Below are 54,924 nucleotides of genomic sequence, written 5' to 3' on the forward strand. Positions count from 1 at the left end.
GACATGAACAAATGGGAAGACGACGAGCACGTCACCTATGAGGCGAGCCCGTCCATTCTGGTCATTCCGGCTGGCGTGATTCACACGACGCAGGACATTGGCAACGGCATCACCTGGCTCGTCGACATTTTCGGGCCACCGCGCGTCGATTTCTCCTCCAAGCCCGGCTTCGTTCTCAATGAGGCCGATTATCCGATGCCGAAATTGGTGCAAGCATGAGTACAAAAGTGAGCAAGGACATCGAAGCCCGGATTGACGATATCCTGGTGGGGGCGATTGATCCGCATGTGCATTCGGGGCCGTCGATCGCGACCCGCGCCATCGATCATCTTGAGCTGGCTCGTATGCTGTCGGCGGCGCGCTTCGCTGCCGTGATCACCAAGGATCATGATTATAGCGGCGTGATCGCCGCCACCATGATCGCCAGCCATCATCCGGAGCTGATCACCAAGGTCTATTCGAGCATCGTCCTCAACAATGTCGTCGGCGGCTTCAATCCTTACGCGGTCGAACATACGGCGGCGATGGGCGGCAAGACCGTCTATATGCCGACTCTGGCGGCCGAAAACCATTTGCGCTGGGAAAAGAGCGGCACCTGGGTTCATCCCGCTTCAACGCAGAAAATGCGTCCGGCTACAGCCGTTCCCGTTCTCGATTCATCCGGCAATATCCTCGACGAGGTCAAAGAGGTTCTCGACGTCATCGCCAAGAACGATATGGCTCTGGCGAGCGGCCACATTCACGTCAGCGAGACCTGGAAAGTCTTCGAGGAGGCGAAGAAGCGCGGCGTCAAGCGTCTGATCCTCACCCATCCGGAAGAGATCGTCGATGCCTCCTTGAACGACGTGAAGGGCATCGCCGCCATGGGCGCTTTCGTCGAACATTCGCTCTGCATGTTCCTCGAAGGTTCGAAGTTCAAGGTGGCCGGTCCCGACGACATGCGCAAACTGATCGATGCCGCCGGTGTCGAGCAAACGATCATGTGCTCGGATTTGGGCCAGCCGGGCGTCTTCAGCCCGCTCGAAGGGTTCCGGCTCGGCGCCAAAATGTGCCTCGATCTCGGCTTCACCGATGACGAAGTGCATCAGATGGTGTCGACCAATGCGGCGCGGGCTCATAGCCTCGAAGCCGATGTCGCGCGCGTCAAGGCGCTCTGAAGCCGGCCCGCGAAGTACGAACGAGATCAAACCATGAGCAAATCAAATCTGGAAACACGGATCGGTTCCGTCCGATTGAAAAACCCCGTGATCGCCGGTTCCGCCGAACATCTGATTGATGCCGATGGCGTGCGCCGTGCTCTGAAGGCGGGTGCCGGCGCTGTGGTGGTGAAATCCACCAACGAGTCGCAGGCAGCGCGCGATCAATTGCAGCAGGCCGAATATGCGGTTCTCGACGATCAATGGCAGCCCATTCCCTGGAACGCTTCGGCGCCGCGCACGGCCTTCATCGCCTGTCGCTCGGGCCTGACGCCGCAACCGTTCGAAGCCTGGCTTGAGCAGACTGCGGGGCTTGATCGGGAAGCGCGCGCCAACGATGCCATCGTCGTCGCCAGCGTCATTCTCTCTGATCTTGATCGCGCCGTTGCCATGGCCAGACAGATCGAGCAGGCGGGTCTTCGCGTTCTCGAACTCAACATTGGCACGCCTTACGCGAGCCAGTCCGCCAAGGGCGCGGTGTCCACCGAACTCCTGCCGGAACGGGTCGCCAGCATCGTCAACGCGGTTCGCGCGGCGGTGACCATTCCCGTCTGGGTCAAGATCACCGGCCAGAGCGAACGCGTGCCGGATCTCGCCGACGCCGCTTTCGGCGCGCGCGCCGATGCCGTGGTGATGGCCGGGCGGTTGCTTGGTCTGATCCCCGATCTGGAAACCTGCGAACCCATTCTCGGGACGACGCTCGGCGTCGGCGGCACATGGCATCTGCCCATGACCTGCCAATGGTTGGCGCTGACGCGCAGCAAGCTGGGGCCGGATAAGGCGTTGATCGGCACCAATGGCGCGCAGTCCGGCCTCGACGTCGCTCGCATGATGCTGGCTGGCGCCTCTGCCGTGGAAATGTCTTCGCAAGTCATGTTGCGTGGGTTCGATCTGCTCGGGCAGGCGGTCACCGAACTTGGCGCCTATCTCGATCGCAAACAGATGAGCGCGGCCGACCTGATCGGCAAGGCGGCCGACAGCCGCAAGACGTTTGCCCAGATGACCATGCGCCAGGACAACTGGCGCAACTACATTCCGCACTGACAACATTGCATCGATTGAATTTGGTATCGGAGAGGGAAGAAGAAAATGTCTTTCGCCAATGAGGTTCAAGCCGTTGACCAGCAGGAATTGTTCCGCAAGGTCATGTGGCGCGTAGTGCCTCTCACGGTCCTCATTTACCTGATCGCGATCATCGATCGGGCGAATGTCGGCTTCGCTAAACTGCAGATGGTCTCGGCGCTGCATATGACCGAACAGCTCTACGGTCTGGCCTCTTCGCTCTTCTTCATCGGTTATCTGTCGCTCGAAATTCCCAGCGCCTTTGCCGTCAATCGGTTCGGCGCCCGTTTGTGGCTGGCGCGTATTCTTTTGACCTGGGGCGTGCTGACCATCGTCACCGCCTGGGTGACGTCCGGCAGTGTATTCGCGGCCCTGCGCTTTCTCGTCGGCTGCGCGGAAGCCGGCGCTTATCCGGGCATCATCTATTATTTCACGCTTTGGTTCCCCAAAGCGCATCGGGCGAAAGTGCTGGGCTTCCTGACGCTCGGTAGCGCTTTCGGCAATATGTTCGGCTCGCTGGTCAGCGGCTTCCTGCTCGATCTTGACGGAACGTTCGGCCTCGCCGGCTGGCAATGGGTGTTCATCGTCACCGGTCTGCCGGCCCTCATCTTGACGCCGTTTGTTCTGTGGGGCCTGCCCAATGGTCCCTCCGAGGCGAAATTCCTCTCGGCGAACGAACGCAACTGGCTGACGTCGGCTCTGGCGAAGGAAACGCCGGCCGGCCAGCACGGCAATCCGCTCGCGGTGATCTGGGACAAGCGCGTCCTGCTGTTGTCGGTCGCCTATATGCTGATCCTCGTCTCGCTTTATGGCGTGATCTACTGGTTGCCGACCGTCGTGCGTGGCTTCGGTGTGACGGGTACCCAGAACGGTATCTTGAGCTCGATCCCGTGGATCGTTGGCGTCGTCGCTTTGGTGACGATCCCGCCGCGCCTGCGCAAGGAGAAGACCGTTCTCCTGGCGATGATCGCGATCTGCTGCGTCGGCCTGGTTTGCTTCTATCTAAGTACAACCTTGCCGCAGAACTGGATGCGCCTCATTGCCATGTCGATCGGCACGCCCTGCATCTCGCTGCTGTTTCCGTGCTTCTGGTTCCTGCCGTCGCTGTTCTTTTCCGGCCAGCGCGCGGCGATGGCGATCGCCGCCATCAGCACCATTGGCAGCCTCGGCGGTTTCTTCGCGCAGAACCTGATGCCATGGGTCGCTGGTCTTGCCGGCAGCCCGGTGGCGGCCATGCTGGTGCCCGCCGCTTGCCTCTCCTTGGTCGGCCTGTTCGCGCTGGCGATCAAAGTGAGTGGCTTCGGCAGCCAGCCGCAGGAATTGCCGCAGGGCGCCGCGCGATAAACTATCCGACGATGACGATATGCAGCCGGCGCGGTCCATGCGCGCCGAGCAGCATCTTCTGTTCGATGTCGGCGGAGCGTGATGGGCCGGTGATGAAATTCACCGTGCGCGGCATGACACCCTTGCCATAACGCGCCCGCACCATCTCCCACACCGCTTCATAAGTCGGCACGATGGTGCCGGCTTGAATCATCACGATGTGATTGTCGGGCAGAAAATTCAGATTGGTCGGATTGTGCGCGCCGGAAAACAGCGCGAGCGTGCCGGTTTCCGCGACGCCTGCTTCCGCATGGCTCACGGACGAGAGATCGTTGCCATCGGAAGGCCCGCTGGTGATGTCGATCGCCGTTGCAGCCCAGGGCAGGGCGGCCAGGCGCTCGTCATCACCCATACGTACGGTGGCAGGCAGATTGTTCGTGCGCAGGAAACGGGCGATCTCGCCGGGAACGTCGGCCGTTGCCGCGACACGTGCAACGGTGGCGGCAACGCTTTCGGCTTGCGCACGGAAAGTGGCGATGCGTTTCTCGATATCGCCTTCACCGCGTGTCGGCAGCAGGCCTTTGGCGGCGGCGGCTATGCGCGTCGCTACGATCTGACGGCGGCTCGCGTCATCGGCGGAGACGCCGAGCGAACGGCGGATATTGGCGAGAATGTCGTCGCGGGCTTCGCTCATCGCACCGCTCCGCCACGGCTCTTCCACATCGCCTGGAAAGTCTGCCCTTGCGGCGCGGGCATGTCGCGATATTTGGTCCAGCCGCCCGCGAACGGCAGCCAGGCGAAGCGGCCTTTCGAACGTCCGGCTAGTGCCAGCATTTTCACGCCGACACGCGCGGCAAGACCGTAGAGCTTCGGCCGTTTGGCGAAGAAGGCCCACAGCGCCAGGCCGCTGCGTACGGTCGCCGGCGAGAGATGGCGCTCGAATTCGCGCTCGCGCCAGTGGCGCATCAGTTTCGGCAGCGGAATGCGGACCGGGCAGGCGCTTTCGCAGCGCCCGCAGAAGGTCGAGGCATTGGGCAGATGGCCGGCTTCGGCGACGCCGATCAGCGAGGGCGTCAGCACGGCGCCCATAGGGCCTGGATAGACCCATCCATAAGCATGGCCGCCGACCGCGTGATAGACCGGGCAATGGTTCATGCAGGCGCCGCAGCGGATGCAGCGCAGCATCTCCTGAAAATCCGTGCCCAGCATGTTGGAGCGGCCGTTGTCGACCAGCACCACATGATATTCTTCCGGCCCGTCTACGTCGCCGGGACGGCGCGGGCCGGTTGAGAAGGTCGTATAGACCGACATGTCCTGGCCTGTGGCTGAACGCGCCAAGACGCGCATGATGCCGGAGACGTCTTCCAGGGTCGGCGCGATCTTTTCGATCGACGCGACCACCACATGCACTTTCGGCAGAATCTGCGTCAGGTCGCCATTGCCTTCATTGGTGACGATGACCGAGGTGCCGGTCTCGGCGACGAGAAAATTGGCGCCGGTGATGCCGATGTCTGAAGCCAGAAACTTCGCCCGCAAGGTGGCGCGCGCTTCCGCCAGCAGGGATTCGGGCGCCGTTAAGTCACGATCTTTCGGCAGCCAGGTATGCAGCCGGCGGAAGTCATGCTCGATGTCTTCCTGATTGAGATGCACCGCCGGTGCGATGATATGCGAGGGGGCTTCGCCGCGGATCTGGATGATATATTCGCCGAGGTCCGTTTCTACAGCCTCGATGCCGTTGCGTTCCAACGCCGCGTTGAGGCCGATCTCCTCGGAGACCATCGACTTGCCCTTGGTCACCGTCCTGGCGCCGTGCGCCTTGGCGAGATCCGTGATGATGCGGCAGGCCTCTTCCGAAGTGCGCGCGAAATGCACATGGCCGCCGGCTTCCGTCACCTTCTGCGTGTAGATATCGAGATAGATGTCGAGATGGGCGAGCACATGGTCGCGCAGATCGCGCGCTTGGTCGCGCAGCGCCTCGAATTCCGGCAGCCGCGCAGCCGCTTGGGCGCGGCGGTCGATGAAATTATGCCGGACGTTGCCGAGCGCCTTCTGCAACTGCCCATCGCCCAAGGCGCGATGGGCATTGTCCTTGAACCGTGAGGAAGTTGCGACAACGCTCATGGTGAAAAGCCGGTCTCCCTAGCCGAAGGCAAGCAGCTTGCCGCCGAAGGCGATCATGATCATGCCCGATACCATATCGATCCAGCGGGTCGATCCCGTCAATGCCGCGCGCACGGCCTTGCTCGACACCACGAGAGTGATGAACAGATACCACAGAAAGCCAAGGCCGGGCATGCCGAGGATGACGCCGATGCGATAGGGCGCCGTGAGATCGAAGGCGCCGGTGGCGGCGAAAACGCTCGTGTACCAGGCGATGGCCTTGGGGTTGAGAAAATTCGTGGTGAAGCCCATGCCGAGCAGGGACCAGACGCTCGGTGTTTCTGTCGCGGCGGTGATGACCGTGCCCTTGCGATGGCGGGCGATCATCCGCCAGCCGATGCAGCAGAGATAGGCACCCCCGCCGATGCGCAGGAATGTTTCCAGCATGGGCGCCGCGGCGATCAATTGGCCCATGCCGGCGAGGCCGGCGCTCGCCCACAGCACACCCGCCGGAAAGATGCCGAGCGCTGCGATCAAAGCGGCACGGCGGCTGTGCAGCGCCATCTGCAAGATGAAGGTGCTGTTGGGGCCGGGCGTCGCCACCGTGATGAAATGGCCGGCCAGCAGGATGGCGACCACATGCCATTGTTCGTTCACGACCGTTGGCCCTCCAAGGCGGAGAGCAACGCGCTGGCGGGAAGATCGACGGGGCAGTTCACGAACGGCGGCTTTCAAGGGCTGGAGCTGGTTAGGCTTAGCAGCCGTTCGTGCTTTTTCCTATGGTTAAAGTGGCGGCATCCGATTGCGCCGCAGCGCGGGATCAGCTGCGGCGTTTGGCGATGACGACCAGTTCGCCGTTGTCGTCGATTTGGGCGACCAATACGTCACCAGACGAGAAGCCTTTGGCTTCAACGGCTGTTTTTACGGCCGGTGCGTCTTCGATCGCCTTGTGAAGCCGCTGAATGTCGTCCGCCGAACGACTGGCGACAAGTTCGTTCACCTGCGCCTTTGCCGTTTCAGGGAGATTGTCGAGTTCGACCACGTTGATGGATTTGATCATGGGCTTGGGCGCTGGTGCTTGCTGTGACGACGAGGGCGGCGGAGATCGTTCTGGGGAGGAAGTCTGGGCATTGGCTGCGCCGGCTAAAATGAGGGCGGCGCTGCTCGCGAGCATGATCATGCGCATAATGTGTCCTTCCATCGCTCGGTGGGTGCGCGAGCAATTCGACAGGGCGAATGGGTTCAGATGCTGAGCGCGATCGGGTCATTCCATGGCATATGGCGACCAGAATGCGCCCGATGGAACTCCACGACTTCGTTTGGCGCTAAGCCTCGCGATTTTCCGGCGCACCAATGCCTGGTGTGTCGGTCATGCCCGCCAGCACTTCCGCGACGTGGCGCACTTCCAGGCTCTTGCCTTCGCGCGAGAGTTTGCCGGCCATGTTCATCAGGCAACCGAGATCGCCTGCCAGCAGGACGTCGGCGCCGCTCGCTTCGATATTCTCCGCCTTCTTGCCGACGATCTCGCCGGAAATTTCCCCATATTTCACGGCGAACGTGCCACCGAAACCGCAGCACACGTCATTCTCGCGCATTTCAACGAGGTCGAGCCCGTCGATCGTGGTGAGCAGCTTGCGCGGCTGCGCCTGCACGCCGAGTTCGCGCAGGCCGGAGCAAGAATCGTGATAGGTGACGCGCTTGGCATAGTGCGCATCGACCCGTTCGATTTTCATCACGTCGGTGAGAAAGCTGACGAGTTCGAAGGTTTTCGCCGCGAAAGCGCGCGCCTTGGCCGATAGGCCGGGATCGTCCTGAAACAATTCCGGATAGTGCCGCGCGATCATGCCGCCACACGAGCCGGAGGGCGCGACGACGTAACGGCAGCCGGCGAAAGCATCCATCACCTGCAAGGCAATGTCGCGCGTCGTCGCCCGGTCGCCGGAATTGAACGCCGGTTGGCCGCAACAGGTCTGCGGCGGCACGATGACCTCGCAGCCGGCATCTTCCAAAAGTTTCGCCGCGGCGAAGCCGACGCTCGGGCGCATGGCATCGACGAGACAAGTCACGAACAGGCCGACTTTAGGCGCGGTCGCACGGATTTGCGAAGTTTCAGTCACGTCAGCGTCCGCAACGGTGGGTCGCCGGGCTCTTTTGGGGCACCTCAGCGACGAAGGTCTCAAACATAGCCCTTTGTGGCACGGCTGGCGGGGCGCTACAATGGCCGCATGATGTCTTGCACCTTGGGTGGCGCGTTATGAGCTCCATCGCCTTCCCCACGCCCGATCCGGCCATTCTCGCGCGCCGCGATGAGATCATCGCCGGTCTCGCTACATTGCTCCCGCCGGAATGCCTCGTCACGAGCGAGGATGAGCGGCGCGCCTTCGAAACCGATGCGCTGACCGCCTATCGCCGTCTGCCGTTGGCCGTGGCGCTGCCGCGCAATACCGCCGAAGTGGCGGCTGTGATGGCCTTCTGCCACCGCGAAGGTGTCAAGATCGTGCCGCGTGGTGCGGGCACGTCGCTCGCCGGCGGCGCCATCCCACAGGAGGATGCGGTCGTCATCGGCGTCTCCAAGCTCAATCGCATTCTCTCCGTCGACTATGCCAATCGCACGGCACGCGTCGAAGCCGGCGTCACCAATCTGTCGATCTCGGACGCGGTGATGCCCGATGGCTTTTTTTATGCGCCGGATCCTTCGTCGCAGCTTGCCTGCACGATCGCCGGCAATATCGGCATGAATTCCGGCGGCGCCCACTGCCTGAAATATGGCGTCACCATCAATAATATTCTCGGCGTCAAAATGGTGCTGATCGACGGCACCGTCGTCGAAATCGGTGGGCAGGCGCTCGATCCGGCGGGGCTTGATCTGCTGGGTCTGATCGTCGGCTCGGAAGGCCAGCTCGGCATCGTCACCGAGGCGACGGTGCGTCTGTTGCGCCTGGCGGAGGGCGCGCGGCCAGTGCTTTTCGGTTTTGATTCGAGCGAGGCGGCCGGCGAATGCGTGGCGGCGATCATTGGCGCCGGCATCGTGCCGGTGGCGATGGAGTTCATGGACAAGCCGGCCATCGAAATCTGCGAGGCCTTCGCCAAGGCCGGCTATCCGCTCGACGTGGAAGCCATGCTCATCGTCGAGGTCGAAGGCTCCGAGGATGAGATGGAGGCACAGCTCGCGCGCATCTGCGACATCGCCCGGCGCTATGGCGTCAAGGTCGTCAAAGAATCGCGCTCGGCCACCGAGACGGCACTGATCTGGAAGGGCCGCAAATCCGCTTTCGGGGCGACCGGCCGCGTGGCTGACTACATCTGCATGGACGGTACCGTGCCGACCAGCCAATTGCCCTATGTCCTGAAGCGCACCGGCGAGATCGTCGCCAGTTACGGCCTGCGTGTCGCCAATGTCTTCCATGCGGGCGACGGCAACATGCATCCGCTGATCCTCTACAACGTCAACGATCCGGCCGAACAGGCCAAGGCGGAGGCGGCGGGCAACGACATTCTCAGGCTTTGCGTCGATGCAGGAGGATGCCTCACCGGCGAACACGGTGTCGGCATCGAGAAGCGTGATTTGATGCGCCATCAGTTCAGCGAGGTCGATCTCGCTCAGCAGATGCGCGTGCGAGCCGTCTTCGATGGGCGCTGGCTGCTCAATCCAGCGAAAGTCTTTCCCCTGGACGGACGGATCGCGGCGTGACCATCGTTCCGACAAACGAAGCGGAGGCCGCCGATGCCATCCGCGCCGCGCAGTCGTCACGTCGTACGTTGTCGATCGAGGGCGGCGGTACGCGATTGGCGTTCGGCCGCCCGATTCAGACTGACGATACCCTATCGTCCCGCGGGCTTTCCGGCATCACGCGCTATGACCCGGCGGAACTGGTCTTCTCCGCCTGGGCCGGGACGCCGGTCGCCGAGATCGAAGCGGCGCTCGACGAGAAAGGCCAGATGCTGCCGTTCGAGCCGATGGATCATCGCGCGATCTATGGCACTGGCGGCGCGCCGACCATCGGCGGCATCGCGGCCACAGGTGCCTCCGGGCCGCGCCGCATTCAGGCCGGCGCGGCGCGCGATCTGTTGCTCGGTGTGCGCTTCGTCAACGGCCGTGGCGAGGTCGTCAAATCCGGCGGTCGCGTGATGAAGAATGTCACTGGGCTTGATCTGGTGAAGGTCAATTGCGGTGCCCATGGCACTTTGGGCTTTTTGACCGAGGTGACTTTCAAGGTTCTGCCAAAGCCGGAACGGACGTTGACCTTGATCCTCGAGGATCTCGACGACGAACGTGCGGTCAAGGCGATGTCGGCGGCGCTGGGTTCGCCCTTCTCCGTCAGCGCTGCCGCGCATTTACCGGCGGGGGGCGGGGGCGAGCGCGCCCGCACGGTGCTGCGGCTCGAACATTTCGCCGAGTCCATCGCCTATCGCGGCCGCGAGCTCGCCAAGGTTTTGGGGGCCTTCGGCCGCGCCCACGAAATAGAGGATGATGAATCACGTGCCTTGTGGCGGGCCATTCGCGATGTCGAGGGACTGGCGCAACCAAACAGCGACATGCTCTGGCGCGTCTCCGTGCCGCCGACCCACGCGCCGGCATTGCTGGCGCGGCTGAAGCAGGCCGGATTGTCGTTCCGTTACATGCTCGACTGGGGCGGCGGCCTGATCTGGATCGCCAGTGCTGAGAGTGCGGCAGCGAGCACAGCGGTTCGCGAAGCCCTTGGCCGCGACGGTCACGCCACCTTGATGCGCGCGTCTGATGGTTTGCGCGCTTCGCTCGATGTCTTCCAACCGCAAGACGCGGCCTTGATGAAACTTACCGCCGGGGTCAAAGCCAGTTTCGATCCCGACGGCATTCTCAATCCGGGCCGCATGTATGCGGGACTTTGACTAGAGCAAATTGCGTTTCGACAGAAACGCAATTTTGCTTAGGATTTTTGTTTTGACGCGTCTTGTGGCGTTTGGCGATTCCGCCAAACTGCAAAACGCTATAGGGATCTGAACGGTGCAGACGAATTTCACTTCCGCGCAACTGGCCGATCCGCATATGGCGGCATCGGAGAAGATATTGCGCAGTTGCGTCCACTGCGGGTTCTGTACGGCGACCTGTCCGACCTATCTGCTGCTGGGCGATGAACTCGACAGTCCGCGCGGCCGCATCTATCTCATCAAGGATATGTTGGAAGGCGGCAAGCCGGCGACGCCGGAAGTCGTGAAACATATCGACCGTTGCCTCTCGTGCCTGTCCTGCATGACCACGTGCCCCTCAGGCGTGCACTACATGCATCTGGTCGATCATGCGCGCGCCCATATCGAGCAAACCTATAAGCGTGATGTGGCCGACCGTCTGTTACGCGCGCTCCTCGCCAATATCTTGCCGTATCGCAACCGCTTCCGCCTGGCGCTCGGCGCGGCTTTGTTCGCCAAGCCGTTCCGGCCGCTCCTGGCTCATCTGCCACTGGTCGGCAAGCGTCTTGCTGCCATGGTGGCGCTGGCACCATCACGCTCTCCAGCGGTGACGGCGGAGCCAGCGCCCGTCACGCGTGCGGATCGTCGCCGCGTTGCCATTCTGGAGGGCTGTGCGCAGCCCGTGTTGCAGCCCGCCATCAATGCGGCCGCGCGCCGCTTGCTGGCGCGCGCCGATATCGAAGTGGTGCGGGTGGCGGAGGAGGGCTGTTGCGGGGCGCTCGTCCATCATATGGGACGTGAGGCGCAGGCGCTCGATTTCGCCCGCCGCAATATCGATGCCTGGATCGCAGCCATCGACAAGCAGGGCATTGAAGCCATTATCATCACGGCGTCTGGCTGCGGCACGACCGTGAAGGATTATGGCTTCATGCTACGCGAAGATCCGCTCTATGCGGAGAAGGCGCGTCGCGTCAGCGCGCTGGCGTGCGACATCACCGAATTTCTCGATCGCCTCGATCTGCCTGCCATTCGGAGCGCGCCGAAGCGCGCCGTCGCCTATCACTCGGCCTGCTCAATGCAACACGGGCAGCAAATCCGCGATGAGCCGAAACGCCTGCTGCGCAACGCCGGCTTCACCGTGCGCGATGTGCCGGAGGGCCATATTTGTTGCGGCTCAGCCGGTGTCTACAACATCCTGCAACCGGAGATCGCCGGCCGTTTGCGAGACCGCAAAGTCGGCAATATCGAGCGGCTGCGACCCGATATCATCGCCACCGGCAATATCGGCTGCATCACCCAGATCGGCGGCGGCACCGCCATTCCAGTGGTGCACACGGTCGAATTGCTCGATTGGGCGCATGGCGGCCCCATGCCGCCGGCGCTTGAAAAAACGCCACGGCTCAATAGTCGCGTCGTTCAGTTTTCTTTGGCGTGAAGCGTCCGCCCGCGCGCTGGCGGATGGCGTGAGCGGAGGCGGCCGCCGCGCGAATGACGCCCTGTTGGTCGATGCCGACGAGCTTGCCGCCACGCTTCATGATCCGGCCGTCGGCGATCACCGTGTCGACATTGGAGGCATTGGCCGATCGCACCACGGCGCAATCGACATTGCCGAATGGCGCCATGTTGAGATCGTCGGCACGCACCAGGATGATGTCGGCGCGTTTGCCCGGCGCAAGAGTGCCGATCAACTTGTCATAGCCCATCGCCTTGGCGCCGTTGATCGTCGCCATGTTGATGACCTGCCGGAAATCGACGGCGGTCAGTTTCTCCGTTGACTTGCCATCCTTGGGCGCGCCCATGTCCCAAGCCAGGCACATTGATGAAAACATATCAACGGGCGAGATCGAATTGCCGTCGAAGGACAGGCAGACGTTCACGCCGCCCGCCACCATATGCAGAAACTGCTCGGCGGGATCGCGTGCGCGCACGCGCAATTCGCCATGCACCGTATAACTGAGCGACACGCCGGCGGCGGCGAGATTGTCGCGGTCGGCTTGGGTCGCGAGCACGAAATGCACCAGGGTCAAATCCGGTGTCAGATAGCCTTTGGCTTTTAGGGCTTCGGTCGAGACGGTGGATTGAGGCGATTGTCCGCCATGAAAGATGATCGGCAGCCCCAGGTCTTTCGCCGCCTTCATTTCTTCATCGAAGACGTCCGGCGTGGTTGAGCGGGGACCGCGCAGTGAAACGCCGAGACGAACCAGCTCCTTGTCGCGCGCCGCACCAGCTTCCCACACTTTATGCGCCTGCCGCAGGCTGGCGATATCCATCGCCTGAGCCGCCGGCAGGAGGTCGGCACAGCCATAGCCGTAAATGCCACGAATACCGGAATCGGTATGCGCCTTCAGCTCGGCGGCCGCGTGTTCGGCCGAGATGACGTTATGCGCGTAGTTATAGGTGGTGGTGATGCCCGCGTTGATCGCTTCGGCGAAGGCCAGCCGATCGCTGTTGTAGAAGTCGATCGGCGTATAGAACTTCGCCGTGGCGTTCTTGGTGGCCATATAGCCGGCTTCCGGCGTCAGCCAGTTGCGCTGCAGGCTGTTCCAACAGTGCCAGTGCGTCTCGACGAAGCCGGGCATGGCGATCATCCGGGCCGCGTCGATTTCCATTGTGCCCGGCGGCGTGCTGAGCGAGGGGCCGACGGCGACGATGTCGCCATCACGCACATGGATATCGCCACGGGGGAGATCGCCGATGGCGGGATCGACGCTGAGCACATAGGCGTTGCGGATGATGAATTCGCCGCGCACGGGCAGGGCGGTCGGCGTCTGGGCCACGGCGTCCGGCGTGAAATCTCCGCTCAAGCCCGTGGCCGCCAGGGCGCCCGCCGCCCCAAACAGGCTCCGTCGCGTCAGGCGCGGTCGAAAAACTTCGCCGCACACATCGCGCAAAGCCGCAAAATCGTGATCAGTCGGATGAGTGTCCGCCATGCCGTCTCCCCCATTGTTTTTTCGAATCATGCCTTTACGGCACCAAATTGCCAATGGTTTTGCGCGAGAACATAAGCGTGAGCAGGCTGACGCATTTCGAGGCTGCTGAAAAATTCAGCTACCGGCCTGATCGCATGGAGATTGCGGCAAAGAAGCGGCGGTCCTGCGCGAGAAATCGGGCGAAGGAAAACGAGTCACACTGCATCGGCCGTCGAATGAATAATAATGCGAATGCGATATCTAAGTTTGTTGCAATCTTGCAACATCGCTCATCATTCCTGTGTTTCACCCCTTGAATGCCTAAATGCTAGGCAGGGTGCTTAACAGTTCGCCTTGCGATGAACGGCACTTAGAACTCTTCTGTGCTCGTGGAATTTTCTTGCTGACGGAGCATGTTGATGAGGTTCAAGTCCCTGGCGGTCGCTGCAGCGACGGTTGCCGCCCTTTCCGGAACGGCTTTCGCTGCCGATCTCGGCGTAGCCAAGGCCCCGGCCGCGCCTCCGCCGCCGCCCGCCCTTGGTTTCGACTATGCCTTCGGCATTGGCGTGATGTCGGACTATGTGTTCCGCGGCGTTTCGCAGTCGGATGGCAAGCCGAGCGCGACCGGCTATGCCGAGCTTCAGTACAAGATCAATCCGAACATCCAGTTCTATGCCCGCGGCCAGATGTGGAAGATCAATCAGCCGACGAATCCGTTCGCGGAAGTCGACCTGATCCCGGGCGTGCGCTTCACCTATGGTGATTTCGCCGTTGATTTCGGCGCCCAGTATTATCTCTATCCGGGCAACAAGGATCGCTACTGGACTGACAGCGCGACCTTCACGTTCCAGAACCCGAGCTTCGCGACCTTGCCGGCCGGCGCCCGCTGCCCGTTCGTCGGCGGCTTCTGCGCCACCACGCCGAAGGATCCGAGCTACTGGGAACTGTTCGTCAAGCCGTCGTACAACATCACGCCGGAACTCAATGTCGGCGCGACTGTGTACTACGCTCCGAACTGGCTGAACTATAAGACCAAGGCGCTCTACACCTCGCTGACCGCGAAATACACCTTCGGTGAGACCGGCTTCGCGGTCTCCGGCGAATGGGGTTATATGAACCTGCATTCGCTGAAGGCGGGCACCGATTTCAACCCGTTCTTCGCCACGCCGGTGAAGCTGCCGAAGTACACGACCTGGAACGTCGGCGCCTCCTACACCTGGAACCAGTTCACGCTGGACCTGCGCTACCACGGTTCGACGCTCAACAAGAACGGCTGCTACATGGCCTCGGCCGATCCGTCGGGCAATTCGCCGGGCGCGATTCCGAGCCTGCGCTCCAACTGGTGCGGTCACCGCTTCGCGGCGAGCCTGAACATCGACCTGGTCGGTTCGAAGGACGTGGGCTTCCTGCCCAAGTAATTCTGCCAAGTAGTTCTCCAGGCAACTCGGAGTAGTCACCGGGTTCCAACATTACAAATTGGAAAGCGCGCCATTTCGGCGCGCTTTTTTCGCATCTGGGACGTGGAAACCCGTCTTGGATTGGTCATTGTTGGCTCCCATATTCCTGCCCGGCCACCGGGATCATCACTTGGATCATCCAGTTGGGCCACAGGGAGAACGACATGACCCCCGACGAACGCCAGCTTCTCGCCGGTCTTTTTGACCGTATCCGCAATGCTTCCAGCGGACAGCGGGATGCTGAGGCTGAGGCTTTCATCGCCGATGCGGTGCGCCAGCAGCCTTATGCGCCCTATCTGCTCACCCAATCCGTTATCGTCCAGGAAGAGACACTGAAAGCCGCAGCGGCCAAGATCGAGGAACTCGAAGCGCGTGTGCGTGAACTTGAAAGTGCGCCAAAGCCCGGCAGTTTCCTTGGCGGCATTGGCAAGTCCATCGGTGTCGGTCAGCCCCAGCCTCAACCGGGGGCGGATAGTCGTTGGACGCGCGGTGGCGAGCCGATCGCGCCGCCACAACAGCAGGGTGGTGGTTCCTGGCAGCAACAGCCGCCGATGAATGCCCCAATGAATGCGCCGATGCAGCAACAGGCTGGCGGTGGTGGCTTTCTCAAGGGCGCCTTGGGCGCGGCGGCCGGCGTGGCCGGCGGCATGCTGCTCGCCAATTCATTGAGCGGCCTGTTTGGGGCGAACAATCCGTTCGGCTCGAGCCCGGCGAAGGCCGCGGACCTGCCGAAGGACGACAATTCGTCGTTCGGTGACAGCGTGCGCTGGAACGATGAGGATCGCAAAGCCGCCGCCAGTGACAGCCGTGGCGACACCGAGCGCGCTGCCTACAGCGACAGTCGCGGCGATACCGATCGTTCCGATAACGACAGCTCGTCCGGTGCCAATGATTGGGACGACGACGATGACGGCGGTGACTGGGGCGGTGGCGACGACACCACTGATATTTAACAAGACCATAAACGAAAGAAGCCGCCGCACTTTGTGCGACGGCTTCTCTCCTGTCCCCCCAGCGTTTGACGCGCGCCGGGAAACTGCCGAAACGTTTAAATCACGATGACCTTGGTGCCGACGCGCACGCGTTCGTAAAGGTCGGCGACATCCTCGTTCATCATGCGGATGCAACCGGACGAGACGTTGGTGCCGATCGTGTAGGGTTCGTTGGTGCCGTGGATGCGGTAAAGCGATGAACCCAGATAAAGTGCGCGGGCACCGAGTGGATTGTCCTCACCGCCCTTCATGAAGCGCGGCAGATCAGGGCGGCGCTTGAGCATTTCCGGCGGTGGCGTCCAGTTGGGCCACTCGGCCTTGCGCGTTACCGTTTTCGTGCCCGCCCATTCAAAACCCGGACGACCGACGCCGATGCCGTAGCGCAAGGCGCGCCCATTGCCCAGCACGAGAAACAGAAAGCGCTTTGGCGTATCGACGATGATCGTACCGGCCGCATGCGGCCCGCTATAGGCGACTTCCTGCTTCAGAAACATCGGATCCACGGCGCGACGCACCGGCGCTGCGGCGCCTGGATCGGGCGCATAGGCCTGCTGCTGATAGACCGGCGCCTGCCGATAGGCCGGCTGCATGGGTGACGCGATCGGCGGCGGCTCGTTGTAATAGGCCGAACGACGCGGCGTCGGATCGCGCCCGGTCACCAGCATTTCGATGAAACCGCCGCCGTAGCCGCGCGAGGTGGCGACTTGATAGGGGCGGGGGTCGGCACTAGGGCCATAGGGCTGATTGGCGACGACGCCATGAGGCGGACGCGGTGCCGAGATCGAGGAGGTGCGGCGCATCTGCGGCGGCGCCACGGGCTCTTGATAGGGTTGGATCGCCGGCAGGTCGCCGGCGGGGCCGACGCCGCGAATGACCATATCGTTCACGCTGCCGGCCAAGGCAGGGAACATGGCAAAAGGCGTGGCTTGGCTAGCCAACGCCAAGGCCAGCGCGGAAACTGCGCCAAATCGTGCGGACATTGTTTCGCTCCATCGTCGCGGCACCGGAGGGGGCCGCTCCGGCCCTGTTGCTCAGGCAGGATCGGACTGACGAAGCGATGGTAACGTAAATATTCGTCGCGAAGGGAACCATCAGGGTTGATGGTTATGCAAGTATTATGGCGTAATTCGAAGAGGTTAATTGAGCTTTTGTTAGGGTTAGTCCATCGCAAATATTCACGGTTAAAAAGCAGTTATTGACAGGTGCTAGAGACCACGGCGCCGCCATTTGGCGATTGTTTCCGTCGTGGCGCGGCGTAGCCCGGCGATGTCGAAGATGGCGACCGCCAGCCCATAGATGATAACGCCCGCGAGGCATTGCGCGATGAGCAGGAGCACGCCTGGCTCCATACGATGCAGCGGCCACAGCACCGCCGCCATGATGAGGGTCGCCGCGATGGTCAACAGCAGATCGCGGGCGCGCGGCCATTGCGCGCCGGCCGCGACGGCGAAACCGATCAGGACGACAAAGGCCACGATGAAGGCGCCGGTCTGCGCCATGGCAAGGCTCGCGGCATCGCCACCGCGCGGTATGAATACCAGCAACAGAGCTGCGGCCGCGCAGGCGGCCAGAGCGGCGGCGATCAGCGGCAAGGTTTTCTTCTCGATCTGGAAGACCGCGTTGATGGCGAAGTTCATCAGGCCGAAGACATAGAGGCCCGGCAGCATCAAGGTGAGATAGCGGCTGAAGGGGCCACGGAATTCGGTGGGAACGATCAGTTGTTCCAGGCTCGGCAGCACGAGCCAGAGGCCGACCGCCGCCGGGGTCAGCAAAGCGAAGACGACGGCCATGTTCTGTGCGACCTGCGCCTTGGCATGATCGCGCCCGTGTTGTTCCTCGGCACGCACGGCGATCTGGAAGAGCAGCACGTCGAGCGCCGAACCGATGGCGGCGATGAGGCGCGTGCCGATGTCATAGGCCAGCGAGAATTGCCCGGTTTCGGCGAAGCCGAAATGCGACGCAGCCAGCGAGCGATTGACCAGCGGGATCGTCAGATAAAACACATTGGCGGTGACAATAGGCAAGGCATAGCGCGCGAATTGCGCGACCAGCGGACGGTTGGCGATGCGCAACGGCGACATCCGATCGGCCAGCGCGCGATGTGCCAACACCACCGAACCCGCCATGCTGATGCAGGCACCCGTCAATGCGACGACGGCCGAGCCGGTGATAAAGGCGCCGCCGACGGTCAGGGTGAAAGCCAGTATGTTCTTGGTGATGATGAGTTGGCTGTAGAGCCGATCTTGGAACCGCGCCCGCACCACCGCCGTGTGATAGTCGAAGAAACCATTGGCGATGGCGGCGGCGACCGCGAGGCCGACCAGCGGCGGCGACAGCGACACGTCGATGTCGGCGAGAAAATAGGCGATCAGCAGCGCGGTGACGAGGATGGAGACGATGCCGAAGGCCGCATCGAGCGTAGCACGCAGCTCCGGTTGCTGGCTGCGGCTCTTCTCGGAATAGAAGCGAATGGTCGACAGACGAATCCATTCGAGCGTGATCGTCTGCAACACCAGGCCGATGGCGAGCGCCAGGGCGAAGCGGCCGAATTGATCGGGGCCAAGAAATTTGGCGACCAGAAGCCCGATGAAGAAATTGATCGCGGTATTGACGAGGAAGGCCGCGATCACGCGCATCGGCGGCCTCGCTCAAGGCGCGCGGCACGCGGGAAAAGGCGAATCGGGCAGGCGCTCATGGCCCCCCTTATGCCAAGAGCCGGGCCGGGGAGATATGGGGGCGGCGACAAAACGACCGTCTGGCCGATCCGCCGCCCCAACCGGCTAAGCCGCGATCCGCAGGACCGGTTTCACCGTCTTGCCGTCCTCGCTGTCGTGGAAAGCCTTGGCGATGTCGTCGAATTTGTAGAATTGCACCAGCCGGTCGAAGGGGAAGCGCCCCTGCATGAAGAAATCGACCAGCATCGGGATGAACACATCCGGATTGCTGTTGCCCTCGATGATGCCGCGGATCTTGCGGCCAAGCAGCAGATGGCGGACCGAGACCGACAGTTCCGAGCCATCCCACGGGCTGGTGACGAAACCGGCCATGCCGCGCGGCGCCAGGCTATCGATCGCCTGCCGCATCACGGGCAGAACGCCGGTCGTATCCAGCGCGAAGTCGACCCCGCCGGGAACCTGCTTGAGCACTTCCGCCGAAGTCGGCTCGCTGCCGGCGACGATCGCCACGTCGGCACCGAGATCCTTGGCTAGCGCGAGACGGTGGGCGTGGCGGTCGATGGCGACGATCCGGCTGGCGCCGGCGATCCGCGCCGCCATCACGGCGGAGAGGCCGAGCGCGCCGACGCCGAACACCGCGAGTTTCTGTCCCGGCTGCAATTTGAAATCGTTGAGGATGGCGCCGGCGCCGGTCTGGATGCCGCAGCCCAGCGGTCCCAGCAGTTCGAGCGGCGCATCCTTGCGCACCTTCACAACATTGCGCTCATGGCCGACCGCATAGGTGGCGAAGGACGATTGGCTGAAGAAATCGCCATGCACCGGATTGCCCTTGGCATCGGCATAGCGCAGCCCGTCGACGGGGGAGCATTCGAAATTCAGCTTGCCCTGGTTGTAGCAATAGGCGGGTTCGGCGTCCGTGCAGCTCGGGCAATGGCCGCAGAAGCCGAAGGTCAGCACCACATGGTCGCCTTTTGCCACTTTGGTGACGCCGGGGCCGACGGCTTCGACGATCCCTGAGCCTTCGTGCCCGAGCACGACGGGTTTGGGCACCGGGCTCACCGTACCGGCCGATTTGAGATCGGTATGGCAGACGCCGCTGGCGACGATCTTGACGAGCACCTCACCTGCGCGCGGCCCAGCGAGCGTCAGCTCTTCAAAAGAGGGATTGAGTGTGCCATCGCGAAAAACCGCGGCCCTGACCTGCATAAGCGTTTCCTCTGCCAAACAATTCGCAGGGACCATGTCATTGGCCTGGGGCGCCGGTCAATGCGGCGCGATGGCAGGATTGCGGTTTCGTGGTCGATCGTGCCACAAATCAAGAAAAAGCACGGGAGGATGCCATGGGGAGAATGGCAAGTTGGGCGGCGAGTCTGGCAGCTTGTCTGGCGCTCGTCCCATGCGCGGCTAGGGCGCAAGCGAACGAAACCTGGCCCACCAAACAGGTCCGCATCGTCGTTCCCTATTCCGCCGGTGGGACGACCGATTATCTCGGCCGCGTCGTCGCCGAATATATCGGCAAGCGCACCGGCCAGACCGCGACCGTCGACAATCGTACCGGTGCCGGCGGCAATGTCGGCGCCGATCAGGTGGCGAAGGCCGCGCCGGATGGCTACACGCTGGCGATGGTCACCAATGGGGTGATGACCGTCAATCAATTCCTCTATCGCTCCATGCCCTTCGATCCAGCAAAGGATCTCGTGCCGGTGGCAATCGTCGCCGAGGCGCCGCAAGTGGTGGTGGTGAGCAAGGATTTGCCGGCCAAGACCTTGCAGGAGTTTATCGCCTTGGCGAAAGCCAAGCCCGGCACGATCAATTACGCCTCGGCCGGCGTCGCCTCCACCAATCATCTGTCGGCCCTGCAGCTCGAGCGCATCGCTGGCATCAAAATGGTGCATGTGCCTTATCGCGGCGCCGCGCCCGCCGTCGCCGATCTCGCCACCAATCAAGTGCAGATGATCTCGGTCGGCGTTGCGCCAGTGATCGGTCTCGTCGAGGCGGGGCAATTACGCCTGCTGGCCGCGACCACGCAAAAACGCATGCCGTTGCTGCCCGATCTGCCGACGGCGACCGAAGCCGGGGCGCCCGGCTATGAATCGACGACGTGGTTCGGGCTGATCGCGCCAGCCGGCACGCCCATAGCGGTGATCGAGCGGATCAACGGGTTGATGCGCGAGATGATTGCCGAGCCTGACGTCAAGAAGCGCTTCGACGAGAATTATCTGCTCGCCTGGAATCCGACGCCGGCGCAAGCGCGTAAGATCGTTGCCGATGAAGCGGCCCTGTGGGGCCGCATCATCAAGGACGCCGGCATCAAGCTCGAGTAAGGCTCATCGCCACGCCGTCGGTTCAGCCTTTCCAGTGGGGGCTGCGCTTGACAATCTGTTCGTAAGCGAGCGGCTGCTGAATCAAGCCGTTGGCCATGGCGAATGTGTTCAACCCATCCACCGCCTCGGCCGTGATGGTGGCGTCGTAGAACGGCGCATCGCGGGCGACCAGTGTCGGCATGAGATCGGCCTCGTCGCCGGGAAAAAGTTCGTCCCCGACTTTCTTTGCGAGCGAGGGATCGGCCTGCAAGGCCTTTTGCGTGGCGACGATGGCCCGCACGGCCGCAGCCGCGACTTCAGGTTCTTTCTCAATCAACGCATCGGTGGTCGTCAGTGCCGCGAAGTTATAGTGGCGCGCGCCGGGCGGTCCATCGCCGCGCCGCAGGTCGAGATGGACCTTGGCAAGCCCCGCCTTTTCGGCAAGCGCGAGCCGCATGCCGTTTCCCCAGAAGCCATCGGCATAGTTTTCCTGGATAGCCTTTACGCCATCACGGCTGTGCCATTCCGATTCCGTCGGCAGGCTTTGGAGAATGCGGACGTCGTCATGGTCCATGTCGAGGCCCGCTTCGACCAGCATGTGACGCAGTGCGGTGCGCGGAAAGGCAAAGGACGATGAGATGCGCAAACCCTTCAACGCCTTGATATCGCCGCGCGCAATCTCGATGTCCTTGCGCACGCCCATGAACCAATAGGAGTGTTGCGCCAGCGCACACAGTAGCTTCGCACCCTTCCACGCGGGGAAGGCGCGTGTTGCGGCGAAGGCCGGACCACCGAAGAAATGAATGGCGCCGTCACGAAGCTGTTCGGGCCCATGTTTCGCACCATATTCGGGGACGAATTCGACATCGACCCCTTCCTGTTTGAAGAACCCGAGTTTCACCGCTGCCGTCGCAACGAAATACGAGGGTGAATCAACGTCCGCGACCATCAGCCGATACATGGGTGTTTCCTTCCTGACTTTTCTCTTGATGTGAGTTGTCCCGCTTATCGGCTGCGCCGCGTACCTTGCTTTTCAGGTGTCGCGCGCGGAACCGATTGCAGATGTATGTCCAGCTTGTAGAGGAGGCTTTTCAGCGTCTTGACTTCGGCTTTCGTCAGACCGCTTTCGATGCGCAAAGCCAAAGCGCAGGCATGCGGATAGAAGCGGTCGAGAAACTTCTCGCCAGATGGCGTGAGCATCAAGACTTTGCCGCGACGATCCTGTGGGTTGACATCTTCTTTGACCAATCCGGAGGTCACACACCTGTGCACGGAACGGCTGACGGCGACCTGATCGATGGCCATCTTGTCGCTTAAGGTCTTCGCGGAAATATTGCCGAACCGGCCGATCATCGCCAGCACCCGCCAATCCGGCACCTTCATGCCGAAGGCGACATCGTACTCATGCGTGCAAAGGCGGGACACTTCACGCGCTACGCGCGGCAGCCGGTACAGAATGAAATCCTCGTCCTGGAATTGTTTTTTGAAGTCGTTGTTCATTGCGAAATTACTTTCATATGAAATAATATCAGATGTAAGTATCTTGTCAACGATACGACGGTCATGTTAGGCCACTAACAACAACAAAATCGAGAACGGTGCCTCGCCCCAGGTCTAGGGAGGATTTTTCATTGCTGCATTTCGCTCGGCTCGCCGCCGGCCGAGCCCGCTGGGAAGCTTCATCAAGGTCTGTCGGCGCCTTGCTTTAAATCTTTGCTTCAATGGATGGGCTGTTCGTCATGCTTCACACAATGAAATCTTCTTTGTCATCGCTTGCGCCTTCGCTTGTGGGCGTATCGGCAGCGTTGCTGATCTCAACCGGCGCCTGTCAGGCACAGACCTGGCCGCAGAAGCAACCTGTCAAAATTCTGGTGGGTGTGGCGGCGGGCGGCACGACCGATACGATCGCGCGCATCATCGCAAAGTCCCTATCGGATCAGATCGGCCAAAGCGTTTTCATTGAAAACCGGCCTGGTGCGGCGCAGACGATCTCAGCCGAGATTGTGGCGCAGGCGCCGGCCGATGGCTACACGCTCTTGATGGCCAATACGCCGCAGATGGCGATCATCCCGGCTATTTTGAAAACGCGATACGCTGCGAAAGATTTCGCGCCGATCAGCATTATCGGAAGCAACGCTTTCGTTCTGTGCGTCAACAGCAAAGTGCCGGTCAATTCGCTGGCTGAGTTCATCAGCTATGTGAAAGCACGGCCTGGCGTGTTGTCTTATGCATCGGGCGGAGCAGGCAATGTCACCCATCTGTCGATGGCCTACTTCCAGAAGCTCGCCGGTCTCGACATCGTCCACGTGCCTTACAAAGGCGGCGCGCCGGCCATGGCCGATCTGATTGCCGGGCATGTGCCGACGATGTTCGCCAGTATCGCCGACGCGCTTCCTCAGGCGGATGCCGGAGCGATCAAATTGCTCGCCGTGTCAGGGCTTGAAAGGGCAAGGGAATTGCCGAACGTCCCGACGATCAGAGAGTCCGGCTATCCGACTTACGAAGCGCTCACTTGGAATGGCCTGGTGGCGCCCGCCGGCACGCCCAAGGAGATCATTGAACAGATTGAAAAGGCGATATTGGTTTCGTTCAAGCAGCCAACCGTGATCGAACAGCTGAGCAATAAAGGGATCGATCCGGTCGGCAGCTCAGCGGCCGAATTCGCCAATACCATCGCTAAGGATATCAAGCTTTGGCAGGAGATCGTCGACGTCGCTGACGTCAAAGAGAAATAGTCATCCAGAAAATGGTGAGGACGGCTAGGCGGTCGTCCTCACCACGGCGTTCTCGTTTGTCGAAAGCCGTCTATGGCGTCACCGGCACGAAGCGATCCGTATAAAGCTTGTCGCGCGGCGGCTCCTTTTCGAGAATGCCGAGTTCGACCAGCGACGAGCTGATCTTGTCGATCGCCTTCGGGTTCCAGCGTCCATCGTCCGACAGCATTTCGAATTGCGCGTCCATCGCCTTGGTGATGGAGGATTCCGAATATTTCATCGCCGCCGCCGATTCCTTGATTGCGAAAGTCTTGTTCGCTTTCATATAGGCCACGGTGGCGAACCAGCCCTTGAGGAAACGCGCGACCAGATCGGGATTCTTGTCGATCAGTTCCGTGCGCGCGAACAGAACGTGGGTGTGAAAATCCTTCACCAGTTCACCGAGCTCCAGCACGCCACGCGCTTCGTTCTGTTCCTCATAGGTGGCGGTGGTCTCGACGGTGGTGACGGTGCCGTCGAGTTCGCCGGCCTTCATGGCGACGAGCTGGGTGCGCGGCGCACCCATCGGCAGGTCGATGATGCCGTTCGGTCCCCAGCCTTTCTGGCGTGACAGTTCGCGCACCAGCCATTGCGTCATCGAGCCGGCGGTGGTGACGCCGATGCGCCGGCCTTTCAGGTCGTCGGCGCTGCGGATGGGTGATTTCGGCACCACGGTGATCATGAAGCTATAGGGAGGCCCCGCGACCGCTGCGACGCCGATCGCCGGTACGCCCTTGGAGTGATAGCCCATGCCGGGACCCGAGCCGAAGCCAAACTGGATGTCGCCCGAGGTCAGCGCCTGCTGCATCACCGCATCGCCGGCCAGCGCGACGCGCTCGACCTCGATCCCATATTTCTGCCAGATGCCGGCCTTGGTGCCGCTGTCGATGAAGGTCCACAGCAAGGCCAAACCGGATGTTCCGGCCCGCACTTTGTCGGCGGCAACGGCCGGCGCGGCAAAAAGCGTGATCAGACCTATGGCGATGGCAAAACGGCCGGCGGTGGTCCGCCTTGGGCGATTGAACATGTTTCCTCCCCGCGCGGCATTTTAAAAGCCGCAGCGGGGCCATGATCCCGCACCACCGCCGTCGTGGCAATGGCCGAGGTGCTGCCTATTTCGCCGAGAAGATCAGGCAGGTTTCCGTGCCGTGGGCGAGGAGGCGGCCCTTGCTGTCGATCAGCCGCCCCTCGGAGGTGGCGATGGTACGCCCGACATTGATGACCTTGCCCTCGCAACGCACCAATCCGGTGTCCTTGGTGATTGGGCGGACGCAGTTGAGCTTGAATTCGAGGGTCGTGTAGCCCTGGCCGGCGGCGAGCGTCGAATGGACGGCGCAGGCCATGGCGCTGTCGAGCAGGGTGGCGGTCCAGCCGCCATGCACCGTACCGAGCGGATTATAGAAGCTGAATTGCGGCTCGCCCTCGAAGACGACCTGGCCATTCTCGACCTCGACCAGCGTGAAGTTGAGGGTTTGGGCGATCGGCGGACCGGGAATTTTGCCGGCGATCATGTCTTTCAGAAGGTCGAGACCCGGTCGTGCGGTGAGCTGATCGGGTGGCAAAACGGCGGGAGACGAGGCGGCGGGGGCGGGGGTGGACACGGGAGCTGGCTCCGAAATGGTTGAGAAGTGAACCATCCTCCTTCTTTGTGCCGCCGTCCAGTCGCAAGCTGGCGAAAGGAGCGAGGCGGTTCACCATCTTGTCCGGGACGGCGCCGGAGCCGGATTTCTTTGCCGGCGCGTTCTTGACTCCCTTTGAAGCCTCTCCTATCTGGTCGGCAGCGTTATTAGCACTCGTTGATGGTGAGTGCTAATAGCGTTCCCACGTCACGCAAACCGGGTGGAGGCCGGCGTGGCCCTGACCCGCAAGCTACAGGAAATGCTCACATGAAGTTTCGTCCCCTGCACGACCGGGTCGTCGTCAAGCGCCTCGACGGCGAAGAGAAGACCAAGGGCGGCATCATCATTCCGGACACCGCCAAGGAGAAGCCCCAGGAAGGCGAGATCATCGCTGTTGGTTCGGGCGCTCGCGACGAAGCCGGCAAGCTGGTTCCCCTCGATGTGAAGAAGGGCGACCGGATCCTGTTCGGCAAGTGGTCCGGCACGGAAGTGAAGATCGACGGTCAGGACCTCCTGATCATGAAGGAATCCGACATCATGGGCGTTATCGCCTGATTTGTCGGAACCTAGTTCCAGTTATTCCAGCCAGTTAAGTCCAGGAGACTGAAGTTATGGCAGCTAAGGAAGTCCGCTTTTCCGCAGACGCACGCGAGAAAATGCTCCGTGGTGTCGACATCCTCGCCAATGCGGTGAAGGTGACCCTCGGCCCGAAGGGCCGCAACGTCGTGATCGACAAGTCGTTCGGCGCGCCGCGCATCACCAAGGACGGCGTCACCGTCGCCAAGGAAATCGAACTCGACGACAAGTTCGAGAACATGGGCGCCCAGATGGTTCGCGAGGTCGCCTCGAAGACCAACGACACCGCCGGTGACGGCACCACGACCGCCACGGTTCTCGCCCAGGCGATCGTCAAGGAAGGCGCCAAGTACGTGGCCGCCGGCATGAACCCGATGGACCTGAAGCGCGGCATCGACCTCGCGGTCGCCGAAGGCGTCAAGGACATCCAGGGCCGCGCCAAGAAGATCAAGTCCTCGGACGAGGTCGCTCAGGTCGGCACGATCTCGGCCAACGGCGATGCCTCGATCGGCGCCATGATCGCCAAGGCGATGCAGAAGGTCGGCAACGAAGGCGTCATCACGGTTGAAGAAGCCAAGACCGCCGAGACCGAACTCGACGTCGTCGAAGGCATGCAGTTCGACCGTGGCTATCTCTCGCCGTACTTCATCACCAACGCCGAGAAGATGATCGCCGAACTCGACGATCCCTACATCCTCATCCACGAGAAGAAGCTGTCGTCGCTGCAGCCGATGCTGCCGGTGCTCGAAGCCGTCGTTCAGACCGGCAAGCCGCTGATCATCGTTGCTGAAGACGTCGAAGGCGAAGCCCTCGCCACGCTCGTCGTCAACAAGCTGCGCGGTGGCCTCAAGGTTGCGGCCGTCAAGGCGCCGGGCTTCGGCGATCGCCGCAAGGCCATGCTCGAAGACATCGCCATCCTGACCGGTGGCCAGATGATCGCCGAAGACCTCGGCATCAAGCTGGAAAACGTCACGATCGCCATGCTCGGTCGCGCCAAGAAGGTGCGCATCGACAAGGAAAACACCACGATCGTCGACGGCGCTGGCAAGAAGAAGGACATCGAAGGCCGCGTCGCTCAGATCAAGGCCCAGATCGAAGAGACCACCTCCGACTACGACCGTGAGAAGCTCCAGGAGCGTCTCGCCAAGCTCGCGGGCGGCGTCGCGGTGATCCGCGTCGGCGGCGCGACGGAAGTCGAAGTGAAGGAAAAGAAGGATCGCGTTGATGATGCGCTGAACGCCACCCGCGCCGCGGTGGAAGAAGGCATCGTTCCGGGCGGTGGCGTGGCTCTGCTGCGCGCCAAGGGCGCGATCGCCAAGCTGAAGAGCGACAATTCGGACGTCCAGGCCGGCATCAACATCGTGTTGAAGGCCCTGGAAGCGCCGATCCGCCAGATCGTCGAGAACTCGGGCGTCGAAGGCTCGATCGTTGTCGGCAAGATCAGCGAGAACAAGTCTCAGACCTTCGGCTTCAACGCTCAGTCCGAAGAGTATGTCGACATGATCAGCGCCGGTATCGTCGATCCGGCCAAGGTCGTGCGCACGGCTCTGCAGGACGCGGCTTCGGTCTCCGGCCTCCTCGTCACGACGGAAGCCATGATCGCCGACAAGCCGAAGAAGGACACCCCGATGCCCCCGATGCCGGGCGGCGGCGGCATGGGCGGCATGGATTTCTAAAAGAAATCCAGGCTCGCCCGCTCCGGATAAAGTTCAGGTCGCGCAGGCGCGACCTGAATGGCGGCATGGATTTCTAAAAGAAATCCAGGCTCGCTCCTCGGTTCCCATTTGGAGGCCGCGCTCCCGCGCGGCCTCCTTTTTATTGCGGGCCACACAATTTAATCGCGGAGCGACGGAACCAGCCGCAGGCTTCGCCGTTAAAGATGGCTGTCCTTGGTGGGTATTGGGGCATTTCGCTCAAATGCGAGACTTCGCGCCTACGCGTCGTGGATTGCGGCGGTTCCGATATGCAGATTGTATTTTTCCCTTTGACTCTGCACATTTAAAGGCGTTGAGTTCAGGGGGTAATGAAGACGAACCGCCGGGGGCGGTGGCCGGGTAGCGGCGGTCACTGAGGCAGGGCGCGCTTTGCGACGGCATGTGCGTTGTTCTGTTTGGCTCGCGGTTGCTCATCATTTCAAAGGCGGCGATACGACATGACGAACAAGACACTTACCCGTGCTGACCTTCTGCACGCGGTTTATGTGACGGGCCCTGGGCTCTCGCGGGTAGAAGCTAAGCAAATCGTCGAAGTGGCTATTGAAGAAATTTGCGGTGCCCTGGAAGGGGGCGAAACTGTCAAGCTGCGCTCCTTCGGCACCTTCCACGTCCGTTCAAAACGGCCGCGCGTTGGCCGCAATCCCAAAACCGGCCAGGAATATCCGATCACGGCCCGCCGGGTCTTGACGTTCAAGCCGTCTCCGCGCCTGATTGCCGCCGTCAACGGCGAGGAATTCACCGGCCGGGACGACGACGATGGCGACCCGATACCCCACACGCCAACGTCATCTGCGCGTCCCGCGGACCTGTGATAGCCTGCAACCGTTGAATCATTCGATTCTCGCTTGCGAGCCGGCGCTCGCCGGCTCTCTTCGTGCGAGAGTGTCTGTATGAAGGTTCTGGGTGGTGCGGTCGCAGTCGCGGCGATTCTTTGTCTAGCGGCCGGTATCGGCTCGGGTGCCTCTCAAATCTCAGGAATAGCCGTCAATCCGGCTTCCATCGGCGTTGGCGCCGTCGGCCTGCTGCTCGCCTACGTGACGCTGCGCGGCCATACGATCTCGACATTCCTGCGCATATTCCTGCGGCTGTTCGCGTTCGAATATGTCGTGCTGGCGCTGGCCTTCGCGGCTTCGAACCGCGGCATCTGGCCGGCCTTTCTGGCGGACGCCGCGCCGCCGTCGACGCTGTGCATCACCATCGCCGTCTTTGGCCTGATCATCTACAGCCTGTCCTATATTCCGGTGATCGGTCAGATCACCCGCCTGGCCGATCCCTATTTCGAGACCGATGATCCGGTCGTGGCTCCTGTCCACTGGCTGCGCCGCGGCCGCTGGCGCGAGCGTCATGTCGCCACCGCCCTGATCATGTTGCTGGTGGTCATCAACCAGCTCCAGGTCGGCATTTCAGTGCGCCTGAGCTTCTTCAATCGCGACTGGTTCAATGCGATTCAGAATAAGGATCAGGCGACGTTCTGGACGCTGCTGTTCACCGTCTTCATGTTCTGGGCGTTCATCGCCATCGCCAGCAATCTGATCGAGTATTTCTTCCAGCAAACCCTGCTGATCTATTGGCGGCAATGGCTGACGAAGCAGTATTCCACCTCCTGGCTCGGCCGGGGCGGCATCTACCGCATGGGGCTGATCGGCGACGGCGCCGACAACCCTGACCAGCGTATTGCCGAAGATATCAGAAGCTATCTCACCGACACCTATTCCTATTCGATCACGCTGATCCAGCAGGTCTCGACCTTGGTGTCGTTCTCCCTGATCCTGTGGTCGATGCCGGCGGAGTTCGTCATTCCCGGAACCGATATCGTCGTGCCGGGTCTGCCGTTCTGGGTCGCCATGGCCTATTCGTTCTTCGGCACCTGGATCACCCATCTGATCGGTCGTCCGCTGGTCAAACTGGAATTCGCGCAAGAGCGATACGAAGCGAACTTCCGCTTCTCGCTGGCGCGTTTGCGCGAATATGCCGAACAGGTGGCGCTGCTGCGCGGCGAACGCTCGGAACTGTCCATCCTCTCCAACCGCTTCACTGACTTGGTCGGCAATTATTTCCGCATCGTCAGCCGTGTCTTGAAGCTCAGCACGTTCACGTCCTTCTATGGCCAGATCAGCCCAATCCTGCCTTACGTGATCATCGCGCCCTACTATTTCGCCGATAAGGTGACCTTGGGCCAGATGAGCCAGGTGGCCGGCGCCTTCGGCCGGGTCGCGGACGCGTTGAGCTATTTCGTCGATCGCTATCGCCTGATCGCCCGTTACAAAGCCAATGTCGATCGTCTCACCACCTTCGGCGAGGCGCTGCGCAAGGCGCGCGCACTCGGCACGACGCCACCGCACATCGATGTCGTGCCCGTATCGGGCAAGGATCTGGCGGTCGAAGGCTTGAGCCTGAAATTGCCGGATGGCCGCGAAATCGTGCAGGCCAAGGCGCTGTCGCTGAAGGCCGGCAGCTCTGTGCTCGTCACCGGTCCGTCGGGCTCGGGCAAATCGACCCTGTTCCGCGCCATTGCCGGCATCTGGCCCTATGGCCAGGGCCGCATCGACATTCCAGACACGGCGAAAGTGCTGTTGCTGCCGCAGCGGCCCTATGTGCCGAGCGGCACGTTGAAGACGGCGGCGACCTATCCTGCGACGGAAGATGCCTATTCCGACGAGGCGGTCCGCGAGGCGCTGAAACTGGCCCGGCTCGCGCCGTTCGCCGAGCGTATCCACGAGGAGGAGAACTGGGGCCAGCGTCTGTCGGGGGGCGAGCAACAGCGGCTTGCCATCGCCCGTGCCTTGCTCGACAAACCCGACTGGCTGTTCCTCGACGAGGCCACCTCCGCCCTTGACGAAAAGCTGGAGGCGGAGATTTACGCCATGCTGCGCGAGCAATTGCCCAACACGTCGATCGTCTCCATCGGTCATCGCTCGACACTGATCAGCATGCACGACAGCCGCATCGAAATGCAGCCCACGCCGCAAGGGGCCTTCGTGCCGGCGCCGATCTAAGCGCCGAGCCGGGTCCGATGAGGACTGGCCCGGCTGTACAAACGCCACGGCTTCATTTCGCCTCCGTCAAGGCTGCCATCTGGGAGCGGGAGGAATTGCGCTTTGACAGCGACGATGAACAAACCCGCGCGGCTAATGGAAGTGATAGTAATTTATGAATTCGACGAATTTCCAAGTACCTGAGCGTTTTGCATAGATTGCCGCTCCTCCATTTCCCGCCGGGGGAATTCTGCGGCCTGGAAGGCTACCTAGACTCAGAAAATGAGTCATGAGAATCGCACGTGTAAAGCTCGTATTGAATACGGGAAAGCCGTATTCATAGGTTGTCTCTTTAATACGTCGATCGACAGGCTGGGCCCTCTGCTTTTCAGCAGTCTTTTCGCGCTCAGCCTCGTCGCAGACAAATCTTCGATCTTTTGAATTTATTATTTCTGCGAGCTTTGTAGATTCTTGGGAGGAGAGCACGTTCGCCCACAGCTTAAGGCCGAGATACTTTTGAGCTTCCGCAGCCCCAATCGGATATGTGCTCCACTTTTCCTGCACCGAACATTCGCTCCAATCATCGGTCGGTTTGACGGCAGTCTGGAAAAGCTCTCGGGCTTCGCGAATACTGCGATCGGTTTGAGTTTTCCAAACACGCTGCGCGGCATCATCCGCTGAAGCAGGAGAGGCTATCGCCAGCAGTGGAAACCAGGCCAGTCGGGCAACTGCGAAGATGTTGAAACGCTGCATTGGAGCCTCGGTCGCGGGGAAGGAAGACATTTTCTGACAGTCAAGGCGGAAGCAAGACGAACGTGTAACCCCGAAGAATGCCTCCGCGTCTCGAATCCCAGCCGCGACGAGCAAGCGGAGATCGTCCTAGCCCAGCGTGCCGTAGACCGCTTGCGACCTCGGTGTCTGCTCATGCCGATGAGGCCGGAAGTTACGCCGCTGCTTTGATTCCCGCGCATCGTTTAGATGAGGAGGAGGAAGAGGAAGAGGAGGGAGCCAAAAATAAAGTTCCGAAATCGCCATCTTAGCCATCTAATTTGGAATCGTTATAAAAAGTGATCCGCGGCAATAATCTTTAACAATCGGACTTGAGAGTGCCGATTGGCATCCTTTTATACACAGGGGTGTTTCGTCGCCTTCCAAACAAAAGTTTGACGTTGACGTGACGAATGCCCATCTGTTAGGCCTCGAAGCAGGGAGTCATAACCCTCTGTAAACAAAGCAAATTTATAATAGTTCTAAACTGGGCGGCCAAAAAATGATCGTCTGTTCGTGCAACGTATTCTCCGACAAAGATGTCCGCGGCGTGCTTTGCGACCGCGCGAAAGGCATTCGCTGCGCGAAACAAGTTTATGATTGTCTTGGCTGTTCTCCACAGTGTGGACGCTGCGCGATCACCATTCAGTCGTTGATCGTCGAACAGGAAGGCCGTATCCCTGCGCTCAACGGTAAGCCGGTTGAGGCGGAGGCCGAGTTGCTCTCGCTCTGATCCCGATCTGGCAGACCGGTTCTTCCAAGAATCCGGCCATGGGGATCAAGCATGCAGGGCGACCGCAAAGTCATCGACTATTTGAACAAGGGGCTCCGCAGCGAACTGACGGCCATCAACCAGTATTGGCTGCATTATCGCATGCTGAAGAACTGGGGCTTCAACGATCTCGCCAAGAAGTGGCGTGAGGAATCGATCGAGGAAATGGGCCACGCCGACAAGTTCGTGGACCGGATTCTGTTCCTCGAGGGCTTCCCCAACATGCAGTCTCTCGACCCGCTGAAGATCGGTCAGACGGTCGAGGAGATCATCTCGTCCGACCTGGCCTCCGAGATGAGCGCGCGTGCGCTCTATCTGGAAGCCGCCGCGTATTGCGCCTCGATCAACGATCGCGTCAGCAAGCTGTTGTTTGAAGAGCTGGCCTCGAATGAGGAAGAGCACATCGACTTCCTCGAAACCCAGCAGGAACTGATCCGCCAGGTCGGCGTCCAGCTCTACAGCCAGAAGCATATCGGCAGCCTTGAAAGCTGATCGCTCAGCCTCTCTGGTGCTGCAAAAATGATCGGGGCCTCGTTCCAATGGAACGAGGCCCCTTTTTTAAGCAATGCAACGTTCTTTCTATCCCGCTCAGTCGCAGCGGGCGGCTTTGAGATAGTCTTCGTCCAAAACCATGCCCCAGCCGGGACCCGTGGGGATGTGGTAATAGCCGCCGTCGAAGACTTGCGGCTGTTGATGCGCGATGAGCCGATAAAAGAACGGGTCACGCCAGGGCAGCATGACCTCTGCATAGCTGCCGTTCGGCACACCGGCCGACATCATCAACCCGATCTGCGGTTCGAGATGGGTCATCACGCCGACGCCGTAGCAGGAAGCGAGCATGGCCACGCGTCGCCATTCGGTGGCGCCGCCGCCCCAATAGGCGTCGAAATTGCAGATGTCGATCGCCTGCGCGTTCATTAGATCGCGGCACCCGAACCGCGACAGTTCGCTTTGTCCCGCGACGATCGGAACGCCGCCGATGGCACGCACCATCGCCAGGTCGGATCGATCATTTTCCCATCGGCAGGGCTCTTCGAACCAGGTGATGTCGAGTTCGGCTGTCCGCCGGATGAATTCCAACGCTTCCTGGCGCGACCAGCCTTGATTGGCATCGACAGCCAGCACGAAGCTGTCGCCGCCGGCTTCCCGCACCACGCGTGCCCGCGCGGCGTCCTCGGCTGGGCTCTTGCCGCCGACTTTCAATTTTAGGCCGGCAATGCCGAAGTGTTGGAGTTCGGCAACTTCGTCACGCAATGCCGGATGGTCGTCACCTTCGCGGTAGTAGCCGCCGAGCGAGACGACGGGGACGCGATCGCGGCAGCCGCCCCACAGCACATGGATCGGCGTGCCGAGAAGTTTACCGACCGCATCGTGCAGGGCATTGTCGATACAGGCCTGGGCCCGCAGTGCAACCCGGCGATCGGTGAGAAACGGTTCGGTCGCCTTGCGTGTCAGCGCCCAAGCTTCCTCAATGGCGGCGACGGGGCGCCCGATGAGCAGGGGTGCCATCTGCTCGTCGATCATCTTCAATATGGCCGGCTGCAACGCGTCATCGTTGCCATTGAAACACTCGCCGATGACACCGGCATCGGTGTGAATGCGGGTGACGATGGTGCAACGATGGGTCAGGACCAAGGTTGAGCCAGCCGCTTCTCGCTCCATCTTGACACGCAGCGGGATGGTCTCGATGCGGGTGATGCGAAAGTTTCCCAGCGCGATTTGATGGTGTGGCGTAGTGATCATGTTCATGCTTGTTCCGTTTGCTGCATGTGTGGCTGAGGCACCGGCTCGGAGCGTGCCGCCCATTCCTCACGAAAGGTCGGATCTTCCAAATAGGCATCGAATTTGGCGCGGTCGAACGCATTCTCCCATTTGGCGATGACGAGTGTGGCAACCGTGTTGCCGATCATATTGGTGATGGAGCGCGCCTCCGACATGAAGCGGTCGACACCAAGCAGGACGCCAAGGCCACTGAGGGGCAGTGTCGGCACCGATTGCAAGGTGGCGGTCAGTTTGACGAAACCCGCGCCCGACACCGCCGCGCCGCCCTTGGAGGTGAACAGCAGGATCGCAAGAATACTCAATTGCTGCCACAGCGACAGGGGCGTGTCGGTGGCCTGCGAAATAAAGACGACCGCCATCGACATATAGATTGCCGTGCCATCGGTGTTGAAGCTGTAGCCAGCGGGCAGAACCATGCCGACCACGGAGCGCTCGCACCCGGCGTTCTCAAGCTTCTGCAGAAGACGAGGCAACGCCACTTCCGACGAGGATGTGCCGAGGACCAGCAGGATTTCCTCTTTGATCAGCCGCAGGATCTTGAAGATCGACAGTCCCGCCATGGCGGCGATACCGGCGAGAACGACGAAGATGAAGAACAGGCAGGACCCAAAGACCAGCAGCACGAGTTTCATCAGGCTGAGCAGTGTCGAACCGCCATGGGTGCCCACCGTGTAGGCCATCGCTCCGAATGCGCCGAAGGGCGCCAGATGCATGACGAAGCCGAGCATGCGAAAGAATAGTTTTTGAATCTCGGCGATCACATCGAGCGTGCGCGAGGGCCGCTTGGCGAGCGTCGTCGCGGCGACGCCAAACAGGATGGCGAGCAGCAGGGTCTGTAGGATTTCGCCCTCGGCGAAGGCTGAAACGAACGTCTTGGGGATCAATGCCATCAGGAAATCGACGATGCCACCGGCCTTAGCGGCGCTCTTTTCGAAATTGCTGATCGCGGTCGCAGCCGCACCTGTTGCCGGACCCGTGGCGTGCAGGCCAGCGCCGGGCTGGAAGGCGTTGCCGACGATCAGGCCGACGGCAAGGGCGAGCGTACTGACCACTTCGAAGTAGATCAGCGCTTTCGTAGCCACCCGACCTAGTTTGCCGAGATCGTGAATCTGCGTGAGACCGAGCACAACGGTGGTGAAGATGATCGGGCCGATCAGCGTCTTGAGAATGGCGATGAAGGCATCACCCATGGGCTTCATGGCGCGTCCCGTCTCCGGCCAGACAAGGCCGACGACGATGGCGATGGTGATCGCCACGAGCACCTGGATATAAAGCGGGCGGAAGGGAGCAAGCCATTTCAACATTATTTTCCCTCGTCTCGATGACTTGGAACAAGCGTTCGATAGAATGTCGTCACCTGTTCCAGGACGGCTGCGGGCTTTTCCGCGGCCATGAAGTGCGCGGCGTCGATTTCGGCCAAACATGGACGTGCCAACAAAGCGGCGGCGCGGCGCGCCATTTCAGGCGGGCGAACGCGATCGCGTTGCCCCGCCACAAGCAGAACGGGGCATGACAAGGCGCGTAGCGTGTCCTCGATGTCGAGGTCGAGCAGGGCTTCGTTGTGCCGCGCGAAACCATAGGGATCGTTGCTCAAGTAACGCGCACGGTACAGCGCGCGCGCTTTGCCGTCGTCGGGCGGCCAGGCGCGGTCCAAGGTCAGCGGCAAGGTGGCACGCAAGCCCTGCGTATCGGTCTGCCGGGCGCGTGCGCGCATCAGATCGGCACGCTGCGGGTCGACCTCCAACGCCGGGCTCAAGAGCGCGAGCGAGGCGATTTGCGTGCGGCGGCGCCCGGCCAGCATGACCGCTTGCGCTGCGCCCATGGCAGCGCCCATGACATGCAGCCCCTGCGACGGAAGCAGCTGGTCGACGAGTGCTTCAAGGTCGTCGACGAGCTCATTCAAACTGAACGGTTGCCGCACCTTTTCGGAGCGGCCGGCACCACGTTGGTCGTAGCGCAGCACGTGAAAATCACGTGCCAGTGCCGGTACGATGGCGTCCCAGCTCTCAAGACTGCCGCCGATCTCGTGGATCAAAAGGAGGGCCGGTCCCTCGCCTTCACGGGTGAAGCGCAAAGTGACGCCGTTGACCTCGGCCCAGCCGTCTTCGTGCGTCGTTTCCACCCCGGTCTCCCGCACAATCTCATGACAAAGAGTCTTGCGCTCCATGGAGCCGTGAATATCGGCGGCATCTGCCATATACAAATGCTATAATTATATAAACAGTGATGCCGAAGAGGTATGGATTCATGGACCTGCGTGCGTTGCGTTATTTTGTTTCCGTTGGGCAATTGGGCAGCGTCACGCGCGCGGCCCAGGCCTTGAACATCGCGCAGCCGGCGTTGAGCCGGCAGATCCATAAGCTCGAACATGAGCTGAACGTCACTTTGCTGCTGCGCAAGCCGCGGGGGATGGAGCTGACGCCGGAAGGCACGCGTCTGCTCAGGCGGGCCGAAGCGATCTTCCGATCCGTTCAGGATGTCACCGAGGAGCTGCGAGCCGGCACGCTGACCGAAAACGGTCGCGTCTCCCTCGGGGTGCCGCCCGCCACGGGGGCGCTCGTGGTGCCCGCCCTGGCGCGTGCGTTCCGCGCGGAGCTTCCCCAGGCAACGCTTCACATTCGCGAGGGCGTCGGCAATTGGCTGACCGATTGGGTTTTGGAGGAACAGGTCGAGGTGGCTTTGATCCACAATCCGCCGCGCCTGCCGGAACTAAGGGTCGTGCCGCTGATCACCGAACACATGGTTCTGGTGTTGCCGCACAAGAGTGTCAGGACCGATTGGCCGGTACCGCGCGTGCAAAGGTTGAGCCTCTCCCAGGCGGCGCAACTGCCGTTGATTTTGCCGACCCATCCGCATACCAATCGTCTGCTCCTCGACGGGGTGCTGGCGCGTCAGGGACAGTCCCTGCGTCCGTTCATGGAAGTGGATAGTGTTGGCATTACCAAAGCCTTGGTCGAGGCCGGATTGGGCGCGACCATCTTGACCCATGCCGCTGCCTATCCCGATGTTCTGGCCGGACGCCTACGAACGATCTCGATTGAGCGTCCGCCTTTGATCTCGACACTGGCTCTGGTCAGCTTGAAGCAGCATCATCGCACGGCCTTGCAGGATCGCGTCGAAAAGCTGCTGCGCGAAACACTGTCACTGCTGGCGCGGCAGGGGCGGCTGCACGGCGTTTTGGCAACGTCCAAAGTACTCGTCGACGCTCCTGCGCCGCCGACGAGCAAAGCGCTCGGTCGTTTGAAAAAGGGAGCGGTCAAACCGTCTGTTTGAGGCGGGCGAGCCGCGCCGCCGAGGCTTCGATGCGCCCGGCGGGAATGCGGCCGCTGGCGACAGCGTCCTTCACCGAGGCGATCATCGTCGCCGCCAGATTGGGATCGGGCGTGCGTGAGTTCGACAACAACAGAAGATCGTTGCCGGCGGAAATGGCGCGGATCACCGCTTCGCTGAGCGTATAGGACGAGCGGATCGCCGCCATATCGAGGTCGTCGGTCATGGCGACGCCTTGAAAGCCGATGTCGCGGCGCAGGACGCCTTCGATGGCCGTGCGCGACAAGGTCGCCGGCTCGCCGCCGGTGATGCGCGCATGGGCGAGATGCCCGCTCATGACGATGTCGATATCGCCGCTGCGCGCCATGCGGCGGTAGGGTTCGAGTTCATCGGGCTTCCACGTTCCCGTCAGATCGACGGGTTTTTCGTGGCTGTCGACCAGGGTCGAGCCATGGCCGGGAAAATGTTTCAGGGCGGTCAGCACGCCGGCGCTGCGATGACCTTCGACGAAGGCCGATCCATAGGTCGCGACGGTGGCGCCATCCTTGCCGAAGGCGCGGCCCCATTTGGCGATGATCGGATTGCGCGGCTCGAAGCCGAGATCGACGACCGGCGCCAGGTTGAGATTGAAGCCGGCGGCGCGCAGTTCGCCCGCCATGGCGGCATAGATACGTTCGGCATTGGTCGGCTCGCCGCGCGCCGCGATGGCCTGCGCCGGCTGCACGGCATTATAGCCGCTCTTGGCTCCGAGCCGTTGAACGGCGCCGCCTTCCTGATCGACGGCAATCAGCGGCTTGAACTGACGGCCAGACGAAGCGAAGAGGCGCGTCAGGCTTTCGATGCCCTGGCGCGAGCGCGTGTTGTGGCCGAGGAAACAGGCACCGCCTGCTTGGCCCGCCGCGATCTGCCGCGCCAATCCCTGCGCGCCGCCCGCATCGCTTGCCGCGCCGGAGAAACCGAGGATCAGCATCTGGCCGATCATCTGATCGTCGGCGGCGGCGCTGGCGCGTGTCACGTAAGGCGCAGCCAGCGCGGAAGAAGCGGCAAGGAAATGGCGGCGAGACAGGCTCATGAATCATACCCCGTGGGAAGCACCGCACCGTGCGAGGCTGTCGCGTCGAGATTATGGCGGGTCCGCCGCGACTTAGCCGATTCGCCGGACCAGCTTTTCGTAGAGAGGATTGACGGCGCTGAACACATAATCAAGCGAGCCGACGGTGACGTGTTGCGCGCCTTGCGCGATCAGCCAGTCGGCCAAAGCCGGCGTGCGCTCCACCGGGCAGATCAACGAGACGATGTCCGCATGGCTGCCGAGGATGGCGCGCGCCTGGAACAGGCTTTCGGCCCGCTCGGTGTAAGTGGCCGCGCTGTCGGCCAGGCGTGCCCGCACCTCGCGCGACGTCCGCGCTTCCTCTTCCGCGAAAATGCGGCCGAGAATGCTTCTGGCGGCTTTCCGGGTGGCGTCGTTCCAATCGGCTTTCACCGAGGCCACGAGATTGGCTTGCGATTCCAGCATCACGCCATCGTCGAGCACTTTAAGAGCATTGGCGCGCAAGGTGGCGCCGGTCGTCGTGATGTCGACGATCAGTTCCGCCTGGCCCGCCGCCGGCGCGCCCTCGGTGGCGCCGAGCGATTCGACGATGCGGTAATCGGTGACGCCCATCTCGGCGAAATAGCGCTGCGTCAGGTGGATATATTTGGTCGCCACGCGCATGCGTTCGCCGCGCCGCGCCCGATAGCTGGCGGCGACGTCGTCGAGATCGGCCATGGTCTTCACGTCGATCCACGCTTGCGGCACGGCGACGACCACATTGGCGTGGCCGAAGCCGAGCGGTTGCAGCAGTTCCATGCGCGCGTCGGCATCGGCCACGGTTTCGCGCACCAGGTCTTCGCCGGTGACGCCCATGTGGACATTGCCGGAGGCAAGCTGCGACACGATTTCGGAGGCCGAGAGGAAAGCGATTTCGACGCCGCTCACTTCGGCGATCAGACCGCGATAGTCACGCGCGCCACGCCCCTGCACCAAGGTGAGGCCGGCGCGGCCGAAAAATTTCGCGGTGTTTTCCTGTAGCCGACCTTTCGATGGCACGGCGATGACGAGGTTGCTCATGCTTTGGCTCCCGCGACGTCGAGCCGGTCGCACCAAATGGCAGCACCCACAGCCGGAATGTCGGCATCGGCGCCCAAGGTCTTCAGCAATCCGTCATAGCGGCCGCCACCGACGATCGGCCTGTTGTCGCTGCGCGAGCGATCCTGCGCCTCGAAGACGAAGCCGGTGTAGTAGTCGAGATTGCGGCCGAAGCGGGCGGAGAAATGCAATTCGCCGATATCGAAGCCGCGTGCCGCGATGAAGCCGAGCCGCGCCTCGAACGCATCGAGCGCCGCCGCCAGATCGAGCTTGGTGTCGTCCGCCAAAGCGCGCAATTGCTGGGCCGCATCGTCCGGGTTGCCGGCGATGGCGAGATAGCGCTCGATCACGACGCGCTTTTCGGCAGCTAGCGCACTGCCAGCCTTCAGCGAAGCCTGTTCGAGGAAACGCTCCGCAATCTCGCCGGCCGTGCGGCCGCTCACCGAGGAAATGCCGGCGATCGACAGAAGATCTTCGACGAGCGCGCGGGCGCCCTGCTTGTCGGTGCCCTCGAGCGCCGCCAGCACGCCTGAATGATCACCGCCGTTGCCGTTCTCCGGCAGAGCGAACAGGGCATCGAGCGACTGGCCGCGGGCATGGCCGCGCCGGATGCGGCGCAGCCACACGGGCGGCAGGTTTAGAATGTCGAGCAGGCGGGTGAACAGGCCTGTGTCGCCGATGCGCACCGCCAGCGGTCCGCCATGGGCAGCGCGTGCCGCCTCCAGAGCCACGGTAAAGATTTCCGCGTCGGCCGCTTCCCGGTCGCTGCGCCCGAAGCTTTCCAGCCCCGCCTGGTTGAATTCCACCGGGCCCGTGGGCCGGTAGCGGAACACAGGGCCGAGATAGGAGAAGGCGGCCGGCTTACCGGCGGCCGAGGCCAGATAATCGCGGCAGACCGGGATAGTATATTCCGGCCGCAGGCAATATTCGGCGCCCGATGCGTCGGTCGTCAGATAGATACGGCCACGGATGTCCTCGCCCGACTGGTCGAGAAAGACCGAGGCCGGTTGCAGGATGGATGGCTCGGCACGGACATAGCCCGCCGCCACGAGACGGGCGATCAGCGCGCTCTCGCGTTCGGCAGTCTGGTCCTTGGCGGTCTGACCCTTGGACGGCGCAGTCACGGTAAAATCCTCAAATTTGCGCTTTCTCTTATCAATTGAGAGACGCAGAGGCGAACGGTTTTGCGCTGCAAGGTGAACGGAAATTGCTGCCCGTTCTGGCCCGATCAGGCCTTTTTCCAGGGAGTCACGGGGCCGAGAGCCCAATCGCCGGATTTGTCGCGGCAGGCGGTGCCTTGCAGGGACTGTTCCGGATGGGAGCCGGAGAGGTCGGCGACGAAGGACCGGCAGATCTTGTCGTCCACCGGCTTGGCCTCGCCGACGGGGCGGAAAACCCCCTTGGCGCCAGATTTCGGATTGTCCCAGGAGACCGGCAGGCCGTTGCCCTGCGGGTCGAGCGCCACGCCCATGGCGCCCTTGGCCCGGCGCCAGTCCTCCGAGTCGAGTGACGACGACAGCGGCGAGGGCGACAACGAAGAAGCTGGCCGGATCGATCCGGTCACGTCCGGATCTTCCTTGGCGATGAAGGAGGGGAGCGGAATCGACGTGGCACAGCCGCCGAGGCCGAGGGCGAGACCGATCAGCACGCCAATCGGTGCGATGGAACGCAAACCCGCGACGACAAATTGGCGGTTTTCGCCTATATCAAGGCTCGGAAAGGGAAAAACGCGCAACTCTGAAATCCATTACAAAGAACTTGCCAGGGAAGTTAAACATTGAACCAGTTAACAGCGGGTGACTTCACCGATGCCGCCGAGCCTTTCGCCCTGTTTGGCGACTGGTTTGCCGAAGCGATCAAGTCCGAGCCCAATGATCCGTCCGCCATGGCTCTGGCGACAGTCGATCCCGCCGGCCTGCCCGACGTGCGCATGGTGTTGATGAAGGATTGGGACGATCGCGGTTTCGTCTTCTATACCAATCGCGAAAGCGCCAAGGGCGGCGAACTCGCGGGCAGTATGAAGGCGGCCGCCAATTTTCATTGGAAGAGCCTGCGCCGGCAGGTGCGCGTGCGCGGCCCGGTGGAACAGGTCACCGATGCCGAATCCGACGCCTATTTTTCTTCGCGGCCGCGCGATGCCCGCATCGGCGCTTGGGCGAGCCAACAGTCGCGCCCGGTCGAATCCCGCTTCGCTTTCGAGAAGGCGATTGCTGCTTACACGCTGAAGTTCGGTATAGGCGAAGTACCGCGTCCGGCCTACTGGGTGGGCTTTCGCATCCGCCCCGTGCAGATCGAATTCTGGCATGATCGTCCCTTCCGCTTGCACGATCGCATCACCTTCCGCCGCGACAAGCCGGAAGGCGATTGGCGCAAGGAACGGCTGTTCCCGTAAGGCTTCTGCACCATGACCGACAATCGCGATTATCCGCCCCGTCCCATTCTCGCCGCCAGCGCCGCCGTCTGGCGCGGCGGCAAGGTTCTGCTCGGCGCGCGCCGGCTGCCGCCCTTCGATAAAATATTCAGCCTGCCTGGTGGCCTCGTCGAAACCGGCGAGACCTTGGAACAGGCTGCCGTGCGTGAGGTCGAGGAGGAGACGGGCGTACGCGCCGAGATCGTCGCCTTCAACGGCTGGCGCGAAGTGATCACCCATGACGATGACGGCCGCGTCAAACGGCACTATGTCATCGCCTCTTTCGCGGCGCGCTGGCTGTCGGGCGAAGGCACCGCAGGCGATGAGCTGGGACAAGTCATCTGGGCGGACGAAGCGCATTACGCCTCGCTCTCGCTGACGCAAGGGCTGGCCGAACTCCTGGCCAGTGCTCGCATGTTGGTCGACAAACCGGCGTAAGGCGGCAAACCTTGAAACGATCGGCGCGCTTCCCTGCGATGGCTCTGCTAAGCTTGGCTCTGGTTTTCAGTGGGCCACTGGCCAATGGCGCGTTGGCGCAGCAAAAGCCGCCGGCGGCAGCGGCACCCGCGCCGGATACCGCGCCGCCTTATGAGCGGCAACTGCTGCGGCTTTCCGAAATTCTCGGCGCGCTCGCCTTTCTGCGCGATCTCTGCGGCGCCAACGACAGCGCCGAATGGCGCCGGCGCATGACCGCCCTGATCGAGGCGGAAGGGCTGACGGAACCACGCAAAGCGCGCCTGGCCGGGGCCTTCAACCGGGGCTTTCGCGGCTATGAGCAGACCTATCGGTCCTGCACGCCCAACGCGCAATTGATCATCTCGCGCTACCTCGACGAGGGGCAAAAGATCGTTCGCGAGGTCGCCAACCGTTACGGTGGCTAGCGTTAACCTTTTTTTTATTCGATGGTCGCAGTCGCGGGCAGGGGTGACTAAATTGACCCCACGATGACAACGCCGCCGAACACCTCTCTCGTCAATGAATTCAACGCCGCCGAGCAGCGCCGCGAGGCCCTTGGCTACTTCACCGAAGCCTTCGCGGAAGCGGTGCTGGCGGGAATCGAGAGCGGCTGCTTTGCCCATGCGGCGCTGGACGCGGCCTTCCGCGAACTCGTCGGCATTCACGGCGAGGAGCAGGTCGCCAAATTCGCCGAGCGTCTGCCCGAGCGCATTCGCCACGGCGAATTCTCGCTGACGCGCCGCCATTAACGTCCCGACAGTCTCGACAGCGCTCATTCCCCCCGACATGATCGGGTCGACGCAAATATGCGCGGTAATGGGGAGGAATATAATGCGCTTCAGCCTATCTCGTGGGCTCCTGACTTTGGGCGTTTTGGCCATCATGGCCGGCACCGCGGTCGCCCAGACTTTTCCCGACAAACCGATCCGTATGATCGTGCCTTATGTGGCGGGCGGCGCGACCGATGCGGCCGCGCGGCTCTTCGCAGCGAAGCTTCAGGAGCAGATGAAGGTTGCGGTCGTCATCGAGAACCGTGCCGGTGCAGGCGGCAATATCGGGACAGACAACGTCGCCAAGTCCCCGCCCGATGGCTACACCATTCTCTTCAACATCAACGGCCAGGCGATTTCGCCGTCGATCTATAAGTCGCTGCCTTTCGATGCCGACAAGGATTTCATCCGCGTCACGCAGCTTGTCGCGACATCGACGGTGATCGTCGTTCATCCGAAAGTGCCGGCGAAGAATTTGCAGGAGCTAGTAGCCTTGGCGAAAGCCAAGCCCGGCGTTCTCAACTATGGCTCGACCGGCATCGGCAATTCGCTGCATCTGACGATGGAGCTGTTGAAGAAGGAAACCGGCACCGACATCCAGATGGTGCCGTTTCGCGGTGACGCGCCGCTCTTTCAATCATTGCTGACCGGCGACATCGAAATCGCTCTGGTGCCGACATCGGCGACCAAGCCGCATATCGAATCCGGCGCCGTGCGCGCCATCGGCATCACCACGGCGCAACGCACGCCCTCCATGCCCGATGTGCCGACGATCGCCGAACAGGGCCTGCCGAATTTCATCGTCGCGGGATGGATGGGTCTATTTCTGCCCACGGGCACGCCGCGCGCCATCGTTGATCGCTATTGGAAGGAATCGAAAGCCGCGCTCGAAGCCTCGGATATGAAGCAGCGTCTCGCTACGATGGAATTGCAGCCGGTGGGCAACACACCGGAGGAATTCGACAAGGTGTATCGTGATGACCGGGCGCGCTTCGCCCGTGTCATCAAGGAAGCCAACATTCCGCTGCAAGATTGAGCGTGAGGCCGGGGCTTGCCCGGCCTCGCACATTCACGCGGAAACGGCGCCGCCGATCGTATCCAATTCTTTCAGAACGTCTTCCGACAAGGCCATGTCGGCGACCGCGAGGTTCTGTCGCAAATGGGCCACCGACGACGTGCCGGGGATGAGCAGGATATTCGGCGAGCGCTGCAGCAGCCAGGCGAGGGCAACCTGCATCGGCGTGGCGCTGAGGCGTTGCGCGACCGCCGAGAGCGTCGAGGATTGCAACGGGCTGAAACCGCCGAGCGGGAAGAACGGCACGTAAGCAATCTCGTCGCGGGCAAGATCGTCGATCAAGCCGTCGTCGTCGCGATGCGCCAGATTGTATTGGTTCTGCACGCAGACGATGTCGCAGATGCGACGCCCTTCGGCGATCTGCGTGGGCGTGACATTGCTTAAGCCGATGTGCCGGATGAGGCCTTGTCGCTGCAAATCGGCGAGCACGGTGAGCGGCGCTTCGATCGAGCCTTCGGCCGGCCCATGCGTATCGAACATGATCCGCAGATTGACCACGTCCATCACGTCGAGATGGAGATTGCGCAGATTGTCATGCACGGCCTGCGTCAGTTCGGCCGGCGAAAAGGCAGGCAGCCACGAAGCATCCTCGCCGCGCCGCGCGCCGATCTTGGTGACGATGACGAGGTCCTTGGGATAGGGCGCCAAGGCTTCCCGGATCAGCCGGTTGGTCACGTAAGGACCATAGAAATCGCTGGTGTCGATGTGATTGACCCCGGCGGCGATGGCCTCGCGCAGGACGGCGAGCGCGCCAGCGTGATCCTTGGGTGGGCCGAAAACGCCAGGGCCGGCGAGTTGCATGGCGCCATAGCCGAGACGCTTCACGCTGCGGCTGCCGAGGGAAAAAGTACCAGATTGTTCAAGAGACATGATCGAGCTCCGTGCCAGACCGCCCCTAGCTAGTCACTCGCCATACGTGCGATAATATAGGATAATTGGCACAAGCTGTGCGGAAAAGCGAACAATGAAGGTCGACCTCAGTGATCTGAACGCCTTCGTGGCCGTGGCGCAGGCCCAGGGCTTTCGCGAAGGTGCCCGCATCAGCGGCATGAGCCCGTCCGGCCTCAGCGAGGCGGTGCGCCGGGTGGAGGAGCAGCTCGGCGTCAGACTGCTTCACCGCACTACCCGCAGCGTCGTGCCGACGGAAGCCGGCGAGCGCTTGCTCGAACGCTTAAGTCCCGCCTTGAACGAAGTGGAAGCGGCGCTCGATGTCGTCAACAATTTCCGCGACCGGCCGGCGGGCACGCTGAAGCTCAATGTGCCGACCGCCGCGGCGCGGCTGGTGTTGCCGGCGATCGTGCCGCCCTTCCTTGCCGCTTTTCCCGATATTCGTCTCGAGGTCACGGTCGAGGACGGCTTTGTCGATGTGGTCGCCGCCGGGTGCGATGCCGGCATCCGCTATGAGGAAAAACTAGAGCAGGCCATGATCGCCGTGCCGATCGGCCCACGCGTCCAGCGCTTCGCCACGGCGGCGGCGCCATCTTATCTCGCCCGCCACGGCCGCCCGATGCATCCGCGCGATCTGCTGAACCACGCCTGTCTGCGCGGCCGCTTCGCCAGCGGCGTGACGGCGCAGTGGGAGTTCGAGCGAAACGGAGAAACCATACGCGTTGATCCGACGGGGCCGCTGCTTGTCGGCATCGGCGCGGGCGCCGATCTGGTCGTGGACGCCGCCATTGCTGGCAGTGGCATCATCACCCTCTTCGAGGATTGGTTACGGCCCTATATGGCAAGCGGCGTGCTCGAACCCGTGCTGGAAGACTGGTGGCAAAGTTTCTCCGGACCTTTCCTCTACTATCCGGGGCATCGCCTCGTGCCGGCACCGTTGCGCGCTTTCATCGACTTCATCAAGAGATGAGCCGGTCTACTGAGTATCCGGACGAATATTGAAAAGATCGAGCGCGCCCGCATCCTGCTCTTCGATGCCGTCGAGAAGCGCCCTCATCATCTCGTCAAAACCGTTCTGCTCATAGACGAGTTCGAACGCACCATCGTGGTTCCACACATAGACGTGCCCGTAATTGTCGCCAGGCTCGATATGCAGCAGCAAGGCATTGCTGGCATTGTTGGGTTCGGCGATGGGGATCAAATGGGCGAGTGAAACGCCGTATTCCTCGCGGAAGGCGTCGGCCGCCTCTTCCACGCTCTCGGTCATGGTGAGGAAATTCACCACATCCGCGTGATGTTGCGCGAGTTGTTCGGGCGCGTGGAAGTGCAGACTGGCATCCTCGTGCGGCGCGCGCACGAAGAGAACGCTCTTGCCGCGTGTTTTCAGAAAGGCGCGATAGTCGTCGGGGAAACGGCCGGCAAAAGCGTGTTCGGCTTCCGAGATCGCGGCTGCGTTCGCCGGTGTGTTGCTCAGGCTCCAGCGCCAAGAGGCGCGTTTTGCAGCCGTGTCTGCCGCCCGCCGCGCCGCATAGGACGCAAAGGAGGGGCGTGAGGTGATCGATGTGTAATGGCCGAAATGGATATAGCGATAGATGTCGTCGAAAGCGTCTTCCTCCCGCTCCGGAAAATGGTCGCAGAGGATATTGGCCCGCAGCACCGTGCGGTCCGTATCAATTTCCGCTTCCAGAGCCTGCTCGATCGCTGTCAGCGCGGCCATCGCATCGCCGGCCATGAGAGTGCGCCGGCACAGCAGTTCGAGCACATAGGCTTCGACTTTCCGCGGGCGCAGCGACCAGGTGTAAAATCCGGTGCCCGCGGCTTTGCACGCCCAGAGGCCGTCGCGCGCCTGTTCGCAGAGCGCCAGCGCATCGGCGGCGCCTGTTGCGGAAGCATAGTGCGCGCGTGCCCATAAGGCGACGGGCTCATTCTCGGCGGGCGTGTCTTTCAAGGCCGCGATACATTGCGCTTGCACGGGCACGGGATCGGCGAACATCGCCAGCAACACTTCATCTAGCGCCTTCTGCCAATCGGGCTTCGGCGTGTCGTCACCTTCGAGATCGCGCAAGGTATATTCGGTGTGGTGGGTTTCCACATAACCGGACTGACGCAGTTTTTCGGCCTCATCACGGTAAGCGGAAACCCCCTCATGCGTCGTCGGATAATCCTTGCGCAGGAACTCGCCAAACAGATTGCCGTCGACTTCGTAGCTCGGCCGGCCGTTCGGATAATCGGCGTAATTGATCTTTCGCGCGTAGATGCCCATCAGCACATCGGGCGTGTACAGCAGCAATCGGTCGTCGCTCGGCGCTTTGTGAAAAAATTTCGCGAAATACATTTTGCCTCGGCTAGAGTCTTTCACCGTTTCAATGAAACGGTGAAAGGCCTCAGGCTCTTGTTTTGACGCGTTTTCTTTACGCGAACCGGAAGCCACTTCGCTCGAAAACGCTTCAATGAAAGCCGAGGGTGGCGCGATTTCATGACAGGTTCAAGTCACGCCGCATTATGTGCGGCGCGCTATGAACGATCAGAAAATATGCGCTGAGGTGAATTTCATCGATACGCGTTCGCCAATCGCCGGGGCCACCGTGCTGGCGAGGTCGAGTTCCAACCGCTTGGCATAGCCGCGCACTGCCACTTCCAGCCGGCGCACCGCGCCATTGCGGCGGATGCGTTCGACGATGCCTGGGAGCGCCAGCGGGCCGTTGTCGGCGAGCTTGATGTGCTGCGGACGCACGTAGAGCGAAGCAGGGCCGCTGCGATTCAAGCCGATGCCGCCAAACACAGGTGTATCATCGAAGAAAGCCTGGCCGCCGGCGACATGGACGGGCAGCTTGTTGGCTTCGCCGAGAAATTCGCAGACGAAGGCATTTTCCGGCATGTCGTAGACCGCATCCGGCGAACCGATCTGTTCGATGACGCCCTGATTGAGGATCGCCACCTTGTCGGCAAGTTCCAGCGCTTCTTCCTGATCGTGGGTGACGAACACCGTCGTCTGGCCCGTGCGTTCATGCAGTTCGCGCAGCCAGCCGCGCAGGTCCTTGCGCACCTTGGCATCGAGCGCGCCAAACGGCTCGTCGAGCAGCAAGACGCTGGGTTCGATGGCGAGCGCGCGCGCCAAGGCAACGCGCTGACGCTGGCCACCGGAGAGTTGGGTCGGAAAGCGCTTTTCAAGGCCGGCCAATTGCACCAGATCGAGCAGATGGCCGACCCGCTTGTGGATCTCGGCGGAGCTCGGGCGCTCTCGGCGCGGCCGCGCGCGCAGGCCGAAAGCGATATTCTCGAAGACGGTCATGTGCTTGAACAGAGCGTAGCTCTGAAACACGAAGCCGATCCGGCGATCGCGCAGCGACAGGCTGCGCATGTCGGTCGCGTCGAAGAACACCCGGCCTTGATCGAGTTCCTCCAGGCCGGCGATGGCGCGCAGCAGCGTGGTTTTGCCCGAGCCCGAAGGACCAAGCAAAGCGACCAGCTCTTGTTGTTTGACCCGCAGCGAAACGTCGCGCAGCGCCGGATAGGCACTGAACTGTTTGTGGGCATGTTCGATGGTGATGGAGACGGACATGATCCTGCTCAACGGTGCGAAGATGCGGCGATCGCATCGGCGTATCGCCATTCCAGGAAGGTTTTGAGGACGAGGGTGACGAGCGCCAGCCCGGCCAGCAGCGAGGCGAGGGCGAAGGCAGCGACACCGTTATATTCGTTGTAGAGAATTTCGATCTGTGTCGGGATGGTCGTCGTCACGCCACGGATCTTGCCGGAGACGACGGCCACCGCGCCGAATTCGCCCATGGCGCGGGCGTTACAGAGCAGCACGCCGTAGAGCAGGCTCCACTTCACATTCGGCAGCGTGATGGTGAAGAAGGTGCGCCAAGCCGAGGCGCCCAACGTCAGCGCCGCTTCCTCATCATCTGTGCCCAGCGCCTGCATGTGCGGGATCAACTCGCGCGCAACGAAGGGGAAGGTGACGAAGATCGTGGCGATGACGATGCCGGGAACCGCGAAGACGATGGCGAGATCATGCGCCTTCAGCCAGGGGCCGAAATAGCCCTGCGCGCCGAACAGCAGCATATAGCTCAAGCCGGCGACGACCGGCGACACGGAGAAGGGCAGATCGATCAGGCTGACGAGCAGGCTCTTGCCCTTGAACTCGAATTTCGCCACCGCCCAGGCGGCGGCCACGCCGACGATGATGTTGAACGGCACGGCGATGGCGGCGACATAAAGCGTCAGCCAGATGGCCGAAGCCGCGTCGGGATCGGCGAGCGCCGTCAAATAGGCCTCCCAGCCGCGCTTGAAGGCCTCGGCGAAGACGGAGATGAGCGGCAGAAACAGAAAGAGCCCGAGAAAGACAAGTGCGCAGGCGATCAGCACCACGCGGGTGGGAAGGGATTCGCCGGAAATCTCCCGATCGGGCGCGCGCGGCGCGAGTGTGATGTCAGACATGACCGAGCCTTTCGCGGCCCCAGGCCTGGACCAGGTTCAAGACGAGGATCATGACGAAGGAGACGATCAGCATCATCATGCCGATCACGGCGGCGCCGGCGTAGTCGAACTGTTCGAGCTTGATGACGATCAGCAGCGGTGCGATCTCCGACACCATCGGAATATTGCCGGCGATGAAGATCACCGAACCATATTCGCCGACGGCGCGGGCGAAGGCGAGGACGAAGCCGGTGAGCACGGCCGGCGCGACGGCGGGCAGGATGACGCGAAAGACCGTGCGCAGGCGGCTGGCGCCGAGCAGAGCGGCGGCTTCCTCGATCGAGCGTTCGCTCTCGGCCAGAACGGGCTGCACCGAGCGCACGACGAAGGGCAGGCCGATGAAGATCAGTGCCACCATCACGCCCAGCGGCGTGTAGGCGACTTGAAAGCCGAGTTGATCGGCGAAGGCGCCGACCCAGCCGTTCGGCGCATAGATGGCGGAGAGCGAAATGCCCGCCACGGCGGTCGGTAAGGCAAACGGCAGATCGACGGCCGCGTCGATCAGACGCCGGCCGGGAAACTTATAACGCACCAGGATCCAAGCGATCAGCAGGCCGAAGACGGTGTTGACCAGCGCAGCGATCAAGGCGGCGCCAAAGGACAGGCGCAAGGCCGCGAGCGTGCGCGGCGAAGTGGCGATGGCGACGATATCCGTCCAGCCGGCGCCGGCGGCACGCAGCATCAAAGCGGTGAGGGGGATCAAAACGATAAGGCACAACGCGGTGAGCGTTGTGCCGAAGGCGAGGCCGAACCCGGGGAGGATGCTCGGCTGTCGCCATCTCGTGGAGGCTGCGAGGCTCATCGGGCCGGCTTGTAAAGCTGGTCGAACGTGCCGCCATCGTCGAAGTGCGTCTTGGTCGCCTTGGCCCAGCCGCCGAATTCGCCGTCGATCGTCACCAGATCAAGCTTGGGGAAGAGTTCGACATCCTTCGGATCGGCCGCTTCGACATTGCGCGGACGATAATGGTTCTTGGCGATGATCTTCTGCGCTTCCGGCGTATAGAGGAATTCAAGATAGGCCTGTGCCGTGGCGCGGGTACCCTTCTTGTCGACATTGCCGTCGACGATGCTGACCGAGGGTTCGGCGAGGATCGACAGGCTCGGTACGACGATGTCGAACTTGTCCTTGCCGAATTCGTCGAAGGCGAGGAAGGCTTCGTTTTCCCACGACAGGAGCACGTCGCCGAGGCCGCGCTGGGCGAAGGTGGTGGTCGAGCCGCGCGCGCCCGTGTCGAGCACCGGGACGTTGCGCAGGACGGCGGCGATATATTCGCGCACCTTGGCTTCGTCCTTCAGATTCTTGGTCGCCCAGGCCCAGGCCGCGAGATAGTTCCAGCGCGCGCCGCCCGAGGTTTTCGGATTGGGGGTGATGACCGATACGCCGGGCTTGGCGAGATCGCCCCAGTCCTTCAGACTCTTCGGATTGCCCTTGCGGACGAGGAAGACGATGGTCGAGGTGTAGGGGGCGGAGTTCTGCGGCAGGCGCTTCTGCCAATCCTTGGGGATCAAGGTCGAACGCTCGGCGATCGCATCGATGTCGCCAGCGAGCGCCAGGGTGACGACGTCGGCATTGAGGCCGTCGATCACCGTGCGGGCCTGCGAGCCTGAGCCGCCATGCGATTGGCGGATGGTCAGCGTCTGGCCGGTCTTGGCCTTCCACTGCGCGATGAAAGCCGTGTTGATGGCGCGATAGAGTTCGCGGGTCGGATCGTAGGAGACGTTGAGCAGTTCCTGCGCCCGCGCGCCCCAGGCCACGAAAAACACGAACGCGAAGGCAGCGATAATAGAGACGATATCGACGATCCGTCGCAGCCGGCCGATGGGCGGCACGGCGGTAGCTTGCGGACGACTGGACGACATGACGGCACCCCTTTGTCTTTAATGCCGATAATGTTGATCCATTCTATCAACTTTGCAAGTCTGTTTTTTATTTTTAATAACACAACAGTTGTGTGAAATGGGCGTACCCTCTTATCCGCCTTTAACGCCCCGTTCTCTGCTTAAATGCCGGCGCCCATATAGAGTTCCATCTCCTGGGTGGAGCCGTTTGCTTTCGCCTCTTCCGCATGCCGCATGGCGCTCGCAAGCGAAATCTTTTCAAGCACTTCCAGTTGTGCCGTAAAAGCCTCGGCGAAACCGGCACGCAGCGCGCAGGCGATTTCGTCGGGGCAATCCTCGCAACGCCGGTAGGAATGGCGCGAGAGGCAGGAAAGAGGGGCGATGGGACCATCGGTCACGCGCAAAACCTGGCCGATGGAGATTTCTTCCGGCGATCGGCTCAGAAAATAGCCGCCCTCCTTGCCGCGCCGGCTGGTCACCAGGCGGTTGCGCTTCAGCTCGAGCAGGATCTGCTCAAGAAAGGCACGCGGGATGTTTTCCTGCTCGGCGATCTGCCGTGTTTGCACGGTTTCGCCCGGCGCGGCACGCGCCAGGGCAATCAGAGCTTTGAAGGAATAGCGGGCTTTCTGCGAGATCATCCGCCCTGGTTAGCCGAATTCCCGAAAAAAGGCATCATCCCGTTAGGTCGCTGGCCGCGAACCGTTATCATGTGCCCATGGACGCAAGACAGAAGCCTGCCCGCCGCCCGCCGCCACCTCCGGTCGAAACTTTTTCTCCGCGCTCTGGCGATCTCGATGCCTTGCCGCCGCGCGTCGCCGAAATGCGCGAGCGCATTCTGGTGGCGACGCGCTCGGGGGATATCGAACGTTTGCGGCCGGCGATCGAATGGAACGAAACGCTGCCGCTGTTCGCGCGTGGGGACGATCGGCCGAGGTCGTTCGCCACGGTGATCGACTTCCTCAAACGCTATTCTTTCGACGGGCACGGTCGCGAAATCCTCGCCCTGCTGCAGGCGGCGTTTGAGAACGATTATGTGAAGAGTACGCGGGGCAGCACGGTCAGTTACATCTGGCCGCATTTCGCCGCGGTGCAGAAGCCCGATCCGACGGCGGACGAGCGTCTTGCCATGTATCGCTGCGTCCGCTTCGCCAATCTCGCTTTGACCAATGACATCGGTCTGCCGCTCATGCAGCGCGCCGGCATCGGGGAAGACGGAACCTGGCACTATTTTCTCGCCGGCTAGAGCCAAACGCGTATCCGGCAAACGTATTTTTGCCGCCGGCTTTTCCCTGATTGCGGCCCGGAGCCTTATGACGATTTCGTCAAATCTGGATGACATCACGTTTTTTGTGATGGGTTGAAATGTTCGTATATATATCGTAACAAGATCTATCGACTTTGGCCTGGATGAAGGCCGTCTGGCCGATCCGGCAGGCGCGTTCTCTACCAATATCGAAGTCCGGGGGAGGGGCGTGAGTTCCTGATCCGGACGCCTGTCTGGTGAAAGGAACTGAGAATGAACACTGGAACCGTGAAGTGGTTCAACGAGCAGAAGGGCTATGGATTCATCCAGCCCGATAGCGGCGGCAAGGATGTCTTCGTGCATATCTCGGCGGTGCAGGCAGCCGGCATGCATGGCTTGAACGAAGGTCAGAAGATCTCATTCGAAATCGTCACGGATAAGCGTTCGGGCAAGGCCGCTGCTGGTAATCTCAAGACGGAGTAAGGCTCTTCGTCACTCACCGCTTTTATCGCCGGCCATGGGCCGGCGATCGTATTTTGGAGGGGCCGCCGTCAGTTGCTCGCATGCGCGACGGGATAGCGATACTTGCCGAGGAAGGCCATCATCGCGATGACGACGAGCAGGGCGACGATGAAACCTTCGAGCACCGGCGTGTAGGACTGCGCCTGTTCGAACGACAGGCTCACCAGATAAGGGCCAACGCCCGAGCCGATGACGAAGATGGCGAAGAGAACGCCATAGATGGTGCCGATGGCGCGTAAGCCAAAATAGCGGCTAACGAGGAAGCCCATCAGATCGAGTTCGGCCCCAATGCCCAATCCGCACAGGATGGCTGCCACGTAAGGCACCGGACCGCTCGCGCCCGACAGCAGCAACAAAATGCCGAACACCGGGAAGCTGAAGACGGCCATGGCGACGGAGGGGCCATGATATTTATCGAGGCAATAGCCGACGAGAACGCGGCCGACAATCATTGCCAAACCGGCGATCGACATCACCGTTGCGGCGGCCTGAATTGAAAAGCCGCGCTTCATGAGAATGACGACCAATTGCGCCAGCACGCCGTTGATGGCCATCACTGCCAGCGAAAGACCGACCACCAAAAGCCAGAATTGCCGCGTGCCCGTGATCGCTTGCGCTACGGTGAGCCCCGGCAGCGTTTCCGATCCCAGTTGCGGCGTGGTTTGCGAGCCGGGCGCATCGCGAACGAAGAGCGCCACGGGAATAAAAGCCAGAACGAAGATAAAGGCGCCGAGCCCCAGATAAGCGCCGCGCCAGCCATAGTGCGTCATCAGCACAGCGACATATTGCGGCAAGAGAGCGACGCCGAGGCCGACGCCGGCCATGGCGAGGCCACAGGCCAGGCCGCGTTGCCGATCGAAACGACGCGAAATGACTTTCACATAGCCTGTCGGCGCTTGGATAGCGCTGAACGCGCCCTGAAGGGCGAACAAGGCATAGATGAGCGGCAGCGATGGCTGCATGAAGGCGAGCGCCGCGGTTGCCACGGCAAACAGCGTGATGAGTGGCAGCATGACGGGCCGCACGCCATATTTGTCCATCATATGCCCGGTCCACGGCGTCACCACTGCCGCGGCGATTGTGAGAATGAGCAGTGCGGCGGAGAAAGAGCTTTGGCTTATGCCGAGATCCGATGTGACCGGCCCGACGAACGTTCCGAAAATGAAAATGGTCGTCGCGCCTTGCCCGGCGATCATGCCGAGGACCGAGCCGAAGACAACCCACCATCGGTTGGCGAAAAGGCCTGCGGCGGATGGCGCGGCATCAACGGCCAGATCATTGTGAAGAGACGTCATCTCTCCCTCCCTTTGAGCGTCCAGAACCCTTGGCCAGGATCTCGAATACGGCGATAGAAAATTGCAAAAGGCCAAAGGGCGATGCTGGGCAGCAGGCGGGAAGGTCTTCTGGGCGTATCCAAGTCCCTAGCTGAAAGATGATTGGCTTGACGAATGATTTGACCGAGGGGACGACATGTCAATCGTCGGCTCGATTACATTTTCGTTAGACTGGGTAGCGATAGGAGTTCTACACAATGGTGATGGCACGATGGCGATAGATTGCGTCTTTCATGCGGCCGCTGACAAATGTCGCAGCCGGCCTTAGTTTGCTCGACATGTCACAGCCGTCACTCTCCCATACGATCAGAACCGCCACTGTGGCGGACGCTGTACCGCTTGCCGAGCTGCATATCGCCTGTTGGCGTGAGACCTATCCTGGACTTATGCCGGAAGCGGTGTTGAACAGGCTTTCGCTTCCCGATCGGACGCAGCGTTGGCAGGCGATCCTAGGCCACCCGGACGTTTACAATGGCGCTGTAGTTTTCCTGATCGAATGCGAAGGGCGGCTCGTCGGGTTCGGTTCTTATGGCGATCAGCGGGCCCCCGATCTGTTGGCAAATGGCTTCAGCGGCGAGATCACGGCGCTCTATCTCTTGCGTGCGGCGCAGAAGCAGGGTCTGGGCCGCGCCTTGATGGCGAC

56 protein-coding genes (2 of these 56 cut by a window edge) are annotated in these 54,924 nt (G+C 61.7%); 27 read left to right on the forward strand and 29 right to left on the reverse strand.

Annotated elements, in window-relative coordinates:
- The 4 genes in view from OIM99_RS25165 to OIM99_RS25180 are tightly spaced (at most 45 nt apart) and all read left to right on the forward strand, a layout consistent with a single transcriptional unit that may run on beyond the window.
- Nucleotides 1-219, forward strand: the end of a protein-coding gene (locus tag OIM99_RS25165; RefSeq protein WP_311853270.1) for a hypothetical protein. It extends 648 nt beyond the left edge of the window; only the last 219 of its 867 coding nucleotides appear in the window; its start codon lies beyond the left edge, outside the window; the stop codon is at nucleotides 217-219.
- A complete protein-coding gene (locus OIM99_RS25170; protein ID WP_311853271.1) occupies nucleotides 216-1,157 on the forward strand; it encodes a DUF6282 family protein in 942 nt (313 codons plus the stop codon). The genes OIM99_RS25165 and OIM99_RS25170 overlap by 4 nt, the downstream gene beginning before the upstream one ends.
- A gap of 33 nt (nucleotides 1,158-1,190) precedes the next feature.
- A complete protein-coding gene (locus OIM99_RS25175) occupies nucleotides 1,191-2,240 on the forward strand; it encodes a hypothetical protein (protein ID WP_311853272.1) in 1,050 nt (349 codons plus the stop codon).
- A gap of 45 nt (nucleotides 2,241-2,285) precedes the next feature.
- On the forward strand, nucleotides 2,286-3,602 hold the full coding sequence (locus OIM99_RS25180; RefSeq protein WP_311853273.1) for an MFS transporter: 1,317 nt from the start codon (nucleotides 2,286-2,288) through the stop codon (nucleotides 3,600-3,602).
- A 1-nt stretch (nucleotide 3,603) separates the two neighbouring features.
- Here the strand turns inward: OIM99_RS25180 and OIM99_RS25185 are convergent, their stop codons facing one another.
- The 5 genes from OIM99_RS25185 to OIM99_RS25205 form a co-directional block, all read right to left on the reverse strand.
- A complete protein-coding gene (locus tag OIM99_RS25185) occupies nucleotides 3,604-4,275 on the reverse strand; it encodes an LUD domain-containing protein (protein ID WP_311853274.1) in 672 nt (223 codons plus the stop codon).
- Nucleotides 4,272-5,702 (reverse strand): LutB/LldF family L-lactate oxidation iron-sulfur protein, encoded by a 1,431-nt coding sequence (locus OIM99_RS25190; protein ID WP_311853275.1) that lies wholly within the window; start codon nucleotides 5,700-5,702, stop codon nucleotides 4,272-4,274. The genes OIM99_RS25185 and OIM99_RS25190 overlap by 4 nt, the downstream gene beginning before the upstream one ends.
- A gap of 18 nt (nucleotides 5,703-5,720) precedes the next feature.
- Entirely contained in the window at nucleotides 5,721-6,338 is a 618-nt protein-coding gene (locus OIM99_RS25195) for a LysE family transporter (RefSeq protein ID WP_311853276.1), read from the reverse strand.
- 163 nt (nucleotides 6,339-6,501) lie between these two features.
- On the reverse strand, nucleotides 6,502-6,867 hold the full coding sequence (locus OIM99_RS25200; RefSeq protein ID WP_311853277.1) for a hypothetical protein: 366 nt from the start codon (nucleotides 6,865-6,867) through the stop codon (nucleotides 6,502-6,504).
- A 139-nt stretch (nucleotides 6,868-7,006) separates the two neighbouring features.
- Nucleotides 7,007-7,798, reverse strand: a complete 792-nt coding sequence (locus OIM99_RS25205; protein WP_311853278.1) for a (Fe-S)-binding protein — start codon at nucleotides 7,796-7,798, stop codon at nucleotides 7,007-7,009.
- A gap of 137 nt (nucleotides 7,799-7,935) precedes the next feature.
- Between OIM99_RS25205 and OIM99_RS25210 the strand changes: the two genes are divergently transcribed.
- The 3 genes from OIM99_RS25210 (at nucleotide 7,936) to glcF (ending at nucleotide 12,003) form a co-directional block, all read left to right on the forward strand.
- A complete protein-coding gene (locus tag OIM99_RS25210) occupies nucleotides 7,936-9,372 on the forward strand; it encodes an FAD-linked oxidase C-terminal domain-containing protein (protein WP_311853279.1) in 1,437 nt (478 codons plus the stop codon).
- Complete coding sequence (gene glcE / locus OIM99_RS25215; protein ID WP_311853280.1) at nucleotides 9,369-10,550, forward strand: glycolate oxidase subunit GlcE; 1,182 nt, start codon at nucleotides 9,369-9,371, stop codon at nucleotides 10,548-10,550. Before OIM99_RS25210 ends, glcE begins: the two co-directional genes overlap by 4 nt.
- Before the next feature lie 115 nt (nucleotides 10,551-10,665).
- Complete coding sequence (gene glcF / locus OIM99_RS25220) at nucleotides 10,666-12,003, forward strand: glycolate oxidase subunit GlcF (RefSeq protein WP_311853281.1); 1,338 nt, start codon at nucleotides 10,666-10,668, stop codon at nucleotides 12,001-12,003.
- Here glcF and OIM99_RS25225 read toward each other — a convergent pair.
- Nucleotides 11,969-13,498: an amidohydrolase family protein gene (locus OIM99_RS25225; protein WP_311853282.1), complete on the reverse strand. Its 1,530-nt coding sequence runs from the start codon at nucleotides 13,496-13,498 to the stop codon at nucleotides 11,969-11,971. The genes glcF and OIM99_RS25225 overlap by 35 nt on opposite strands.
- A gap of 398 nt (nucleotides 13,499-13,896) precedes the next feature.
- Here OIM99_RS25225 and OIM99_RS25230 point away from each other — a divergent pair, with 398 nt between their 5' ends.
- Together OIM99_RS25230 and OIM99_RS25235 are read left to right on the forward strand one after the other, a co-directional pair.
- A complete protein-coding gene (locus OIM99_RS25230; RefSeq protein WP_311853283.1) occupies nucleotides 13,897-14,895 on the forward strand; it encodes a TorF family putative porin in 999 nt (332 codons plus the stop codon).
- A 203-nt stretch (nucleotides 14,896-15,098) separates the two neighbouring features.
- Nucleotides 15,099-15,887 (forward strand): DUF2076 domain-containing protein, encoded by a 789-nt coding sequence (locus tag OIM99_RS25235; protein ID WP_311853284.1) that lies wholly within the window; start codon nucleotides 15,099-15,101, stop codon nucleotides 15,885-15,887.
- 95 nt (nucleotides 15,888-15,982) lie between these two features.
- On the opposite strand, the gene OIM99_RS25240 is transcribed toward OIM99_RS25235, so the two are convergent.
- From OIM99_RS25240 to OIM99_RS25250, 3 genes are all read right to left on the reverse strand, one after another.
- Nucleotides 15,983-16,726, reverse strand: coding sequence for a L,D-transpeptidase (locus tag OIM99_RS25240; protein WP_409371581.1), 744 nt, complete (start codon nucleotides 16,724-16,726; stop codon nucleotides 15,983-15,985).
- Between the two features lie 405 nt (nucleotides 16,727-17,131).
- Nucleotides 17,132-18,562 carry a lipopolysaccharide biosynthesis protein gene (locus OIM99_RS25245; RefSeq protein WP_311853286.1) on the reverse strand — a complete coding sequence of 477 codons (1,431 nt, stop codon included), beginning with the start codon at nucleotides 18,560-18,562 and terminating at the stop codon, nucleotides 17,132-17,134.
- Between the two features lie 144 nt (nucleotides 18,563-18,706).
- The gene (locus OIM99_RS25250; RefSeq protein ID WP_311853287.1) at nucleotides 18,707-19,807 is read right to left on the reverse strand and encodes an NAD(P)-dependent alcohol dehydrogenase; all 1,101 of its coding nucleotides are present in this window, start codon (nucleotides 19,805-19,807) and stop codon (nucleotides 18,707-18,709) included.
- A 134-nt stretch (nucleotides 19,808-19,941) separates the two neighbouring features.
- On the opposite strand from OIM99_RS25250, the gene OIM99_RS25255 reads away from it, so the two are divergent.
- Nucleotides 19,942-20,925: a tripartite tricarboxylate transporter substrate binding protein gene (locus tag OIM99_RS25255; RefSeq protein WP_311853288.1), complete on the forward strand. Its 984-nt coding sequence runs from the start codon at nucleotides 19,942-19,944 to the stop codon at nucleotides 20,923-20,925.
- Nucleotides 20,926-20,947: 22 nt separating this feature from the next.
- Here the strand turns inward: OIM99_RS25255 and OIM99_RS25260 are convergent, their stop codons facing one another.
- Nucleotides 20,948-21,865: an ABC transporter substrate-binding protein gene (locus OIM99_RS25260; RefSeq protein ID WP_311853289.1), complete on the reverse strand. Its 918-nt coding sequence runs from the start codon at nucleotides 21,863-21,865 to the stop codon at nucleotides 20,948-20,950.
- Between the two features lie 44 nt (nucleotides 21,866-21,909).
- The gene (locus tag OIM99_RS25265) at nucleotides 21,910-22,404 is read right to left on the reverse strand and encodes a MarR family winged helix-turn-helix transcriptional regulator (RefSeq protein ID WP_311853290.1); all 495 of its coding nucleotides are present in this window, start codon (nucleotides 22,402-22,404) and stop codon (nucleotides 21,910-21,912) included.
- A 305-nt stretch (nucleotides 22,405-22,709) separates the two neighbouring features.
- On the opposite strand from OIM99_RS25265, the gene OIM99_RS25270 reads away from it, so the two are divergent.
- The gene (locus tag OIM99_RS25270; protein WP_311853291.1) at nucleotides 22,710-23,639 is read left to right on the forward strand and encodes a tripartite tricarboxylate transporter substrate binding protein; all 930 of its coding nucleotides are present in this window, start codon (nucleotides 22,710-22,712) and stop codon (nucleotides 23,637-23,639) included.
- A gap of 70 nt (nucleotides 23,640-23,709) precedes the next feature.
- On the opposite strand, the gene OIM99_RS25275 is transcribed toward OIM99_RS25270, so the two are convergent.
- Both OIM99_RS25275 and OIM99_RS25280 read right to left on the reverse strand, forming a co-directional pair.
- Nucleotides 23,710-24,684: an ABC transporter substrate-binding protein gene (locus OIM99_RS25275; protein ID WP_311853292.1), complete on the reverse strand. Its 975-nt coding sequence runs from the start codon at nucleotides 24,682-24,684 to the stop codon at nucleotides 23,710-23,712.
- An 85-nt stretch (nucleotides 24,685-24,769) separates the two neighbouring features.
- Nucleotides 24,770-25,258 carry a PaaI family thioesterase gene (locus OIM99_RS25280; RefSeq protein WP_311853293.1) on the reverse strand — a complete coding sequence of 163 codons (489 nt, stop codon included), beginning with the start codon at nucleotides 25,256-25,258 and terminating at the stop codon, nucleotides 24,770-24,772.
- A gap of 285 nt (nucleotides 25,259-25,543) precedes the next feature.
- On the opposite strand from OIM99_RS25280, the gene groES reads away from it, so the two are divergent.
- The 4 genes from groES (at nucleotide 25,544) to OIM99_RS25300 (ending at nucleotide 30,563) form a co-directional block, all read left to right on the forward strand.
- The gene (gene groES, locus OIM99_RS25285; RefSeq protein ID WP_311853294.1) at nucleotides 25,544-25,831 is read left to right on the forward strand and encodes a co-chaperone GroES; all 288 of its coding nucleotides are present in this window, start codon (nucleotides 25,544-25,546) and stop codon (nucleotides 25,829-25,831) included.
- Nucleotides 25,832-25,887: 56 nt separating this feature from the next.
- The gene (gene groL, locus OIM99_RS25290) at nucleotides 25,888-27,528 is read left to right on the forward strand and encodes a chaperonin GroEL (protein ID WP_311853295.1); all 1,641 of its coding nucleotides are present in this window, start codon (nucleotides 25,888-25,890) and stop codon (nucleotides 27,526-27,528) included.
- Nucleotides 27,529-28,004: 476 nt separating this feature from the next.
- Nucleotides 28,005-28,379 carry an integration host factor subunit alpha gene (locus tag OIM99_RS25295; protein WP_311853296.1) on the forward strand — a complete coding sequence of 125 codons (375 nt, stop codon included), beginning with the start codon at nucleotides 28,005-28,007 and terminating at the stop codon, nucleotides 28,377-28,379.
- A 78-nt stretch (nucleotides 28,380-28,457) separates the two neighbouring features.
- A complete protein-coding gene (locus OIM99_RS25300) occupies nucleotides 28,458-30,563 on the forward strand; it encodes an SbmA/BacA-like family transporter (protein WP_311853297.1) in 2,106 nt (701 codons plus the stop codon).
- 132 nt (nucleotides 30,564-30,695) lie between these two features.
- On the opposite strand, the gene OIM99_RS25305 is transcribed toward OIM99_RS25300, so the two are convergent.
- Nucleotides 30,696-31,295, reverse strand: coding sequence for a hypothetical protein (locus OIM99_RS25305; RefSeq protein ID WP_311853298.1), 600 nt, complete (start codon nucleotides 31,293-31,295; stop codon nucleotides 30,696-30,698).
- 517 nt (nucleotides 31,296-31,812) lie between these two features.
- Between OIM99_RS25305 and OIM99_RS25310 the strand changes: the two genes are divergently transcribed.
- A complete protein-coding gene (locus OIM99_RS25310; protein ID WP_311853299.1) occupies nucleotides 31,813-32,043 on the forward strand; it encodes a hypothetical protein in 231 nt (76 codons plus the stop codon).
- Between the two features lie 51 nt (nucleotides 32,044-32,094).
- Nucleotides 32,095-32,574, forward strand: a complete 480-nt coding sequence (bfr, locus tag OIM99_RS25315) for a bacterioferritin (RefSeq protein WP_311853300.1) — start codon at nucleotides 32,095-32,097, stop codon at nucleotides 32,572-32,574.
- Between the two features lie 96 nt (nucleotides 32,575-32,670).
- Here bfr and OIM99_RS25320 read toward each other — a convergent pair whose 3' ends face one another.
- The 3 genes from OIM99_RS25320 to OIM99_RS25330 are packed head-to-tail and all read right to left on the reverse strand — an operon-like array spanning nucleotide 32,671 to nucleotide 35,986.
- Nucleotides 32,671-33,831, reverse strand: coding sequence for a mandelate racemase/muconate lactonizing enzyme family protein (locus tag OIM99_RS25320; protein WP_311853301.1), 1,161 nt, complete (start codon nucleotides 33,829-33,831; stop codon nucleotides 32,671-32,673).
- A complete protein-coding gene (dctA, locus tag OIM99_RS25325) occupies nucleotides 33,828-35,168 on the reverse strand; it encodes a C4-dicarboxylate transporter DctA (protein WP_311853302.1) in 1,341 nt (446 codons plus the stop codon). Before dctA ends, OIM99_RS25320 begins: the two co-directional genes overlap by 4 nt.
- Nucleotides 35,168-35,986 carry an alpha/beta fold hydrolase gene (locus tag OIM99_RS25330; protein ID WP_311853303.1) on the reverse strand — a complete coding sequence of 273 codons (819 nt, stop codon included), beginning with the start codon at nucleotides 35,984-35,986 and terminating at the stop codon, nucleotides 35,168-35,170. Before OIM99_RS25330 ends, dctA begins: the two co-directional genes overlap by 1 nt.
- Before the next feature lie 125 nt (nucleotides 35,987-36,111).
- Here OIM99_RS25330 and OIM99_RS25335 point away from each other — a divergent pair, with 125 nt between their 5' ends.
- The gene (locus tag OIM99_RS25335; RefSeq protein WP_311853304.1) at nucleotides 36,112-37,137 is read left to right on the forward strand and encodes a LysR family transcriptional regulator; all 1,026 of its coding nucleotides are present in this window, start codon (nucleotides 36,112-36,114) and stop codon (nucleotides 37,135-37,137) included.
- Here the strand turns inward: OIM99_RS25335 and OIM99_RS25340 are convergent.
- From OIM99_RS25340 to OIM99_RS25355, 4 genes are all read right to left on the reverse strand, one after another.
- Nucleotides 37,121-38,206: a glycoside hydrolase family 3 N-terminal domain-containing protein gene (locus OIM99_RS25340; protein ID WP_311853305.1), complete on the reverse strand. Its 1,086-nt coding sequence runs from the start codon at nucleotides 38,204-38,206 to the stop codon at nucleotides 37,121-37,123. The two genes, OIM99_RS25335 and OIM99_RS25340, sit on opposite strands and share 17 nt — an antisense overlap.
- A gap of 72 nt (nucleotides 38,207-38,278) precedes the next feature.
- Nucleotides 38,279-39,244 (reverse strand): ATP phosphoribosyltransferase, encoded by a 966-nt coding sequence (hisG, locus tag OIM99_RS25345; protein WP_311853306.1) that lies wholly within the window; start codon nucleotides 39,242-39,244, stop codon nucleotides 38,279-38,281.
- Nucleotides 39,241-40,386: an ATP phosphoribosyltransferase regulatory subunit gene (locus OIM99_RS25350; RefSeq protein WP_311853307.1), complete on the reverse strand. Its 1,146-nt coding sequence runs from the start codon at nucleotides 40,384-40,386 to the stop codon at nucleotides 39,241-39,243. The genes hisG and OIM99_RS25350 overlap by 4 nt, the downstream gene beginning before the upstream one ends.
- A gap of 104 nt (nucleotides 40,387-40,490) precedes the next feature.
- Nucleotides 40,491-40,997, reverse strand: a complete 507-nt coding sequence (locus OIM99_RS25355) for an RT0821/Lpp0805 family surface protein (RefSeq protein ID WP_311853308.1) — start codon at nucleotides 40,995-40,997, stop codon at nucleotides 40,491-40,493.
- 42 nt (nucleotides 40,998-41,039) lie between these two features.
- On the opposite strand from OIM99_RS25355, the gene pdxH reads away from it, so the two are divergent.
- The 5 genes from pdxH (at nucleotide 41,040) to OIM99_RS25380 (ending at nucleotide 43,934) form a co-directional block, all read left to right on the forward strand.
- Nucleotides 41,040-41,654: a pyridoxamine 5'-phosphate oxidase gene (pdxH, locus tag OIM99_RS25360; protein ID WP_311853309.1), complete on the forward strand. Its 615-nt coding sequence runs from the start codon at nucleotides 41,040-41,042 to the stop codon at nucleotides 41,652-41,654.
- A 12-nt stretch (nucleotides 41,655-41,666) separates the two neighbouring features.
- Nucleotides 41,667-42,110, forward strand: coding sequence for an NUDIX hydrolase (locus tag OIM99_RS25365; protein WP_311853310.1), 444 nt, complete (start codon nucleotides 41,667-41,669; stop codon nucleotides 42,108-42,110).
- 38 nt (nucleotides 42,111-42,148) lie between these two features.
- On the forward strand, nucleotides 42,149-42,553 hold the full coding sequence (locus tag OIM99_RS25370; protein ID WP_311853311.1) for a TIGR02301 family protein: 405 nt from the start codon (nucleotides 42,149-42,151) through the stop codon (nucleotides 42,551-42,553).
- A gap of 63 nt (nucleotides 42,554-42,616) precedes the next feature.
- Complete coding sequence (locus OIM99_RS25375; RefSeq protein ID WP_311853312.1) at nucleotides 42,617-42,877, forward strand: hypothetical protein; 261 nt, start codon at nucleotides 42,617-42,619, stop codon at nucleotides 42,875-42,877.
- An 82-nt stretch (nucleotides 42,878-42,959) separates the two neighbouring features.
- Nucleotides 42,960-43,934, forward strand: a complete 975-nt coding sequence (locus OIM99_RS25380; protein WP_311853313.1) for a tripartite tricarboxylate transporter substrate binding protein — start codon at nucleotides 42,960-42,962, stop codon at nucleotides 43,932-43,934.
- A gap of 33 nt (nucleotides 43,935-43,967) precedes the next feature.
- Here the strand turns inward: OIM99_RS25380 and OIM99_RS25385 are convergent, their stop codons facing one another.
- Nucleotides 43,968-44,843, reverse strand: coding sequence for an aldo/keto reductase family oxidoreductase (locus OIM99_RS25385; protein ID WP_409371565.1), 876 nt, complete (start codon nucleotides 44,841-44,843; stop codon nucleotides 43,968-43,970).
- A gap of 94 nt (nucleotides 44,844-44,937) precedes the next feature.
- On the opposite strand from OIM99_RS25385, the gene OIM99_RS25390 reads away from it, so the two are divergent.
- Nucleotides 44,938-45,831, forward strand: coding sequence for a LysR family transcriptional regulator (locus OIM99_RS25390; RefSeq protein ID WP_311853314.1), 894 nt, complete (start codon nucleotides 44,938-44,940; stop codon nucleotides 45,829-45,831).
- 6 nt (nucleotides 45,832-45,837) lie between these two features.
- On the opposite strand, the gene OIM99_RS25395 is transcribed toward OIM99_RS25390, so the two are convergent.
- The 6 genes from OIM99_RS25395 to OIM99_RS25420 form a co-directional block, all read right to left on the reverse strand.
- Nucleotides 45,838-47,196, reverse strand: coding sequence for an SMI1/KNR4 family protein (locus tag OIM99_RS25395; protein WP_311853315.1), 1,359 nt, complete (start codon nucleotides 47,194-47,196; stop codon nucleotides 45,838-45,840).
- Nucleotides 47,197-47,385: 189 nt separating this feature from the next.
- On the reverse strand, nucleotides 47,386-48,423 hold the full coding sequence (locus OIM99_RS25400; protein ID WP_311853316.1) for a sulfate/molybdate ABC transporter ATP-binding protein: 1,038 nt from the start codon (nucleotides 48,421-48,423) through the stop codon (nucleotides 47,386-47,388).
- A gap of 8 nt (nucleotides 48,424-48,431) precedes the next feature.
- Nucleotides 48,432-49,304: a sulfate ABC transporter permease subunit CysW gene (gene cysW / locus OIM99_RS25405; RefSeq protein ID WP_311853317.1), complete on the reverse strand. Its 873-nt coding sequence runs from the start codon at nucleotides 49,302-49,304 to the stop codon at nucleotides 48,432-48,434.
- Nucleotides 49,297-50,145 (reverse strand): sulfate ABC transporter permease subunit CysT, encoded by an 849-nt coding sequence (cysT, locus tag OIM99_RS25410; protein WP_311853318.1) that lies wholly within the window; start codon nucleotides 50,143-50,145, stop codon nucleotides 49,297-49,299. Before cysT ends, cysW begins: the two co-directional genes overlap by 8 nt.
- Nucleotides 50,142-51,203, reverse strand: a complete 1,062-nt coding sequence (locus tag OIM99_RS25415; protein ID WP_311853319.1) for a sulfate ABC transporter substrate-binding protein — start codon at nucleotides 51,201-51,203, stop codon at nucleotides 50,142-50,144. Before OIM99_RS25415 ends, cysT begins: the two co-directional genes overlap by 4 nt.
- A 140-nt stretch (nucleotides 51,204-51,343) precedes the next feature.
- Nucleotides 51,344-51,820 carry an Rrf2 family transcriptional regulator gene (locus OIM99_RS25420; RefSeq protein WP_311853320.1) on the reverse strand — a complete coding sequence of 159 codons (477 nt, stop codon included), beginning with the start codon at nucleotides 51,818-51,820 and terminating at the stop codon, nucleotides 51,344-51,346.
- Between the two features lie 77 nt (nucleotides 51,821-51,897).
- Between OIM99_RS25420 and OIM99_RS25425 the strand changes: the two genes are divergently transcribed.
- Nucleotides 51,898-52,425, forward strand: a complete 528-nt coding sequence (locus tag OIM99_RS25425; protein ID WP_311853321.1) for a hypothetical protein — start codon at nucleotides 51,898-51,900, stop codon at nucleotides 52,423-52,425.
- A 273-nt stretch (nucleotides 52,426-52,698) separates the two neighbouring features.
- Entirely contained in the window at nucleotides 52,699-52,908 is a 210-nt protein-coding gene (locus OIM99_RS25430; protein WP_311853322.1) for a cold-shock protein, read from the forward strand.
- A 68-nt stretch (nucleotides 52,909-52,976) separates the two neighbouring features.
- Here OIM99_RS25430 and OIM99_RS25435 read toward each other — a convergent pair whose 3' ends face one another.
- Nucleotides 52,977-54,242 carry an MFS transporter gene (locus OIM99_RS25435; protein ID WP_311853323.1) on the reverse strand — a complete coding sequence of 422 codons (1,266 nt, stop codon included), beginning with the start codon at nucleotides 54,240-54,242 and terminating at the stop codon, nucleotides 52,977-52,979.
- 272 nt (nucleotides 54,243-54,514) lie between these two features.
- On the opposite strand from OIM99_RS25435, the gene OIM99_RS25440 reads away from it, so the two are divergent.
- A protein-coding gene (locus OIM99_RS25440; RefSeq protein WP_311853324.1) for a GNAT family N-acetyltransferase crosses the window boundary here: on the forward strand, nucleotides 54,515-54,924 show its 5' portion. The gene runs 214 nt beyond the window's last position; only the first 410 of its 624 coding nucleotides appear in the window; the start codon lies at nucleotides 54,515-54,517; its stop codon lies off the right edge, out of view.

The sequence above is a fragment of the Methylocella sp. CPCC 101449 genome, assembly GCF_031921685.1.
Taxonomy (GTDB): domain Bacteria; phylum Pseudomonadota; class Alphaproteobacteria; order Rhizobiales; family Beijerinckiaceae; genus Terripilifer.

What these genes read in the sequence shown, in the direction of transcription:
- OIM99_RS25170 (WP_311853271.1), top strand. Translation starts at nt 216, where the DNA reads ATGAGTACAAAAGTGAGCAAGGACATCGAAGCCCGGATTGACGATATC.
- OIM99_RS25175 (WP_311853272.1), top strand. Translation starts at nt 1,191, where the DNA reads ATGAGCAAATCAAATCTGGAAACACGGATCGGTTCCGTCCGATTGAAA.
- OIM99_RS25180 (WP_311853273.1), top strand. Translation starts at nt 2,286, where the DNA reads ATGTCTTTCGCCAATGAGGTTCAAGCCGTTGACCAGCAGGAATTGTTC.
- OIM99_RS25185 (WP_311853274.1), bottom strand. Translation starts at nt 4,275, where the DNA reads ATGAGCGAAGCCCGCGACGACATTCTCGCCAATATCCGCCGTTCGCTC.
- OIM99_RS25190 (WP_311853275.1), bottom strand. Translation starts at nt 5,702, where the DNA reads ATGAGCGTTGTCGCAACTTCCTCACGGTTCAAGGACAATGCCCATCGC.
- OIM99_RS25200 (WP_311853277.1), bottom strand. Translation starts at nt 6,867, where the DNA reads ATGCGCATGATCATGCTCGCGAGCAGCGCCGCCCTCATTTTAGCCGGC.
- OIM99_RS25210 (WP_311853279.1), top strand. Translation starts at nt 7,936, where the DNA reads ATGAGCTCCATCGCCTTCCCCACGCCCGATCCGGCCATTCTCGCGCGC.
- OIM99_RS25225 (WP_311853282.1), bottom strand. Translation starts at nt 13,498, where the DNA reads ATGGCGGACACTCATCCGACTGATCACGATTTTGCGGCTTTGCGCGAT.
- OIM99_RS25230 (WP_311853283.1), top strand. Translation starts at nt 13,897, where the DNA reads ATGAGGTTCAAGTCCCTGGCGGTCGCTGCAGCGACGGTTGCCGCCCTT.
- OIM99_RS25235 (WP_311853284.1), top strand. Translation starts at nt 15,099, where the DNA reads ATGACCCCCGACGAACGCCAGCTTCTCGCCGGTCTTTTTGACCGTATC.
- OIM99_RS25240 (WP_409371581.1), bottom strand. Translation starts at nt 16,726, where the DNA reads ATGCGCCGCACCTCCTCGATCTCGGCACCGCGTCCGCCTCATGGCGTC.
- OIM99_RS25245 (WP_311853286.1), bottom strand. Translation starts at nt 18,562, where the DNA reads ATGCGCGTGATCGCGGCCTTCCTCGTCAATACCGCGATCAATTTCTTC.
- OIM99_RS25250 (WP_311853287.1), bottom strand. Translation starts at nt 19,807, where the DNA reads ATGCAGGTCAGGGCCGCGGTTTTTCGCGATGGCACACTCAATCCCTCT.
- OIM99_RS25255 (WP_311853288.1), top strand. Translation starts at nt 19,942, where the DNA reads ATGGGGAGAATGGCAAGTTGGGCGGCGAGTCTGGCAGCTTGTCTGGCG.
- OIM99_RS25260 (WP_311853289.1), bottom strand. Translation starts at nt 21,865, where the DNA reads ATGTATCGGCTGATGGTCGCGGACGTTGATTCACCCTCGTATTTCGTT.
- OIM99_RS25265 (WP_311853290.1), bottom strand. Translation starts at nt 22,404, where the DNA reads ATGAACAACGACTTCAAAAAACAATTCCAGGACGAGGATTTCATTCTG.
- OIM99_RS25275 (WP_311853292.1), bottom strand. Translation starts at nt 24,684, where the DNA reads ATGTTCAATCGCCCAAGGCGGACCACCGCCGGCCGTTTTGCCATCGCC.
- groES (WP_311853294.1), top strand. Translation starts at nt 25,544, where the DNA reads ATGAAGTTTCGTCCCCTGCACGACCGGGTCGTCGTCAAGCGCCTCGAC.
- groL (WP_311853295.1), top strand. Translation starts at nt 25,888, where the DNA reads ATGGCAGCTAAGGAAGTCCGCTTTTCCGCAGACGCACGCGAGAAAATG.
- OIM99_RS25295 (WP_311853296.1), top strand. Translation starts at nt 28,005, where the DNA reads ATGACGAACAAGACACTTACCCGTGCTGACCTTCTGCACGCGGTTTAT.
- OIM99_RS25300 (WP_311853297.1), top strand. Translation starts at nt 28,458, where the DNA reads ATGAAGGTTCTGGGTGGTGCGGTCGCAGTCGCGGCGATTCTTTGTCTA.
- OIM99_RS25305 (WP_311853298.1), bottom strand. Translation starts at nt 31,295, where the DNA reads ATGCAGCGTTTCAACATCTTCGCAGTTGCCCGACTGGCCTGGTTTCCA.
- OIM99_RS25310 (WP_311853299.1), top strand. Translation starts at nt 31,813, where the DNA reads ATGATCGTCTGTTCGTGCAACGTATTCTCCGACAAAGATGTCCGCGGC.
- bfr (WP_311853300.1), top strand. Translation starts at nt 32,095, where the DNA reads ATGCAGGGCGACCGCAAAGTCATCGACTATTTGAACAAGGGGCTCCGC.
- OIM99_RS25320 (WP_311853301.1), bottom strand. Translation starts at nt 33,831, where the DNA reads ATGAACATGATCACTACGCCACACCATCAAATCGCGCTGGGAAACTTT.
- dctA (WP_311853302.1), bottom strand. Translation starts at nt 35,168, where the DNA reads ATGTTGAAATGGCTTGCTCCCTTCCGCCCGCTTTATATCCAGGTGCTC.
- OIM99_RS25335 (WP_311853304.1), top strand. Translation starts at nt 36,112, where the DNA reads ATGGACCTGCGTGCGTTGCGTTATTTTGTTTCCGTTGGGCAATTGGGC.
- OIM99_RS25340 (WP_311853305.1), bottom strand. Translation starts at nt 38,206, where the DNA reads ATGAGCCTGTCTCGCCGCCATTTCCTTGCCGCTTCTTCCGCGCTGGCT.
- hisG (WP_311853306.1), bottom strand. Translation starts at nt 39,244, where the DNA reads ATGAGCAACCTCGTCATCGCCGTGCCATCGAAAGGTCGGCTACAGGAA.
- OIM99_RS25365 (WP_311853310.1), top strand. Translation starts at nt 41,667, where the DNA reads ATGACCGACAATCGCGATTATCCGCCCCGTCCCATTCTCGCCGCCAGC.
- OIM99_RS25370 (WP_311853311.1), top strand. Translation starts at nt 42,149, where the DNA reads ATGGCTCTGCTAAGCTTGGCTCTGGTTTTCAGTGGGCCACTGGCCAAT.
- OIM99_RS25375 (WP_311853312.1), top strand. Translation starts at nt 42,617, where the DNA reads ATGACAACGCCGCCGAACACCTCTCTCGTCAATGAATTCAACGCCGCC.
- OIM99_RS25380 (WP_311853313.1), top strand. Translation starts at nt 42,960, where the DNA reads ATGCGCTTCAGCCTATCTCGTGGGCTCCTGACTTTGGGCGTTTTGGCC.
- OIM99_RS25385 (WP_409371565.1), bottom strand. Translation starts at nt 44,843, where the DNA reads ATGTCTCTTGAACAATCTGGTACTTTTTCCCTCGGCAGCCGCAGCGTG.
- OIM99_RS25390 (WP_311853314.1), top strand. Translation starts at nt 44,938, where the DNA reads ATGAAGGTCGACCTCAGTGATCTGAACGCCTTCGTGGCCGTGGCGCAG.
- OIM99_RS25395 (WP_311853315.1), bottom strand. Translation starts at nt 47,196, where the DNA reads ATGTATTTCGCGAAATTTTTTCACAAAGCGCCGAGCGACGACCGATTG.
- OIM99_RS25400 (WP_311853316.1), bottom strand. Translation starts at nt 48,423, where the DNA reads ATGTCCGTCTCCATCACCATCGAACATGCCCACAAACAGTTCAGTGCC.
- cysW (WP_311853317.1), bottom strand. Translation starts at nt 49,304, where the DNA reads ATGTCTGACATCACACTCGCGCCGCGCGCGCCCGATCGGGAGATTTCC.
- cysT (WP_311853318.1), bottom strand. Translation starts at nt 50,145, where the DNA reads ATGAGCCTCGCAGCCTCCACGAGATGGCGACAGCCGAGCATCCTCCCC.
- OIM99_RS25415 (WP_311853319.1), bottom strand. Translation starts at nt 51,203, where the DNA reads ATGTCGTCCAGTCGTCCGCAAGCTACCGCCGTGCCGCCCATCGGCCGG.
- OIM99_RS25420 (WP_311853320.1), bottom strand. Translation starts at nt 51,820, where the DNA reads ATGATCTCGCAGAAAGCCCGCTATTCCTTCAAAGCTCTGATTGCCCTG.
- OIM99_RS25425 (WP_311853321.1), top strand. Translation starts at nt 51,898, where the DNA reads ATGGACGCAAGACAGAAGCCTGCCCGCCGCCCGCCGCCACCTCCGGTC.
- OIM99_RS25430 (WP_311853322.1), top strand. Translation starts at nt 52,699, where the DNA reads ATGAACACTGGAACCGTGAAGTGGTTCAACGAGCAGAAGGGCTATGGA.
- OIM99_RS25435 (WP_311853323.1), bottom strand. Translation starts at nt 54,242, where the DNA reads ATGACGTCTCTTCACAATGATCTGGCCGTTGATGCCGCGCCATCCGCC.